The following is a 55,813-nucleotide window of genomic DNA, read 5'->3' as shown; positions in this document are numbered from 1 at the left end:
TTTCCAAGCTCCAGTCACCGGAGGAACTCGACCTGCCGGTGCGTTTCGCGCGCCCGCAGGGGCGGCTCGTCCTCGCCGTCACCGTGGCCGTCATGGCCGCCGCCTGCCTCTGGGCGGTGACCGGTTCGGTCTCCTCCACCCTCAGCGCGCCCGGCATCCTCACCCACGCCCAGGGCAGTTACGTCCTGCAGAGCCCCGTGGCCGGGCAGGTCACCGGTGTGCTCGCCAAGGAGGGCCAGACCCTCCCCGCCGGAGCCCCGCTCCTCAAGGTCCGCACCGAGCACGGCGACCGGGTCGTCCGCGCGATCGCGGCGGGCCGGCTGACCACACTCAGGGCCGCCATCGGCGCGGTCGTCGCCACCGGCGCGGACGTGGCGAGCGTCGAGCGGACCGACGGCGCCGACGACCCCCTGATGGCGATGCTGTACGTGCCCGGCGCCGGTGGCGCCTCCGTCCGGGTCGGCGCGTCCGTCGACCTCACCGTCCAGTCCGTGCCCAGCGGGCAGTACGGAGTGCTGCGCGGCAGGGTGGCGGCCGTCGGCCGGAGCCCCCAGACGAGCGAGCGGATCGCCGCCTTCCTCGGCGACGCCCAGCTCGGCGAGCAGTTCTCGCAGCACGGCAGGCCGGTCGCGGTCCTGGTGGAGCTCGACCGCTCGGCCGCCTCGAAGTCGGGCTACCGCTGGTCCACGGCCCAGGGCCCTCCGTACGCGGTCGACTCCATGACCTTGGCCACCGGCTCCGTCCACCTGGCCGACCAGCGTCCCCTCGATTGGCTCCTCCCGTGACCGCACCCCCCGCCTCCTCCGCGCCCCCGCAGCTCCCGCCCCCCGGCCGCGGCCGGCACCGCCCCGAGAGCGCCCCCGCGGGCAGGCGCCGGGCGCGGCCGACGCCGAAGGCGAAGCGGGCGAGGACCGTGCGCAGCCCCACCGTCCTCCAGATGGAGGCCCTGGAGTGCGGCGCCGCCTCGCTGGCGATGGTGCTCGCCCACTACGGCCGCCATGTGCCGCTGGAAGAGCTGCGCATCGCGTGCGGCGTCTCGCGCGACGGCTCGCGCGCCAGCAACGTGCTGAAGGCCGCCCGCAGTTACGGGCTGACGGCCAAGGGCATGCAGATGGAACCCGCCGCGCTCGGGGAGGTGCGCGCGCCCGCCATCCTGTTCTGGGAGTTCAACCACTACGTCGTCTACGACGGCACGGGGCGCCGCTTCGGACGGCGCGGCGTGTACATCAACGACCCCGACAAGGGCCGCCGGTTCGTGCCTTCCGAGGACTTCGACACCAGCTTCACCGGTGTCGTCCTGGTCCTCGAACCCGGCGACGGATTCCGGCGCGGCGGCCGCAGGCCCGGGGTGCTGGGCGCGCTGCCCGCGCGGCTGCGCGGCACCACCGGCACGATGCTGGTCGCGCTCCTCGCCAGTCTGCTGCTCGTGGCGGTCGGGGCGACACTGCCCGCGCTGAGCCGTACGTACATCGACTCGTTCCTGATCGGTGATCAGACCTCGCTGCTGGGCGTGCTGTTCGCCGCCATGGGCGTCATGGTGGCGCTCACCGCCGCGCTGACCTGGCTCCAGCAGGCCAATCTGCTGCGCGGGCGCGTCATCTCGTCGACGCTCGGCGGCGCCCGGTTCTTCCGGCACCTGCTGCGGCTGCCGGTGACCTTCTTCGCCCAGCGCAGCCCCGCCGACCTCGTCCAGCGGCTCCAGTCCAACGACGCGGTCGCCGAGACGCTGGCCCGCGACCTCACCGCGGCGGGCGTCGACGGCGTCGTGGTGCTGCTCTACGCCTTCCTGCTGTGGACCTACGACCCGCAGCTCACCGTCATCGGGGTGGGTATCGCGCTGCTCAACGTGGTCGCGATGCGCGTGGTGGTACGCCTGCGGGCGACCCGTACGCAGAAGCTGCGGGCCGACAGCGCCCGGCTGACCAACACCTCGTACACCGGGCTCCAGTTGATCGAGACGATGAAGGCGACCGGCGGCGAGGACGGGTACTTCCGCCGCTGGGCCGGGCAGCACGCCACCACGCTGGAGGAGCAGCAGCGCCTCGGGGTGCCGAGCGCGTGGCTGGGGGTCGTCGCCCCGCTGCTCGCCACGCTCAACAGCGCGCTGATCCTGTGGATCGGCGGGCTGCGGGCGGTGGAGGGGCACCTCTCGATCGGGCTGCTCGTCGCCTTCCAGGCGCTGGTGACCCGCTTCACCGCGCCGGTCACCCGGCTCAACTCGGTGGCGGGCCGGATCCAGGACTTCGCGGCCGACGTGGCCCGGCTCAAGGACGTGGAGAACTTCCCGGTGGACGCGCTGTACACACGCGACGAGCCGGAGCACAGCACCCGCAGGCTCAAGGGCCATGTGACGCTCGACGACATCACCTTCGGTTACAGCCCGCTGGACGCGCCGCTGCTCACCGGCTTCTCGCTGTCCGTCGGGCCGGGGCAGCAGGTGGCGCTCGTCGGCGGCTCCGGCAGCGGCAAGTCGACGGTCTCCCGGCTCGTCTCGGGGCTCTACGCCCCCTGGGAGGGCACGATCCGCATCGACGGGCAGCGCCTGGAGGACATCCCCCGCAGCGCGCTCGCCGCCTCGGTCTCCTTCGTCGACCAGGACGTCTTCCTCTTCGAGGGGACCGTGCGGGACAACGTGGCGCTGTGGGACCCGTCGGTGACGGACGACGCGGTCGTCGCCGCCCTCCAGGACGCGGCCCTGTACGAGGTCGTCGCCCGCCGCCCGGGCGGCATCCACGGCCGGGTCGAGCAGGACGGCCGCAACTTCTCCGGCGGCCAGCGCCAGCGCCTGGAGATCGCCCGCGCGCTGGTGCGCCGCCCCAGCATCCTGGTCCTCGACGAGGTCACCAGCGCCCTGGACGCGGAGACCGAGCAGATCATCATCGACAACCTGCGCCGGCGCGGCTGCGCCTGCGTCGTGATCGCCCACCGGCTGAGCACGGTCCGCGACAGCGACGAGATCGTGGTCCTGGACCACGGCGCCGTCGTGGAGCGCGGGCGCCACGAGGAGCTGCTCGCGGCGGGCGGGCCGTACGCCGAGCTGGTCAAGGAGCACTGAGGTGACGTCCGTACACGGTCTCGCCGACTCCGGCGCACTCGGGCACGACCCGGTCCTCGCCGCACTCGGCGGCCTCGGCCAGGAGATCGACTGCACCGGTCTGCGCGGCTTCTCCCTGGAGGGGCCGCAGGTGCTGTGGCTCGTCGTGGGCGGCGCCCTCGACCTGTTCGCGGTGGACGCGGCGGCGCAGGGCCACTGGCACTTCCTGGGCCGCCTGGAGCCCGGCACGCTGCTGCTGGGCCCGGTGGAGGGCCCGCAGCACACCCTGATCGGCAGGCCGCTGCGCGCGTGCGTGCTGCGCCGGATCCCACTGCGCGAGCTGTACCGGTCCGCGTACGCGGATTCGATGGCGTACGAGGGCGGCTACGGCAGCAGTTACGACACCGGGGACGCGGCCCTCAGCCTGCTCGAACACGCCTTCTCTCTCGGTGTCGGGCGCGGCCAGCAGGTGCTGTTCGAGGCTCCGCTGGACGGCCGGACGACGGTCGACGAGCCGGTGGCCGACGACGACGTCCTGTGGCTGCCGGTCTCCCCCGGCAGCGTCCAGTACGGCGCCGCGTTCAGCGCCGAGGCGGCCGGGAACCTGCTGGTCGACGGGGCGCTGTGGCAGGGCATGGTCAACCGGCAGCACCGGCTGCTCACCGCCCTGGACCGCTGGATCGAGCGCATGGAGCGCGCGCACGAGGACCGCACGGCGGCCGGCATCAAGGCGGGCGAGGCCGTCCGCGACGAGGCCGACCGGGCCCTGCTGACCTCCATCGGCCGCCCCGGCAGGGCGCCTTCGCGCACGGCGGGGGCGAGCGACGACGCCACCTACGCGGTGTGCTCCCTCGTCGCCCGCGCCGCCGGGATCACCCTCACCGAGCCGTCCAGGAGCGGCGCGGTGAGCGAGCGGATCGACCCCGTCGAGCAGGTGGCGGTCGCCTCCCGGATCCGGAGCCGCCCGGTGCGCCTCGACGGAAGCTGGTGGAGCGAGAACGCCGGTCCCCTGGTGGGCCGCCGGGCGGCGAGCGGAGCGCCGGTGGCGCTGCTGTGGCGGCGCGGCGGGTACGAGGCGGTGAACCCGGCGACCGGGCGGCGCACCCGGGTCGGCGCGGCCAACGCCGAGGAGTTCGAGCAGCGGGCCGTCATGTTCTACCGGCCGCTGCCCGAGACGCCGCTGAGCAAGTGGGGGCTGCTGCGGTTCGGACTGCGCGGCACCCGTGCCGACCTGCGCAACCTGGTCCTCGCCGGGCTGGTCACGGTCGGGCTCGGCGCGCTGGTGCCGCTCGCCACCGGCCAGGTGCTCGGGGAGTACGTGCCCCGGGCCGAGACCGGCCTCATCGCCCAGGTCTCGCTGGCGATCATCGTCAGCGGCATCGTCGCGGCGGCCTTCTCACTGATGCAGAACCTGACCCTGCTGCGGATGGAGGGGCGCATCGAGAGCACGCTTCAACCCGCCGTCTGGGACCGGCTGTTGAGGCTTCCGACGAAGTTCTTCACCGAGCGCTCCACCGGTGAGCTGGCGAGCGCGGCGATGGGGGTGAGCGCGATCCGCCGGGTGCTGTCCGGTCTGACCCCGGTGGTGGTCCAGGCGGGCACCGTCGGCGCGATGAACCTGGTGCTGCTGCTCTGCTTCAGCGTCCCGCTCGCCCTGACCGCGCTCGGGATGCTCGCCGTGATCGCGGCGGTCTTCCTCGCCCTCGGCATCTGGGAGCTGCGCTGGCAGCGCCGCCTGGTCGAGCTCGGCAACAAGCTCAACAACCAGGCCTTCCAGACCCTGCGCGGACTGCCCAAACTGCGGGTCGCGGCGGCGGAGAGCTTCGCGTACGGGGCGTGGGCGCGGGAGTTCGCCCGCAGCCGGGAGCTCCAGCAGCGGGCGGACCGGATCAAGAACCTGACGACGGTGCTCAACGCCGTCTATCTGCCGCTGTGTTCGCTGGTGATGTTCATGCTGCTCGCGGGCCCCGCGCGCGGCTCGCTGTCGGCCGGTGCCTTCCTGACCTTCAACACCTCGGTGACCATGCTGCTGACCTCGGTCACCCAGCTCACCGGGGCGTTCCTGTCGGCCGCCGCCGCGCTGCCGATGTTCGAACAGATCAAGCCGGTGCTCGACGAGGCGCCGGAAGTACGCGGCACCGGCACCCAGCCCGGCGCGCTGTCCGGGGAGATCGAGGCCCGCGGCCTCTCCTTCCGCTACACCGACGACGGTCCGCTCGTCCTGGACGACGTGTCCCTGAAGGTGCGGCCCGGCGAGTTCGTGGCGATCGTCGGCCCCAGCGGCTGCGGCAAGTCGACCCTGCTGAGGCTGCTCATCGGCTTCGACCGCCCGGTCGCGGGCCACGTCCTGTACGACGGGCAGGACCTGGCGGCGCTCGACCGGGCGGCCGTGCGCCGCCAGTGCGGTGTGGTCCTCCAGCACGCCCAGCCGCTCAGCGGGTCGATCCTGGAGTGCATCTGCGGCGCGGAGGCGTTCACCCAGGAAGAGGTGTGGGAGGCGGCCGCGATGGCGGGGCTCGCCGAGGACATCAAGCGCATGCCGATGGGCCTGCACACCATGATCGCCCATGGCGGCGCGGTCTCCGGCGGTCAGCGCCAGCGGCTGATGATCGCCCAGGCGCTCGTCCGGCGCCCCCGGATCCTCTTCTTCGACGAGGCGACCAGCGCGCTCGACAACGAGACCCAGCGCGTCGTCATCGAGAGCACCCGCGCCCTGGACGCCACGCGCGTCGTGATCGCCCACCGGCTCTCCACGGTCCTGGACGCCGACCGCGTGATCGTGATGTCCGAGGGCCGCGTGGTCCAGCAGGGGCCGCCCGCCGAGCTCCTGGCGGACACCGGCGGGCGCCTGCACGAGCTGGTACGACGGCAGTTGCGGTGATCCCCTACCGGCGGTGATGGCTCGTCAGAAACTGGCCTGCGCCCGGACGTCCGCGCGGCCGACGGACTCCAGCTCGTACATCGTGCAGTACAGCCGACGGATGTACTCGATGTCGTGGTCGCGGGCCCGGGCCTCCTTGACGGGATACAGCACCGTCAGCTCGTACGAGCGCTCGCGGTTGATGTCGCCGTCCTTGTCGCGCCACTGGCCGCGCCCCTCCTGGAGGGTGAGGCCGGACGGGAAGCGCGGGGTGATCACATCGGCGACGTACTTCATGAACTCGTCTTCGGTGATCGGCGGTTTGCCGCCGTGGCGGCCCGTGCCGAAGTAGAGGTGGGTGGCGATGTACGGGCTGCCGTGCCCTTCGGTGCTCTGCGCGGTCGCGGCTGCGGGAGCGGCATTCCCGTAGGCGACCTCGGACACCGGTCCCCCGGTGGCGAAGAGGAGCGCGACCGCCACGACGGCGGCGGCCACGGGCGTCGAAATCCGAATGTGCAGCATGCGGGTCCTGTCTGTCGACGGAGGTGGTGGGGGTGATTCCGAGGGGTCAGGGGATCCGGGTCGCGGGGCCGCCGGGCCGCGCGGGCAGCGACTCCAGCAGGAAGGCGCCCGCGTCCCGCAGGTTCGGCGGGGCCCCGGGGCTCGCGAGCAGCCGCACCGCCGTGGCGCCGAGCGTCTCGGTGGTGCGTACGGAGCCGATCCCGGCGGCCCGGGGTGCGACGTCCGCGATCAGCGCCTCCGCCTCACCCCAGGCCCGCGCCCGTACCAGCGCCGACAGCAGCTCCGCGGTGAACAGGTGGCGGTAGGACGGGCCGGGTGCGGTGGCCGCCTCGTGGAGCAGGGGAACGGCCCGGTCCCAGGCGCGCAGCCGGGACAGCACCCAGCCCTCGTGGCCGAGCAGTTCGTTCCGGTCGATCCACCAGGCCCACGGCGGGTCGTTCGGGGAGGCGCCGTCGAGGAAGCGGCTGCGGGCGCGGGAGATCAGGGCCACGGCTTCACGGCTTCCGCCGAGCATGGCGGTCGCGTGCGCCCGCCGGACCAGGACGAGGCTGTCCACCAGGGCGGGCAGGGGCCGGGGCCCGGCCACCCGGGCAGCGGCCTCCAGGGCTGCCTTCGGGCGGCCGGTGTGGGCCTCCAGCATGCTGTGGTTGAGCAGCGTCAGCCGGGCCGTGCCCCGGTCGCCGCAGAGCTCCGCGAGGGCGAGGGACCGCGCGTTCATGCGGCGTGCCCGGCCGTAATGGCCCGCGTCGAAGAGGATCCAGCCGATCACCTCGCTCAACTCGGCGAGGGCGGCGAGCAGATCGCGGTCGCGGTCGCTTTCGCGCAGCCGGGCGGGGTCGGCCGACAGCTGCGGGATGCGGCGCAGCGCCTCGCGCACGGCGGGCACCGCGGCCGTGGCACCGCGCGAGGCGTCGAGGGCGACGAGGCGCTCGATCGCGCGGAGGGCGGCGGGGATCAGAGTGCTGGCGTCCTCCGCGCACGCCTCCTCGGGGAACAGGCCGTTGGGGCCCTCGGGGTTCAGACTGCCGGGTTCCTCCGCGCACGCCTCCTCGGGGAACAGGGCGTTGGGGCCCTCGGGGTTCAGACTGCCGGGTTCCTCCGCGCACGGCTCCTGGGGGGTCAGAGTGCGGAGGCCCTCCGCGCACGCCTCCTCGCGGGCCGACGTGGCCCGGGTCGTTCGTGCGGTCATGAGGTGACCCGGGCCTCGACGCGCGGGGGGCGGCCCTGGGCGAGGGCGGTGAACGAGGAGGCCACCTCGGTCAGCCACTCCACCTCGTCGCAGAAGTCCTCGTACGGCGGACGTGCGGGGATGTCGGACGCGTCGGCCTGCTCGGCGCGCTCCTCGGGCGGACGGCTCAGCACGGCCCGCACCTGGAGCGCCTCGCCGAGGGGCGAGGTGGGGTCCTCGGGCAGGTCGAGGGAGCGGGCCTCGCGCGCGAAGTCCGCGAGGGAGAGCGAGGTGCGCAGGGTGAGCTGGCCGTCGCGGATCTCGATGACGCGCCGGTAGAGGCTGTAGTGCGGATCGCGGGGCGGGATGAGGTCGAGCGGCCAGCACCGCGGCGGGTCGAGCGCGATGTCCGGCGACGCCTGGTACAGCGCCCACCACAGCGGCCGCAGTCGCAGATACGAGCGGTAGCTGCGCAGCCAGCCGAGCGCGCGGGTGATGTGGATCCCCCAGGACGGGATGGTCCAGCCGGTGATCTGGAGCAGGGCCCCGATGCTGCCGCACGACCACTGCACGGGGTCGAGGGCGGATCCGTCGAAGTGCAGCCGGGTGCCGGCGATCTGGATGCCGCGCGTGACGCAGTAGACCAGGATCAGACTCGCGCCGACGGTCACCGTCCGCATACCGACCTTGAGCCATTGCCGGTTGGCCATCTTGGTGAACCGGAGGGAAAGCCGCACGGTCTCGAATTGGCCAATAGCGCAAATCACCAAATAGAACGACATGTACAAGGCGTATTCGCCGTGCTGAATACTGAGCAGGATCGTCGAGGTGGCCGTCTTGGACTTTGTGACGGGGCTGACGGCGATGGACGCGGCCACAAGTACACAGAGCGCGGCGCCGAAGAACATCACCCGGCGCCCGGCCCTGCGCCGGGCCTCTTCGGGCGGGCACGACCAGTACACGAGGACGACCTGCTGGGCCGCGGTGAGCACGACCACCGCCACCTGCACGATGAGCGAGGTGACGTTGGGACGGCCGAAGAGCGCCGAGATGTGCACCCGCAGGGCGTCCAGATCGACCAGGAAGCTGATCCCCGAGCAGAGGAAATAGGTGCACAGCGCCCACAGGGCCGTGTCGTGCTTTCTGCGCAGCAGATCCGGCAGCCGGTACGCGAACGCCGCGAGGCCGCCGATGGCGCAGGTCCACGCCAGCAATCCGTAGACAGTGTTCATCTGTTGTCAGTCATCTGTTGTCAGTCACCCGTTGTAAGCCACTGGTTGTCAGTCAGCGGTTGTCAGTCAGCGGTTGTCAGTTGCCAGTTGTCCGTCACCGGTCGCCCGTCACCCGTTGTCGTTCATCCGCTGTCCGGTTTCCCCACACCGCTCTCGATCCGGGCGACGACCTCCGCGGCCTCGTCCGGGACGCCCCAGGCGGGTTCGAGCCACCGCTTGGTGGCCCTGGCCAGAATCAAAGAGGCCATCGTCTCGGCCTCCTGCTCCTCGTCGTCGCTGTAGCGCGAGCGCATGAGCATGCTCCGGACGGCCCCGGGTTCGACGTCGGTGAACAGCTCTCCCGCGTCACCGCGGTCGAAATTCACGGAGCCGCGGTGCTGGAAGGCGATATGGGCCAGCTCATGGGCGATGATGTGTTCCTTGTGTGACTGCGATGCGGCCTTCTCGTAAGCGATGACATCGAAGTCGTCCATTTTCAGCCAAAGCCCGAAGAGATGACGCTCGGGGAACGGCATCGGAATCAGATGGATCGGCCGTCGGTTCTGGGCGCTGAGATAGCGGTGCAGTTCCTCGATGCCGCAGCCGTGCTCCATGCCCCACTCCGCCAGCAGCGCCTCACAGGTATGACGGACCTTTTTGAGGCGGCGCCTGCGCCGACGGCCCTCCGGTGACGGTAACGCTGAGTCAGGCAACACGGAATTGACCTCACTGATTCAACGAGCCCGTGATTCAGGGCCCCTGATCCCCGCGGACAATGCGGCCATGATGCCATACGCTCAACTCGCGAAAGATTGCCGCGAGTTCCCTTTGGCCGCATGGGGCAGGACCACGCCGGTGCCCCTTTCGTCCGGGTCATGGTGAATGGGTGTGTGCGCACCCGTGAGCGGAACTCCCGTCCCGCCCCGCCGCGCCGCGACGATCTCGGCGGCGATGGACAGCGCGGTCTCCTCCGGCGTACGGGCCCCGAGGTCGAGCCCGATCGGCGAGCGCAGCCGGGCCAGTTCGCGCTCGCTCAGGCCGGTCTCGCGCAGTCTGCGGTCGCGGTCCTCGTGGGTGCGCCGTGAGCCCATCGCGCCGACGTACGCGACGGGCAGCCGCAGGGCGGTCTCCAGGAGCGGGACGTCGAACTTGGCGTCGTGGGTCAGCACGCACAGCACCGTGCGCCCATCGGTCCCGGTGCTCCGCAGATAGCGGTGCGGCCAGTCGACCACCACCTCGTCGGCCTCCGGGAAGCGCTCCCGGGTGGCGAAGACGGGGCGCGCGTCGCAGACGGTCACGTGGTAGCCGAGGAACTTGCCCGTACGCACCAGGGCGGCCGCGAAGTCCACGGCGCCGAAGACGATCAGGCGGGGCGGCGGCACGCTCGACTCGACGAACACCGTGAGCCCGACCGTGAGCCCGTCCGGCGCGCCCACCCCGCAGCGCTCTCCCGTCTGCGCCACGTGGAACTCGCCGGTGCGCCCCGCCTCCAGCAGGGCGCGGGCCTCGGCCGCCGCGGCCCGGTCGAGGCCGGGGAGCCCGCCGAGCCCGCCTTCGTACGATCCGTCGGGGCGTACGAGCAGGGCTCTGCCCAGCCGTCCGACGGGACCCGCCACCACCCGGGCCAGGGCTGCGGCCCCTCCCCCGGCCGCGGCCGCGAGCGCCGCCTCGACCACCGCCCTGTCCGGCGCGTCCGCCCGCACCGGCGCGACGAGCACGTCGACGACCCCGCCACAGGTCAGCCCGACCGCGAAGGCGTCCTCGTCGCTGTAGCCGAACCGTTCGCGCACCGGCTCACCGTCCTGGAGCGCCTGCACGCACAGGTCGTAGACCGCCGCCTCCACACAGCCGCCGGAGACCGAGCCGACGGCGGTGCCGTGGCCGTCCACGGCGAGCGCGGCGCCCGGGCCACGCGGCGCGCTGCCGCCCACGGCCACCACGGTGGCCACGGCGAAGTCCCGGCCCTCCCGCGCCCACCGGTCCAGCTCCCCGGCGATGTCAAGCACCGCGGCTCCCGTCCGGCCCGGCCCCGGTCCCGGGCTCTGCCCCTGTCCCCGCCAGCAGGACGCGGTCCGGGCGGATCGGGAGGTCGCGGTGGCGTACGCCCGTCGCGTGCCAGACGGCATTGGCGACCGCCGCCGCGGCCCCCACGATCCCGATCTCCCCGATGCCCTTGATGCCGACCGGGTCGTCCACGTCCGGGTCGTCGACCCAGTCCGCCTCGATCCGCGGCACATCGGCGTGCGCGGCGAAGTGGTAGGCCGCGAGGTCCGGCCCCACATGCGCGCCCGAGGCCCGGTCGCGGACCGCCTCCTCGTGCAGCGCCATGGAGATGCCCCAGGTCATGCCGCCGATGAACTGGCCGCGTGCGGTGAGTGGGTTGACGATCCGCCCCGCCGCGAAGATGCCGAGCATGCGCCGCACCCGGATCTCGCCGGTGGCGGGGTCCACGGCGACCTCCGCGAACTGCGCCCCGTACGAGTGCCGCTCCTTCGGGGGCAGCGCGGCGATCGCGGCGGAGGTGTCCGAGCGTGCCGTGAGGCCCTCGGGCGGGATGCCGGCGCCGAGTGCCAGCTGTTCGCGCAGATCGGCCGCCGCGGCCGTGATCGCCCAGGCCCAGGAGCGGGTGCCCGTCGAGCCGCCGGCGATCATCGCGGGGCCGAAGTCGCTGTCCCCGATGCGCACATGGACGCGGCCGGGCTCGACCTCCAGCGCGTCCGCCGCGATCAGGGTCAGCGCGGTGCGCGCGCCCGTCCCGATGTCGGCCGCGGAGATCCTCACGGTGAACGTGCCGTCCGCCTGCGCCGTCACGGCCGCGGTGGAGGGGGCGGCGCCCGCCGGGAAGGTGGCCGCCGCCGTGCCGGTCCCCAGCAGCCAGCGCCCTTCGCGGCGCACTCCCGGTCGCGGGTCGCGCTCCGCCCAGCCGAACCTGCGGGCGCCCTCCTCGAAGCAGGCGAGCACCTTGCGGCCCGCGAACGGCAGCCCGGAGACGGGCCCGACGGACGGTTCGTTGCGGGCCCGCAGCGCGATGGGGTCGATGCCGCACCGCTCGGCGAGCTCGTCGAACGCGGACTCCACGGCGAACGAGCCGGGGGCCTCGCCCGGCGCGCGCATCCAGGTCGGGGTCGGCACGTCCAGCCGGACGAGCCGGTTGGCGGTGCGGTGCGCGTCGGCGTCGTACATCACCCGGCCGAACGCGGCGCTCTGCTCGACGAACTCGCGGACGGTCGAGGTGAGGTTCTGCGCCTCGTGCCCGAAGGCGCGCAGCCGTCCGTCGGCGTCGGCGCCGAGCCTGACCCGGTGGGCGGTGGGGCTGCGGTAGCCGACCAGCGAGAACATCTGACGGCGCGTCAGAACGACGCGGACCGGGCGGTGCAGCACGGTCGCCGCCATCGCGGCGGCCACCTGGTGGGGGCGGACGCCCTTGGAGCCGAAGCCGCCGCCGATGTGCTCGGAGAGCACCCGTACCGAGGCCGGGTCGAGGGAGAAGAGCCTGGCGAGCTCGTCCGCCACCCACTTGCTGCCCTGGTTGGAGTCGAAGACCTCCAGTCGGCCGCCGTCCCAGCGGACCGTCGCCGCGTGCGGCTCCATGGGGTTGTGGTGCTCCTCCGGCGTGCTGTACCGGGCGTCCACGACAACGGCGGACGCCGCGAGTTCGCCCTCCAGGTCCCCCTTGTCCGTTTCCATGGTCTCGCGCGGCTCCGGGATATAGGTGCCGGGACGGTCCGGGGCGAACTCGATGTCGTGCGGCTCCACTTCGTACCGTACGGCCAGCGCCTCCGCCGCCTCCCGGGCCTGTTCGGAGGTCTCGGCGACGACCAGCGCCACCGGCCAGCCCGCGCACGGCACCCGGTCGTCCTGGAAGAGCGCGACGATCGGGTCGGGCCGCCCGAGGAGGCCCTGGTAGTCGGCGTCGACGCGCGGGGCGTTGCCGTGGTGCAGCACGGCGAGAACGCCCGGCATGGCCAGGACCGGGCCGGTCTCCACCGAGAGGACGCGGCCGCGCGCGACGGTGGACACCACCAGCCAGCCGTGGGCGAGGTCGGCGAAGGGGATCTCCCCGGCGTAGCGGGCCGCGCCGGTGACCTTGTCGCGGCCCTCCACGCGGGTGTGGGCGGTGCCGACGGCGCCGGTGACCCGGGGGGATCCGGTGGTCGTGGTCATCGGACGGCCTCCTCGGCGAGTTCGGTGAGCACGGCCACCACGAGATTGCGCATCAGCGTCACCTTGTATCCGTTGTGGGGCAGCGGCTCGGCGGCCGCGAGCTCCGCGTCGGCCGCGGCGGCGAAGGCGTCGGCGCTCACCGGTCCCCCGGTCAGCGCCCGCTCGGCGGCGCGGGCTCGCCACGGCCGGGAGGCCACCGCCCCGAAGGCCAGGCGCACTTCGTGGACGACACCGTCACGCACCTCCAGGGCGGCGGCGATCGAGCCGATGGCGAAGGCGTACGAGGCGCGCTCGCGCACCTTGCGGTAGCTCGAGAGGGCGGCGACCGGCGCGGGCGGCAGCGTCACCGCGGTGATCAGCGCGCCCGGCGGCAGCGCGGTCTCGCGGTGCGGGGTGTCGCCGACCGGCCGGTAGAACGCGTCGAGCGGCAACTCGCCCGGCCCGTCCGCCGTTTCGTACGAGACGACCGCGTCGAAGGCCGCGAGCGCCACCCCCATGTCCGAGGGGTGAACGGCCACGCAGTGCGCGGAGGCGCCGAGGACGGCGTGGTTGTGGTGCTCGCCCTCGACGGCGGCGCAGCCGCTGCCGGGGACGCGCTTGTTGCAGGGGGCGGCGAGGTCGGTGAAGTAGCCGCAGCGGGTGCGCTGGAGGAGGTTGCCGCCGACCGTGGCCATGTTGCGCAGCTGGCCCGAGGCGCCGGCCAGCACCGCCTGCGCCAACGCCGGGTAGCGGCGGCGTACTTCGGGGTGGGCGGCGAGGTCGCTGTTGGTGACGGTCGCGCCGATGCGCAGTCCGCCGTCGCCGGTCGTCTCGATCCGGTCGAGGGGCAGTTCGGTCACGTCGACGAGGAGCGCGGGCCGTTCCACGCCGGACTTCATCAGGTCGACGAGGTTGGTGCCGCCGCCGAGGAAGCGCGCCTCGGGGTCGGAGCCGAGCAGCGCGACCGCGCCGGAGACGTCGACGGCGCGCCGGTAGCCGAACTCCCTCATGCCGCCGCCTCCGTACCGGCCGACCGGCCCTGGGTCTCCTCGGCGGCCCGGGCCACCGCTTCGACGATCGACACATAGGCGCCGCAGCGGCACAGGTTGCCGCTCATGCGCTCGCGGATCTCCTCGGCGGTCAGTCGCGGCACCCCCGCCTCCGGCCGTACGTCGGCGGTCACGGCGCTCGGCCAGCCCGCCGCGTGTTCCTCGATCACGGCGAGGGCCGAACAGATCTGCCCCGGTGTGCAGTAGCCGCACTGATAGCCGTCGAGGTCGAGGAAGGCCTGCTGTACCGGGTGGAGGCGCTCGCCGTCCGCCACGCCCTCGATGGTGGTGATCTCGCGCCCCTCGGCGGCCACCGCGAGCTGGAGGCAGGAGACGGCACGGCGCCCGTCGATCAGTACGGTGCACGCCCCGCACTGCCCCTGGTCGCACCCTTTCTTCGTACCGGTCAGATCGAGGCGCTCGCGCAGGGCGTCGAGCAGGGTGGTGCGGTGGTCGACGGGCAGCGTGTACTTCTCGCCGTTGATGTTCAGGGTGATGGCGCTGGACGTCGATGAGGTCATGAGCAGCCTTCTCTCGCGTGGTTGATGCGAAGCGCCGTCCATCGGGAACCTGCGGCGCGCGCGGCGGAGAGAGGCCGGCCAGGCATGCGCCGGCCGTCCACACCGGCCGTGGCTGCCGCTATGGTGGACCTAAACGGACAGTTGTCCGTTAGCTTCGAACTTAACGGACAGCTGTCCGCTTTCACAAGACCCGAATCCGCCGGGATCATCCACCGGCCGGTGCCCGCGCCTGCGGAAGGAGGACGAGTGCAGCAGAAGAAGGACGCGCCGTTGCGCTCGGACGCGCAGCGGAACCGCGAGCGCATCCTGGAGGTGGCGCTCGCCGAGTTCACCCGCTCCGCCGACGCCCCGCTCAGCGCGATCGCCAAGAAGGCGGGGGTCGGGCAGGGGACGTTCTACCGCCACTTCCCCAACCGCGAGGCCCTGGTCCTGGAGGTCTACCGGTACGAGGTACAGCAGGTCGCCGACACCGCGGCCCAGCTCCTCGCCACCCGCGCCCCGGACCGCGCCCTGCGCGAGTGGATGGACCGCCTCGCCCAGTACGCGATGGCCAAGGCGGGGCTGGCCGAAGCGATGCGCAAGGCCACGGCCCGGGGCACCCTCGCCGGGCTCGGCCACGGGCCGGTGACCGCGGCCGTCACGCTGCTCCTGAACGCGAACGACGAGGCCGGCACCATCCGCCCGGGCGTGACCCCCGACGACTTCGTCCTCGCCATCGCCGGTCTCTGGCAGATCGACCCGCACGGCGACTGGCAGTCCCGCGCGGGCCGCCTCCTCGACCTCGTCATGGACGGGCTGCGGGCGGGGGCACCGGGGCGCCCCCAAGCGCGCTAGGACCAGGTCCTATCCGAGGAAACTCAGCCGCACCTGCCGGTCCGGGTTGTCCTTGTTCGTGTCGACCAGGCACACCGACTGCCAGGTCCCCAGCTCCAGCCGCCCCGCGACCACCGGCAGCGTCGCGTGCGGGGGCACCAGGGCGGGCAGGACGTGGTCGCGGCCGTGGCCGGGGCTGCCGTGGCGGTGCTGCCAGCGGTCGTCGGCCGGAAGGAGCGTGTGCAGGGCGGCCAACAGGTCGTCGTCGCTACCCGCGCCGGTCTCGATGACCGCGATCCCGGCCGTCGCGTGGGGGACGAAGATGTTGAGGAGGCCGTCGCCGCCGCCGGCCGCCTCGTGGAGGAAGCGCTCGCACTCCCGGGTCAGATCGGTGACGGTCTCGGACGTTCCGGTGCTGAGACGCAGGACGCGCGTCGTGAAGACGGACATGGCCCCCATCCTCGCGCCCCTCCGCCAAGACCGCGCGCCCGTCCAGCGAGACGGCGTCGACCGGGTCCGGGAGGGGAGTCGGCAGGGCCCCTCCGGGAAGATCCACGCACCCCCCTTGGTTGGTAGAACCGTGAACGACTTCGGGGCACGGAACGTGGACGTGGTGGTCATCGGCGCCGGACAGGCGGGTCTGTCCGGCGCCTACCATCTGCGCCGGGCGGGGTTCGAGCCGGACCGCGACTTCGTGGTGCTCGACCACGCTCCCCGGCCGGGCGGCGCCTGGCAGTTCCGCTGGCCCTCGCTGACGTACGGCAAGGTGCACGGAATGCACGCACTGCCGGGTATGGAGCTGACCGGCGCGGACCCGGCCCGGCCCTCCTCGGAGGTGATCGCGGGGTACTTCGGCGACTACGAGGACGCCTTCGGGCTGCGGGTGCACCGGCCCGTCGAGGTGAGCGCCGTACGGGAGGACGAGGGCGGGCGGCTGCGCGTCGAGACGTCCGAGGGCGTGTACGCCACCCGGGCGCTGATCAACGCCACCGGCACCTGGGACCGGCCGTTCTGGCCCCGCTACCCGGGTCAGGAGACGTTCCGGGGACGCCAGCTGCACACCGCCAACTACCCCGGGCCCGAGGAGTTCGCGGGCCGGCGGGTGGTGGTGGTCGGCGGTGGTGCCTCGGGCACCCAGCATCTGATGGAGATCGCGGACTACGCGGCCGCCACGACCTGGGTGACCCGGCGCCCGCCCGTCTTCCGGGAGGGCCCGTTCACCGAGGAGTGGGGGCGGGCCGCGGTCGCCATGGTCGAGGAGCGCGTACGCCAGGGGCTGGCGCCGAGGAGCGTGGTGTCGGTGACCGGGCTGCCGGTGAACGAGGCGATCCTGGCGGCCCGCGAGAAGGGGGTCCTGGACCGGCTGCCGATGTTCGACCGGATCACGCCGACCGGCGTGACCTGGGACGACGGGCGGACCGTGGAGGCCGATGTGATCCTCTGGGCGACCGGGTTCCGGCCGGTGATCGACCATCTGTCACCGCTGAGGCTGCGCGCCCCGGGCGGCGGCATCCAGCTCGACGGCACCCGGGCGGTGCGCGACGAGCGCGTGCATCTGGTCGGCTACGGCCCGTCCGCGTCCACGATCGGCGCGAACCGGGCGGGGCGGGCGGCGGTGCGGGAGATCAGGAAGCTGCTCGACGCCTCGGTGAAAGTTCGCTGACGCCCTGCCGGGTGAGGCGGGTCCGGGTCCGGAGCTGGGCGTGGCCGCCGTCATACGGGCCTGGTATCCCGGCAGGCCCGGTCAGGAGGCGACCGGTGCCAGCCGGGCGTCGCGGCGCACCAGCGCGGCGTACTTGCCGTCCTGGTCGAGCAGTTGCTCGTGCGTTCCGCGCTCGGCTATCCGGCCGCCGTCCAGGACCACGATCTGGTCGGCGTCGCGGACGGTGGAGAGCCGGTGCGCGATGGTGATGGTGGTGCGGCCCGCCGAGAGTGCGTCGATGGCCTGCTGTACGGCGTGTTCGGTACGGGTGTCCAGCGCGCTGGTCGCCTCGTCGAGGATGAGGACGGGCGGGTCGCGCAGGATCGTGCGGGCGATGGCGAGCCGCTGCTTCTCGCCGCCGGAGAAGCGGTAGCCGCGCTCGCCGACCACCGTGTCGTAGCCGTCGGGCAGGGACGCGATGTGGTCGTGGATCTGGGCCGTGCGGGCGGCCGCCTCCAGCTCCTCCTCGGTGGCGTCGGGCTTGGCGAAGCGCAGGTTGTCGGCGACGGAGGCGTGGAAGAGGTAGGTCTCCTGGGAGACCACGCCGACCGCGCGCGCGAGGGTGTCGAAGTCCAGGTCGCGCACGTCCACGCCGTCGAGCGTGACGCGCCCGCCCGTCACGTCGTACAGCCGTGGCACCAGATAGCTGAGGGTGGACTTCCCGGAGCCGGTGGGGCCGACGACGGCGAGGCTTGCGCCGGCCGGGACGGTCACGTCGACCCCGCTGAGCGTCGGGCCGCTCTTCTCGTCGTAACTGAAGTCGACCGACTCGAAGCGGATCTCGCCGCGGGCCTTCTCCAGGCGGACCGGGTTCTCGGACTCGGTGATGTCGACCGGGAGGTCGAGGTATTCGAAGATGCGCTGGAAGAGGGCGAGCGAGGTCTGCATCTGCACTCCAGTGGAGAGCAGGCTCACCGCGGGCCGGAACAGGCCCTGCTGGAGCGAGACGAACGCGACGAGCGTGCCGATGGAGATCGTCGGGCCGCCGGCCCGCAGGGCGAGGCCCGCGGCCCAGTAGATGACGGCGGGCATGGCGGCCATGACGATGCCTATGGTCGACATCCGCCACCGCCCGGCCATGCTGGAGCGCACTTCGAGGTCGACCAGGCGCTCGGACTCGGCCGCGAAGGACTTGGTCAGCGAGTCGGCGCGGCCCATGGTGCGGCCGAGCAGGATGCCGCTGACCGACAGCGACTCGGTGACCTCGGCGGCCATCGCGGCCATCTGCTTCTGGCGCTGGGTCGTGATCTTCTTGCGCTCGCGCCCGACCTTGCGGCTGATCCAGACGAAGACCGGCAGCAGGAGCAGCGAGACGGCGGTCAGCCGCCAGTCGAGGGCCAGCATGGCGACGACGGTGGCGACGACGGCGGTGAGGTTGGAGACGAGCGAGGTGGCGGTGGAGGTGACGGTCGCCTGCATGCCGCCGATGTCGTTGGCGATGCGGGACTGGACCTCGCCGGTCCGCGTCCGGGTGAAGAAGGCGAGCGGCATCCGCTGGAGTTGGGCGTAGACACCGGTGCGCAGGTCGTGCATGACGCGCTGGCCGACGGTCGTCGAGATCAGCGTCTGCAGGACGCCGAAGACGCCGGTGACGACGGCGGTCGCGAGCATGCCGAGGGCGAGCAGGCTGAGCAGCCCGGTGCGGCCCTGCGGGATGGCGACGTCCAGGATCTCGCGCAGCAGGAACGGCGAGGCGACCGAGACGAGTGAGGACGCGGCGACCAGCAGACCGACGATCGCCAGCCGGCCGCGGTAGGGGCGGAAGAGCCGCAGGATGCGCCGCGTCTGGGCGGGCGGCTGCTCGCGGTCACGGGGCGGGGGCGTCCAGGAGGATTCCTCGGGGTGCATGGGCTCCTTCGTAGGGGTGAGACGGCAGGACGGCGCCACGGGCCCGCTCGGGCCACCGCGACGACACCACTGACAAGACTTGTGGAGCATAGCTCACTGTTACCTATACTCACAATGAACAAGGTCCTGATATTGTTCCCGTATGAGCACCACCGACGCCGACGGCGTGCTGGCCGAGCAGTTGCTCCGGCTCACCCGCAGACTGCACCGCATCCAGAAGCAGCACCTGGAGCCGGTCGGCATCACCCCCGCCCAGTCCCGGCTGCTGCGCACGGTCGCGCACTACGACAGCCCGCCCCGCATGGCCGATCTCGCCGCCCGTCTGGAGGTGGTCCCGCGCGCCGTGACCACCCTGGTCGACGGGCTGGAGGAGAGTGGCAACGTGCGCCGGGTCCCCGACCCCACCAACCGCCGTGTGGTGCGCATCGAGCTCACCGACGCCGGCCGGGCGACGCTGCGTTCGCTGCGCGGCGCGCGCCGGGGGGCGGCGGAGGAGATCCTGGCGCCCCTGACCACCGACCAGCGCGAGGTGCTCGGCGGTCTGCTGTCCGCTCTGGTCGACGGAGTGCCGGAGCGCGTCTGCTGAGGGGATCCGCCGCATGCCGCTCCTGGAGCCGAAGCCGCAAGCCCTGCGCCCCTCCGGGCGGCGCACCGCGTCCGTGGACCGCGTCCCGGGCCGGCTCGCGGGCGGCACCCCGGAGCCGCTGCGCGGCGACCTGACCGCGCTGCTCGGCGCCGCCAAAGTGCTGTGGAAGGTCTCCGACCTGGTGCGGTACGCCTCGGACGCCAGCCCGTACCGCTTCGTCCCGCAGGTCGTGGTGGTCGCCCAGGACATCGACGACATCTCGGCCGTCCTGTCGTACGCGCACGGCAAGGGCCGCGAGGTCGTCTTCCGGGCGGCCGGGACCAGTCTCAACGGCCAGGCGCAGGGCGAGGACATCCTGGTGGACGTGCGCCGCCACTGGGCCGGTGTCGAACTCCTGGACGGCGGCGCCCGCGTCCGGGTGCGGCCCGGCACCACGGTCGCGCGCGTGAACGCGGCGCTCGCCCGGCACGGCCGCGTCCTCGGCCCCGACCCGGCCAGCGCGCTCGCCTGCACGATCGGCGGGGTCGTCGCCAACAACGCCTCCGGGATGACGGCGGGCACGACCCGCAACTCGTACCGGACGGTCGCCTCGCTCACCGTCGTCCTGGCGAGCGGCACCGTGGTCGACACCGGCGACCCGCGCGCCGACCAGGACCTGGCGCACGCCGAACCCCGCCTGTGCGCGGGGCTGCTGGCGCTCAAGGCGGAGATCGAGGCGGACCCGGAGCTCGCCGCCCGGATCCGCGCCAAGTACGCGATCAAGAACACCAACGGCTACCGGCTCGACGCGTTCCTCGACGGCTCGACGCCGGTGGAGATCCTGCGCGGGCTGATGGTCGGCTCCGAGGGCACCTTCGGCTTCATCTCCGAAGTCGTCTTCGACACGCTGCCGCTGGAGCGCCACCTCAGCACGGCACTGCTCTTCTTCCCCACGCTCCCGGCCGCCGCGGCGGCGGTGCCGCCCTTCAACGAGGCCGGGGCGCGCGCCGTGGAGCTGATCGACGGCAACACCCTGCGCGCCTCGGTGAGCGTGGCGGGCGTCCCCGCGGACTGGGCCGCGCTGCCCAGGCGGACGGCCGCGCTGCTGGTGGAGTTCCGCGCGCCCGACGAGGCGGGCCGCGAGGCGTACGAGGAGGCCGCGGCCCGGGTGCTCGCCGGGCTCGACCTGGTGGCGCCGGTCGCCTCGGTGACCAACGCGTTCACCCGGGACGCGGAGGCGATCGCCGGGTACTGGAAGGCCCGCAAGGCGTTCGTGACGGCGGTCGGCGGCTCCCGCCCGGCCGGGACGACCCTGATCACCGAGGACTTCGCGGTGCCGCCGCCACGGCTCGCCGAGGCCTGCGAGGCGCTCCTCGCGCTCCAGGAGGCCCATGGCTTCGACGCGGCCGTCGCGGGCCACGCGGCCCACGGCAACCTCCACTTCCTGCTGGCGTTCGACGCGGCCGACCCGTCCGACGTCGAGCGGTACGCGGCGTTCATGGACGACTTCTGCCGCCTCACCGTGGAGCGCTTCGACGGCTCGCTGAAGGCCGAGCACGCCACCGGCCGCAACATCGCGCCCTTCCTGGAGCTGGAGTGGGGGCCAGGGGCCACCGAGCTGATGTGGCGGACCAAGCAGGTCATCGACCCGGACGGGGTGCTCGCGCCGAGGATCGTCCTCGACCGCGACCCGCGCGCCCATCTGCGCGGCCTCAAGACCATCCCGAAGGTGGAGCGGGTCGCGGACCCGTGCATCGAGTGCGGCTTCTGCGAGCCGACCTGCCCCAGCCGCGACCTGACGACCACGCCCCGCCAACGGATCGTGCTGCGGCGGGAGATGATGCGCCAGAGCAACGGCTCACCGGTCCAGGAAGCGCTGCTCGAGGCGTACGGATACGACGCCGTGGACACCTGCGCGGGCGACTCGACCTGTGCGCTCGACTGCCCGGTGGGCATCGACACCGGCGCGCTGATGAAGGGCTTCCGCCATCTGCGGCACAGCCCGCGCGAGGAGCGGGCCGTCGCCCTCACCGCCCGTAACTTCATGGCCGTCGAGGCCTCGGCCCGCCTCGCGGTGGGGGCCGCCCGCGCCATCGGGGACCGGCTCGGCGACCGTGCCCTCGCGCGCGTGACGGGCCTCGCCCGCAAGGCGGTGCGCCCCGATCTGCTGCCCGAGTGGCTGCCGGAGATCCCGGGCGCCGCCCCCGTCCTGCCCCGTACGCGACGGGTGGGCGCGAACGCGGTGTACTACCCGGCGTGCGTCAACCGGATCTTCGGGGAGCCCCAGCGCCACCGGGGCCCGTCGCTTCCGCGGGCCGTGGTGGCTCTCGCCACGCGCGCGGGGAAGCCGGTGTGGATCCCCGAGGACGTCGCCGGCACCTGCTGCGCCACCATCTGGCACTCGAAGGGGTACGAGCTGGGCAACGCCGTGATGGCCAACCGGATCGTCGAGGCCGCCTGGGGGTGGACGGCCGGCGGCACGCTTCCGCTGGTGGTCGACGCCTCCTCCTGCGCCCTGGGCATCGCGCACGAGGTGGTCCCGTATCTCAGCGCGGACAACCGGGAGTTGCACGCCGCGCTGACCGTCGTCGACTCGGTGGTGTGGGCCGCCGAGGAGCTGCTGCCGCACCTGACGGTGGTGCGCCGGGCGCGGTCGGCCGTGCTCCATCCGACCTGCTCCACGCGGCATTTGGGCGACGAGACGCAGCTGCGCGCCGTCGCCGGGGCCTGCGCGGAGGAGGTCGTGGTGCCGGACGACGCGGGGTGCTGCGCCTTCGCGGGCGACCGGGGGATGCTCCACCAGGAGCTCACCCGCGCGGCGACCGCGCGGGAGGCCGCCGAGGTGACGAGCCGTCACTTCGATACCCATCTCTCCGCGAACCGGATGTGCGAGATCGGCATGGAGCGGGCGACCGGCCACCCTTATGTCTCCGTCCTGCTGGAGCTGGAGCGGGCGACCCGGCCCGGCCCGGAGTATCTGCGGCGCACCTGACCCGTACAACTCACTGACGAACCGTCAACGACCGGTTCCGCGCCCCCGCACCGCGCCTCCCACGACCCGGGCGTATCCGGACGTACCGTGACGTGGTGCAGCGGTGTACCTCCCCGGGGCGGCCCCGAGCGTCGACAGGCCCCCTTGCGCGGCAGCAGCCCCAACAACCATGGTCCTTACCGAGGTTCGTGTAACGCCGCGCAGAAATCAGCTCCCTCTCTTTCCAGGAGACTCGATGAACGACGCAGCTCCGCAGAACCACGACATCAGCCGACGTTCCGTCCTGGGGGCCGCGGGTGCCGCGGGCGCCGGGATCGGTATCGGCGCCCTGGGCACGGGCAGCGCCTCCGCCGCCGAGCGGCCCGAGGGAGCCGGACAGGGCCCGGCCGGGGCCCAGGAGGCGCCCGCGCCGAAGCGGCAGGGCCGGACCATGATCGGGGTGCCGTTCCAGCGGCGCTCCACGGTCCGGGTGGGCCTGATCGGCCTCGGCAACCGCGGCGGGAGCATGATCGACCTCTACCTCGCCGTCCCCGGGGTGCGGGTGGTGGCCCTCTGCGACCCGGTGAAGGCCAAGGCGGAGAGCGCCGCCGCCAAGGTGACCGCGGCGGGCCAGCCCGCGCCCGCCGTCTACCTCAACGGCGACCACGACTACGAACAGCTCCTGGGGCGCGGCGACATCGACTTCGTCCACATCGCCACGCCCTGGGACACCCACTTCGACATCACCAAGGCGGCTCTGCTCCACGGCGTGCACGCGGGCGTGGAGTGCCCGGCCTCGATGCGCCTGGACCAGCTGTGGGAGCTGGTCGACCTCTCCGAGCGCACCAGACGCCACTGCATGCAGCTGGAGAACTGCTGTTACGGCAGGAACGAGATGCGGGTGCTGCGGATGGCGCACGCGGGCAAGTTCGGCGAACTGCTGCACGGCGCGGGCGCGTACATCCACGATCTGCGCGGCCTGATGTTCGACCCGAAGTACTACGAGGGGCCCTGGCGGCGCCTGTGGCACACCCGGCTGCTCGGCGACCTCTACCCCACCCACGGCTTCGGCCCGGTCGCCAACTACATGGACGTCAACCGCGGCGACCGCGTGGTGTCCATCGTCAGCGTCGGCACGCCCGCGCTCGGCCTCGCCGAGTACCGCGCGGCCCACATGCCCGAGGGCGACCCGAGCTTCAAGGAGTCGTACATCGAGAGCGACCGGGCGATCAGTCTGGTGCAGACCGCCAAGGGCCGGGTGATCCGCCTTGAGCACGACGTGTCGACGCCGCACCCCTACAGCCGGATCAACAGCCTCGGCGGCACCAAGGGTCTCTTCGAGGACTACCCGGAGCGGATCTACCTCGAGCCGGACCAGCACGACGACAACTGGGGCGACTTCTCGAAGTACGCGGAGTGGGACCACTGGCTCTGGAAGGAGCACGCCAACCCGCCCGGCGGGCACGGCGGCATGGACTACATGCTGGTGTTCCGGCTGATGCAGTGCATGCGCCTCGGGCTCGTCCCCGACTTCGACGTGTACGACGCGGCCACCTGGTCGGCGCCGGTGCCGCTGAGCCACCTCTCGCGCAAGGCGAACGGCGCGCCCCAGCACATCCCCGACTTCACCCGCGGCGAGTGGCACAAGCCCCGCCCCGGCATGGACTCCGAGAAGCCGGCGGAGGCCTGAGACCGCGGGGCCCGTGCTTGGCGGCGAGCACGGGCCCCGCACCCGCCGTCAGCAGCGCCGCAGGTCCTCGGTGAGGGTGCCCTGGGCGGTCTTGAGGCTGCGGTCGTAGCAGCCGTCGGAGCCGTACAGGCGGTAGCGCTCGGCGGAGGTGCCGGTCGCGTGGCGCTGATCGCGCGGGACGTTCAGCGTCCAGGAGGCGTCACCCCGGTAGGTGTCGTCCAGGTACGAGAACGAGGTGGCCCGGCCGCCGCGCAGGGTGGCGGTGTCCGCGAGGTCCCCGAGGGTGATCACGGTCCGCAGCCGGTTGTCCGCGCCGATGGTGGTGGTGCCGTCCATCGTGTACGTACGGTGCACGCGCGCGGTGACGGCCGGGCCGCGCCCGTCCGTGGTGACCGCGCTGTCGTCGCTCCAACTCCCCTTCAGGGCGTCGGTGTTCTCGCCCTCGGTCCAGCGGTGGACCGTGTCGGCGGTGACGCCGCGGGCGACCGTGGTGGTGACCCGGCCGTGCGAGGTGTTCAGATAGCCCGCCGTGGTCAGCCGGTGGTTCGCCTTGGCGTCGAGGCGCGGTTCGGTTCCGGGCGTATAGGTGGTGGAGTCGGCGGGCGCGCTCTCGTCGTGGCGGGTGAGCGCCCCGGTGACGACCTCGCTGCCCCGGTCCTGCCAGACCAGGACGTTGACCGGCGTCGACCAGCCGGACTGCCCCTCGGGGACCCCGGCGACGGACACCTCGACGCGGTGCGCGCGGCCGTCGTTGAGCAGCGCCGCGTACGGCGTCAGGTCGTACTCGATCGGCCGTACGTCGAAGGCGTGGGGCGCCGGGACGACGTACCAGAGGAACGGGTTGGACCAGCCGCCGGTCCACACGTTCGGGAACGGCGAGGCGATTCCGGCGAGCTGCCCGTCGACCTTGATCCGCACCTCTCGGTTGGGGCCCGCGGCCGCCTTGCAGGAGTAGGGCGCCGGGTCCGGCACCGCGAGGTACCAGAACTCCTCGCAGCCGCCGCCCGAGCCGGTCGCGTACACCTCGGCGACGATCCGCTCGGAGTTGCGCGGCGTCGTCAGCGCGGTCCCGTCCAGCGGCAGCACCTTGTCCGGTGCGGCGGCGGGCTTCACCCGGCCCTCGGCCGCGTAGAACGTCAGCGTGACCTTGACGTCGATCACGCCGGTGTACGTCTCGTCGACGACGTTGCCGATGAGCATCTCGACGGGCTGCGCGGAGCGGAAGGTGTCGCTGTAGCGGGTGACGTCCTTCTCCACGTTCCAGGCGATGCCGTCCGGCGAGGGCTCGGGGGTCGACGTCCGCAGCACCTCGACGCCACCGACGTGCAGATAGCCGAGGCGGTCGTACTGCCTGCCCTTGACGTTGCCGTCGAGCCGCAGCACCACCTTGCTCCACCGGTCGCCGCACCCCTTGGGCGGCGCGTAACTCCCCTTGTACGGCGTGAAGTCGCGGAACTGCGCCTGCGCCAGGGTCACTTGGCAGCTGCGGGCGTGCGGGACGGCGACCGGCGGCGCGGCGGTGACCGGGTCGTGCCAGTCGGTGCCGAACTCGGCGGGGGGCTCAGCCGGTTGTGCGGCCACGGCGGCCGGGCCCGTGCCGAGCAGCGCCCCGGCCGCGAGCACCACTCCGCCGATCATGGACATGATCCTCTGTGGTCTCATGGGTCAGGAGTGAAGCGTGCGCGCGCCCCGCGCGCCAGGGGCTGACCGGCGGTCTTGGCGTGTTCCGGCCGCCCGGGCGGAAAAATCAATTGCCCCGGGCCCCGCGAAAAGGCGAACCTTGCACGGTTTGAACCACTCTTCCCGAACCAGTCTCCCGAACCGCTCCTTCCGATCCTTGGGACGTCATGCAGATTCGCGATCTTCCTTATACGGATCCAGGCGAACCGGACGTCCGCTCGGGTCCCCGCTTCCTGCTGTGGCTGGGCATGGCCCAGCTCGGCGGACAGCTCAAATCGCTGGCCTGGGGCCTGCTGCACCAGTGCGGCCTCGCCGGGCTGCCGCTCGGCGTGGGCGTCGCCGTCCAGGCCGTGATCGACCGCTCCGGGACGCGGCTCGCACTCGCGGGCGGCCTCATCGCGCTGCTGGGCGCGGCCATCGCCCTCGGCGAAACCATGCTGCACCGCACCGCGGTGACCAACTGGATCACGGCCGCCGCGCGCGTGCAGCAACTGCTCGCGCGCAAGACCGCCGAGCTCGGCTCGGCGCTGACGCGCCGGGTCGCGGCGGGCGAGGTCGTCGCGGTCTCCACCGGTGACGTCGAGAAGATCGGCTGGTTCGTGGAGGCGCTGTCGCGGTTCGCGGCGGCGGCCGCCACACTGGTGATCATCTGCGTCGGTCTGGTGCTGTACCAGCCGGCGCTCGGCGTCGTGGTCGCCATCGGCGTTCCCGTACTGGCCCTGGCCGTCCTGCCGTTGCTGCCGCCCGCCACCCGGCGGGCCGACACCCAGCGCGAGAAGGCGGGCCGGGCGACCGAGCTGGCCTCGGACACGGTGGCCGGGCTGCGGGTGCTGCGCGGCATCGGCGGTGAGGAGCTCTTCCTCGGCCGCTACCGCGAGGCCTCCCAGGAGGTCCGCAGGGCCGCCGTGCGCAGCGCGCGCATGTGGTCGCTGATCTCGGCCGTCCAGGTGCTGCTGCCGGGGCTCCTGCTGATCGCGGTGGTCTGGTACGGGGCGACGCTGGCCCGCGACGGCAGGATCCAGGTCGGTGAACTGGTCACCGTCTACAGCGCGGTGACGCTGATGCTGTACCCGCTGCGCCACTTCGAGGAGATCGCCATGGCGTACTCCTTCTCCCGGCCCTCCGCCAAGCGCACCGCCCGCGTGCTGGCGCTTCAGCGGGCCACGGACCCGTCCGGGACGGACACGGGGGTGCCGTCCCGGACGCCGTCGGCACAGCCGCCGGCAGAGCCCTCCCGGCTCGCCGCCGAGGGGCTGTCCGGCGACCTGTACGACCCGGCGACCGGGCTGCTCGCGCCCGAGGGCCGGTTCACGGCCGTCGTGTGCGGCGACCCGGACGCGGCCGGACGGCTCGCCGAACGCCTGGGCGGGCACGCCGCCGAGGCCGACGACCTGCCGTCCGCCCTGCTCGGCGGGGTCGCGCTCGACGGGCTGCCGCTGCACGCGGCACGGACCGCCGTCCTGGTCCAGGACAAGGACCCGGTGCTGCTCTCCGGCACGCTCCACGAGCTCCTGGACGTGCCCTCGTCCGGGAGGGTCGCGCCCGGCGAGGCGCTGGCGGCGGCGCACTGCGACGACGTGCTCGCCGCGCTGGCCCAGGCGTCGGTGGACGCCGACGGCGACCCGATGCGCACCCGGATCACCGAGCGCGGCCGGTCGCTCTCCGGCGGCCAGCGCCAACGCCTCGCCCTGGCCCGGTCGTTGGTGACCGACCCGGAGGTGCTCGTCCTGGACGAGCCGACCTCGGCGGTCGACTCGCACACCGAGTCCCGGGTCGCGGGCGGCATCAAGCGGCTGCGCGCGGGCCGTACGACGGTCGTGTTCTCATCGTCGCCGCTGCTGCTCGACCTGGCGGACCGGGTCGTCCTCGTGCACGACGGCGAGGTCGTCTCGGTCGGGGTGCACCGCGAACTGCTGCACACCGACACCCGCTACCGGGCGGTGGTCACCCGCGAGACGGACGACGAGACGAAAGCACTGGAGAAGTGGGAGGAGACGGCATGATCGGCGTGGCACCACCCGAGTACGACCCGGCGGCCCCGCAGTCGGCCACCACCCTGCCCGTCGGCACCCCGGCGACCGTCCGGGCGTACGTGACCGAGCTGATGCGGCGTCACCGCAAGGCCTTCACGCTGCTCGTCGGCGTCAACGCCGTCGCCGTGATCGCCTCGATGGTCGGCCCGTACCTGCTCGGCGGCCTCGTCGAGGACCTGTCGAACGACGCGCGTGACCTCCATCTGGGGCGCACGGTCGCGCTGTTCGCGGTCGCGCTGATCGTGCAGGCCGTGTTCGTGCGGCTCGTACGGCTGCGCGGCGGGATGCTCGGCGAGGAGATGCTGGCCGATCTGCGCGAGGACTTCCTGGTGCGGTCGGTGGGGCTGCCGCCGGGCGTGCTGGAGCGCGCGGGCACCGGCGATCTGCTCTCCCGGATCACCACGGACATCGACCGGCTGTCCAACGCGATGCGCGAGGCCGTGCCGCAGCTGGCCATCGGCCTGGTGTGGGCGCTGCTGCTCGTCGGCGCGCTCGGCGTCACCGCGCCGGCGCTGGCGCTCGCGGTGCTGCTCGCGGTGCCGCTCCTGGTCGCCGGGTGCCGCTGGTACTTCAAGCGGGCGCCCTCGGCGTACCGCTCGGAGACGGCCGGGTACGCGGCGGTCGCGGCCGTGCTCGCCGAGACCGTGGACGCGGGCCGGACCGTCGAGGCGCACCGCCTGGGCGAGCGCCGGATCGCGCTGTCCGAGCAGCGCATCACCGAGTGGACGGCCTGGGAGCGGTACACGCTGTGGCTGCGGTCGGTGCTCTTCCCGGTCATCAGCGTCACACATATGACGATCATGCTCGCGGTGCTGATGATCGGCGGCACGTTCGTCCTCCACGACTGGCTCACGGTCGGGCAGCTGACGACGGGCGCGCTGCTGGCCCAGATGCTCGTCGAGCCGGTCGGGCTCATCCTGCGCTGGTACGACGAGCTCCAGGAGGCCCAGGTCTCGCTGGGCCGGCTCGTGGGCGTGCGGGACATCGAGCCTGACGCGGGCGACACCGAGGTGCGCCCGGAGGGCCGGGACGTCGAGGCGGACGAGGTGCGCTTCGGCTACCGCGAGGGTGTGGACGTACTGCACCAGGTGTCCCTGTCGGTGGCGCCGGGCACCCGGCTGGCGCTGGTGGGCCCGTCCGGCGCGGGCAAGTCCACGCTCGGGCGGCTGCTCGCGGGCATCTACGCCCCGCGCGAGGGCCGGGTCACGCTCGGCGCGGCCGAGCTGTCGCGGATGCCCGCCGAGCGGCTGCGCGAGCACGTGGCGCTGGTCAACCAGGAGCACCACGTGTTCGTGGGCTCTCTGCGGGACAACCTGCTGCTGGCCCGGCAGGGCGCTTCGGACGCCGAGCTGTGGGCGGCGCTGGGCGCGGTCGGCGCGGACGGCTGGGCGCGGGCGTTCGACGAGGGGCTCGACACCGAGGTCGGCTCGGGCGGGCTCTCGCTCACCCCGGCCCAGGCCCAGCAGATCGCGCTGGCCCGGCTGGTCCTCGCGGACCCGCACACGCTGGTCCTGGACGAGGCGACCTCGCTCCTCGACCCGCGCGCGGCGCGCCACCTGGAGCGCTCGCTGGCCCGGGTGCTGGACGGCCGTACGGTCGTGGCGATCGCGCACCGGCTGCACACCGCGCACGACGCGGACGTGATCGCGGTGGTCGAGGACGGCCGCATCAGCGAGCTGGGCAGCCATGACGCGCTGGTCGAGGCGGACGGGGCGTACGCGGCGCTGTGGCGGTCCTGGCACGGGTGAGGCTCTGTCGAGGGTGACGGTCAGTCCGGGGACGGGGGCGGGGCCCCCGGACCGGCCTCCCCCCGGGGCAGCCACTTCTCGATCATGATCAGCAGCGCGTCGGTGTCGACCGGCTTGGTCAGATACGCCGAGGCGCCCGCCTCGATGCTGCGCTCGCGGTCGCCCGCCATCGCCTTGGCGGTGAGGGCGATGACCGGCAACGCCTCGTAGCCCGGCATCCGCCGGATCCACGCCATCGTCTCGTTGCCGTCCATCCCGGGCATCATCACGTCCATCAGGACGAGCGCGATCCCGGCGTCGCGTTCCAGCAGTTCGATCGCCTCCTGGCCGCTCTCCGCGTACCAGACGGTCAGCCCGTTCTGTTCGAGGACCAAGGTCAGGGCGAAGACGTTGCGTACGTCGTCGTCGACGACCAGGATGCGCTCGCCCTCGAACCTGCCGGTGAACGACGGGAGCAGGGCAGGAGTCTCTTCCGGCGGCGGCTCGAAGTCGTCCAGTGGCCCGGCCACCACCGGCCCCCTGGGCAGGTCGAGGGTGAACGTCGAGCCCCGGCCGACCTCGCTCTCGCAGCGGATCTCACCACCGAGCAGCCCGGCGATCTCGCGGCTGATGGACAGACCGAGCCCCGCACCGCCGCCGCAGGTCTCGTCCTCGCCGATCTCGAACACGGCCAGCACATCACTGCCGCGCTCCAGCGGCATCGTCAGAATCTGCCCCATGCGGTCGCCCCGCCGCCCTCGCTGCCGTACGAGCGCGGCGCATCCCTCCCGGAACGCGGGAGCCGCCGCGATGACGGGTCCCATCGTCGGCCACGGCGGGCCGCGGGCGCAGGCGGTTCGGCCAAACCCACCCTCCGCGGGAGGCTCAGATGAAGTTGAGCGCCCCCGCCGCCCCGGCCCCGCCGAGCACCATGAACGCGGGCATCAGCACCTTCAGCTCGACCCAGCTCCCGGCCCGGAACCGCATCGCCTTGGGCGGGCCCACCGGGTACCAGCGCTTGCGGCCCAGCGGGATCGGCCACAGGATCGGGCAGCCGGAGACTGTCAGCGCGTCCCCGATGTCGTGGACCAGGGCGCCGAGCACGATCGGCAGGCCCAGCCACAGGTACTCCTGCCCGGAGCCGGCGAAGAGCCAGTCCGAGCCGTTGCCCGGCTTGTCCAGGACCCCGGCCATGATCCAGGCGCCGGCCGCGCCCAGCAGCCACACCAGGACGTCGCTGGACATCCGGGCGGCCCGCCACAGCAGGCCCTCCACGGCGAGCACGACATGGACGAAGAGGATGCCGAGCACCGCCCAGCGGCCGCCGAACACGGCCGCGGCCGAGGCGCCCGCCCCGATCAGGACGGCCCACAGCCAGGTGTGGGTGAGCGTGCGGTGGCCGCCGTTGCGGCGCGGGTCGCCGGGGCCCCGGGTCGCCTTGTAGACGGCGTGCGAGAGGTCGTCGACGATGCCGCACAGGATCCGGGAGACCGGTCCGAAGGCGCGCGAGATGGTCGCGGACTTGTGGTCGAGGTCGGGCGCGAGCGCCGCCCCGGCGCTGATCAGGGCGCCGACGACGAGCACCGGCCAGGGCATGGCGTGCCCCGCGGCCGCGGCCGCGGCCCCCACCCCCAGCCAGGCAGCCGCTCCTGACAGAGAGTGCGCAGGTCCCATCATGACCGTGCCCCGCCCCATTTCCTGTTGTCCTGTGGCCCAGTTGACGACGCAGCCTATCGCTCATGATCTTGTCGCCCTCCTCCGGTTCCCGGTCCGGGGGTGAAGCCAGGCAAGATGGGGGCGTGACCCTTATCGATCAGCTGCCGCCGAGTGCCGACCCCGATGCCCTTTTCGAGGCCTTCTCCACCTGGGCCGAGGAGCGGGGCATTTCCCTGTACCCGGCCCAGGAGGAGGCGCTGATCGAGGTGGTGTCGGGCGCGAACGTGATCCTCTCCACCCCGACCGGCTCCGGAAAGAGCCTGGTGGCGGCGGGTGCGCACTTCGCGGCGCTGGCCCGGGACGAGGTCACGTTCTACACCGCGCCGATCAAGGCGCTGGTCTCGGAGAAGTTCTTCGACCTCTGCAAGCTCTTCGGCACCGAGAACGTCGGCATGCTGACCGGCGACGCGTCCGTGAACGCCGACGCCCCGGTCATCTGCTGCACCGCCGAGGTCCTCGCCTCCATCGCGCTGCGCGACGGCAAGCACGCCGACATCGGCCAGGTCGTGATGGACGAGTTCCACTTCTACGCCGAGGCGGACCGCGGCTGGGCCTGGCAGATCCCGATCCTGGAACTGCCCCAGGCGCAGTTCGTCCTGATGTCGGCCACCCTCGGCGACGTCTCGATGTTCGAGAAGGACCTGACCCGGCGCACCGGCCGGGAGACCGCGGTGGTCCGCTCGGCGACCCGCCCGGTGCCGCTCTCGTACGAGTACGTCACCACGCCCATCACGGAGACGCTGACCGAGCTCCTGGAGACCAGGCAGTCGCCGGTCTACATCGTGCACTTCACCCAGGCGCAGGCGGTCGAGCGGGCGCAGTCGCTGATGAGCATCAACATGTGCTCGCGCGAGGAGAAGGACGCGATCGCGGAGCTGATCGGCAACTTCCGCTTCACCACCAAGTTCGGCCAGAACCTCTCCCGTTACGTGCGCCACGGCATCGGTGTGCACCACGCGGGCATGCTGCCCAAGTACCGCCGCCTGGTGGAGAAGCTGGCGCAGGCGGGCCTGCTGAAGGTGATCTGCGGTACGGACACACTGGGCGTCGGCGTCAACGTACCGATCCGCACCGTGCTGTTCACCGCGCTCACCAAGTACGACGGCAACCGGGTCCGCACCCTGCGCGCCCGCGAGTTCCACCAGATCGCGGGCCGGGCCGGGCGGGCCGGGTTCGACACCGCCGGGTTCGTGGTCGCCCAGGCGCCCGAGCACGTCATCGAGAACGAGAAGGCGCTCGCCAAGGCGGGCGACGACCCCAAGAAGCGCCGCAAGGTGGTCCGCAAGAAGGCCCCCGAGGGCTTCGTCGCCTGGTCGGACTCCACCTTCGAGAAGCTGATCGCCGCCGAGCCCGAGCCGCTGACCTCGCGCTTCCGCGTCACCAACATCATGCTGCTCTCGGTGATCGCCCGGCCGGGCAACGCCTTCGAGGCGATGCGCCGCCTCCTGGAGGACAACCACGAGCCGCGCAAGGCGCAGCTGCGGCACATCCGCCGCGCCATCGCCATCTACCGCTCGCTGCTCGACGGCGGTGTGGTGGAGCAGCTGGACAAGCCCGACGCCGAGGGCCGCACCATCCGGCTCACCGTCGACCTCCAGCAGGACTTCGCCCTCAACCAGCCGCTGTCCACGTTCGCGCTCGCGGCCTTCGACCTGCTGGACCCCGAGTCGCCCTCGTACGCGCTGGACATGGTCTCGGTCGTCGAGTCCACGCTGGACGACCCGCGCCAGATCCTCGCCGCCATGCAGAACAAGGCGCGCGGCGAGGCCGTCGGGCAGATGAAGGCGGACGGCGTCGAGTACGAGGAGCGCATGGAGCGGCTCCAGGACATCTCGTACCCGAAGCCGCTGGAAGAGCTGCTGTGGCACGCGTACAACGTCTACAAGAAGTCGCACCCGTGGGTCGGCGACCACCCGGTGTCGCCGAAGTCCGTCATCCGTGACATGTACGAACGGGCGCTCACCTTCACGGAGTTCACCTCCTGGTACGAGCTGGCGCGCACCGAGGGCATCGTGCTGCGCTATCTGGCCGGCGCGTACAAGGCGCTCGACCACACCATCCCGGACGATCTGAAGACCGAGGACCTGGAGGACCTGATCGCCTGGCTCGGCGAGATGGTGCGCCAGGTCGACTCCAGCCTCCTCGACGAGTGGGAGCAGCTCGCCAATCCGGAGATCGAGACGGCGGAGCAGGCGCAGGAGAAGGCCGACGAGGTCAAGCCGGTCACCGCGAACGCCCGAGCCTTCCGCGTCCTGGTGCGCAACGCGATGTTCCGCCGGGTGGAGCTGGCCGCGCTCGACAACGTGGACGAGCTGGGCACGATGGACGCCGAGTCGGGCTGGGACGCGGACGCCTGGGGCGAGGCGATGGACAAGTACTGGGACGAGTACGAGGACCTGGGCACCGGTCCGGACGCGCGCGGCCCCAAGCTGCTGTCGATCGAGGAGGACCCGGCGCACGGGCTGTGGCGCGTCCGGCAGACCTTCGCCGACCCGAACGGCGACCATGGCTGGGGCATCAGCGCGGAGGTCGATCTTGCGGCCTCCGACGAAGAGGGCCGCGCGGTGGTGCGCGTCACCGACGTCGGCGAACTCTGACTCCGAGAGGACTGCGACGACATGACCAATCCGGCGGAGAGACTCGTCGATCTGCTCGACCTGGAGCAGATCGAGGTCGACATCTTCCGCGGCCTCAGCCCGCAGGAGTCCCTGCAGCGGGTCTTCGGCGGCCAGGTGGCCGGCCAGGCGCTGGTGGCGGCCGGGCGCACCACGGACGGCGAGCGCCCGGTGCACTCGCTGCACGCCTACTTCCTGCGCCCGGGCCGCCCCGGCGTCCCGATCGTCTACCAGGTCGAGCGGGTGCGCGACGGCCGGTCGTTCACCACCCGCCGGGTCACCGCGGTCCAGCAGGGCCGCACGATCTTCAACCTGACGGCCTCCTTCCACCAGCCGGAGCCGGGCAGCATCGAGCACCAGCTGCCGCCGCGCCTGGACTTCCCGGAGCCGGAGTCGCTGCCGACGGTCACGGACGAGATCCGCGAGCACCTGGGCACGCTGCCGGAGGCCCTGGAGCGGATGGCGCGCCGCCAGCCCTTCGACATCCGGTACGTGGACCGGCTGCGCTGGACGCCGGAGGAGATCAAGGACGCGGACCCGCGCAGCGCGGTGTGGATGCGCGCGGTCGGCCCGCTGGGGGACGACCCGCTGGTGCACACCTGCGCGCTGACGTACGCGTCCGACATGACCCTGCTCGACGCGGTCCGCATCCCGGTGGAGCCGCTGTGGGGCCAGCGGGGCTTCGACATGGCCTCGCTCGACCACGCGATGTGGTTCCACCGCCCGTTCCGGGCCGACGAGTGGTTCCTGTACGACCAGGAGTCGCCCATCGCGACCGGCGGCCGGGGCCTGGCCCGCGGCCGCATCTACGACCGCGACGGCCGGCTGCTGGTGTCGGTGGTCCAGGAGGGCCTGTTCCGCCCGCTGCCGCCCCGAGACTGAGCAGTCCATCGAGCAGTCCCTTGAGCAGTCCATCCCCCTGATCCTCTGTTCCGTCCCCCTGCCCCCTGTTACGAGGAGTTTGTTGATGAGCCTGTACGACATCCCGCTGCGCACGCTGTCCGGCGAGCCCACCTCGCTGGCCGACTACAAGGGCAAGGCGGTGCTGGTCGTGAACGTGGCGTCCAAGTGCGGTCTGACCCCGCAGTACGCCGGTCTGGAGCGCCTCCAGGCGCTGTACGGCGAGCGCGGCTTCACCGTGCTCGGCGTGCCCTGCAACCAGTTCGGCGCCCAGGAGCCCGGCAGCGCGGACGAGATCCAGACGTTCTGCTCGGCGACGTACGGAGTGACGTTCCCGCTCCTGGAGAAGACCGACGTCAACGGCGACAGCCGCCACCCGCTGTACGAGCGCCTCACGGAGGTCGCGGACGCGGAGGGCGAGGCCGGCGACATCCAGTGGAACTTCGAGAAGTTCCTGATCTCCCCCGCCGGCGAGGTGGTCGCCCGGATCCGTCCGCGCACCGAGCCGGAGGCCCCGGAGGTCGTCGCGGCGATCGAGGCGCAGCTGCCGGTCTGAGCCACCGGCGAAACCGGAGAAAACAGTGCGGCTCCGTTCCCGCCACACGGGAACGGAGCCGGTTTCCTGGCCGGTGGAGGTTAGCGGATCGGCATGCCCGAGAGCGTGCGGGCGATGACGAGGCGCTGGATCTCGCTGGTCCCCTCGAAGATCGTGTAGATGGCGGCGTCCCGGTGCATGCGCTCCACCGGGTACTCACGGGTGTAGCCGTTGCCGCCGAGGATCTGGATCGCCTGTGCGGTGACCTTCTTGGCGGTCTCGCTCGCGTACAGCTTGGACATCGAGCCCTCGGCGGAGGTGAAGGGCCTGCCCGCCGTCGCCATCCAGGAGGCGCGCCACACCAGCAGCCGGGCCGCGTCGATCTGCGTCCGCATGTCGGCGAGCTGGAACGCGACGCCCTGGTTGTCGATGATCGGGCGGCCGAACTGCTCGCGGCCCTTGGCGTATTCGAGGGCGTAGTCGTACGCGGCGCGGGCGGTGCCGACCGCCATGGCGCCGACGGCCGGGCGGGAGGCCTCGAAGGTGGCCATGGCGGCGTTCTTCACGCGCTCGCCGCCGCCCGCCCTGGCCTTCTCGCGGGCCCGGGCGAGGCGCTCGTCGAGCTTCTCCTTGCCGCCGAGCAGGCAGTGGCCGGGGACGCGCACGTTCTCCAGGACGACCTCGGCGGTGTGCGAGGCGCGGATGCCGTGCTTCTTGAACTTCTGGCCCTGGGACAGGCCGGGGGTGTTCGGCGGCACGATGAACGAGGCGTGCCCCTTGGAGCCGAGGTCGGCGTCGACGACGGCGACGACCACGTGCACATTGGCGATGCCGCCGTTGGTGGCCCAGGTCTTGGTGCCGTTGAGGACCCACTCGTCCTTGGCCTCGTCGTAGACGGCCCTGGTCCGCATGGAGGCGACGTCCGAGCCCGCGTCCGGCTCGGAGGAGCAGAAGGCGGCGACCTTCACATCGTCCACGTCGCCGTACATCTGCGGTATCCAGGTGCCGATCTGCTCCTCGGTGCCGTTGGCGAGGACGCCGACGGCGGCGAGGCCGGTGCCGACGATCGACAGGGCGATGCCCGCGTCGCCCCAGAACAGCTCCTCCATGGCGACCGGGATGCCGAGACCGGTCGGGTCGAAGAACTGTTGGGCGTAGAAGTCCAGGGAGTAGATTCCGACCTTGGCGGCTTCCTGGATCACCGGCCAGGGGGTCTCCTCGCGCTCGTCCCACTCCGCGGCGGCGGGCCTGATGACGTCCTTCGCGAACCCGTGCAACCAGTCCCTGACCTGCTTCTGGTCGTCGTTGAGTTCCATCGTGAACTCGGCCATGTCCCCTCCACCACTTCCCGTGCCACAGACAAGCGTTACTTGCGGTAACGGCAGTATGTTACTGGCCGGTAGTTCCTGTCAACCGGCGAACGGCCGCTCAGCGCAAGACCTGGCCGGAGTGTTACGTTGCGCAGGCATTCCGGATGGCGGAACACGTCGGCGGAACCACGTAAGACGCAGTACGAGTACGGGCGGGGAGACGAAGCCATGGAGACCACACACCAGGCCGATCAGCAGCGGACGTCGGCCGAGAGCCGTCGGCGGGAACTGCTGGAGGCGGCGGACCGGGTGGTGCTCCGGGACGGCCCCAAGGCGTCGATGAACGCGATCGCCGCGGAGGCGGGGATCACCAAGCCGATCCTGTACCGCCACTTCGGCGACAAGGGCGGGCTGTACCGGGCGCTCGCGCAGCGCCACACGGACGCGCTGCTCGCGGCGCTGCGGGCGGCGCTGGACGCGCCGGCGGAGCGCCGCGAGCGGGTCGAGGCGACGCTTGAGACGTACCTCGTGGCGATCGAGGCGCGACCCCAGGTGTACCGCTTTCTGATGCACCCCGAGGAGACCGGCGGCGGTGAGCAGCCCGGGTTCGACGTGGGCCGCCACTCCGCGCCGCTGCTGCGGCGGATGGGCGAGGAGCTGGGCGTGGTGATCGCCGAGCGGATCGACCTGGGGCCGGGGAGCGAGGCGCTGGCGCGGGTGTGGGGGCACGGGATCGTCGGCATGATGCACGCGGCGGGCGACTGGTGGCTGGGTGAACGCCCGTGCTCCCGCTCGGAGTTGGTGCGGGGCCTGGCGGACCTCCTCTGGGGCCGGCTGGCCGCGGCGGCGGACCGCGCGGGCGGCCCGGGCTTCTAGGCCCCACCCCGCCCCTTCACCTAAACCCTCCGGGGGTGGGTGGGGTGGAGGCCGGTTTCCCGGGGGCTGCGCCCCCGGACCCCGTTGCGGGGCCTGCGGCCCCTGCACCCCGCTTCGCGTTCGGCTGCGGGTCCGTCGTGGCTGGTCGCGCAGTTCCCCGCGCCCCTAAAGGTGCGCCCCGCAGGGGCGCATCCAAGGGGCGCGGGGAACTGCGCGACCAGTTGCGGACGGCCCGCAGACAAAGCACCCGGCCGCCCGCCAGAGGGCTTTCGGGAAGGGATGGGGTGGGGGCTAATCCCCGCCCCATGGCGCCCGCCGCACCGCCCTCCCCAGCCGCGCCTTCCGCCACCCCGTCAGGCGATCCGGATACACCAACCCCTCCAGGTGGTCCATCTCGTGCTGGAGGCACCGCGCGAAGAAGCCGGTGCCGGAGATCCGCACGGGGGCACCCGAGACCGTCGAGCCCTCCACCACCGCCGAGTCGTACCGCTCCGTCCCCGCCTCTAGGCCCGGCAGGGACAGACACCCCTCCGGGCCCCGCAGGACAAGCCCGTCCGCCGACACCAGGCGCGGGTTGACGACGTGTCCGAGGTGGCGGACGTCCTCGTCGTCGGGGCAGTCGTAGACGAACACCCGCAGCCCCACGCCGATCTGATTGGCCGCGAGCCCCACCCCCCGCGCCGCGTACATCGTCGCGAACAGGTCCTCGACCAGCCGGGCCAGGGACGGACCGAAGTCGGTGACGGGCTCGCAGGGGGCGTGCAGGGCCGGGGCGCCGAGGAGAGACATCTCTCGTACGGTGCCGGAACTGCCGGGAATCGGGCGGTGACGCATGGCCGTAAGAGTACGTTCCGGGGGGCTCGCGGCCGCGCCGGTGGTGGCGCGGTTCGGGCCGCTGTCCGGATCTCGATAGGCTGAGGTCCGACCCAGGCGCAAGGAGGATCAAGGACGATGGCAGGCAACGCGGAGCCGCTGTCACCGCGGGCCAAGCTCGCCGTGACGGCGGGCAAGGCCGCTGCGGCGGTGTCGCGCGCGGCGGGGCGGGGCAGTGGATCGGTGATCGGCGGCCGGGTGGCGCTCAAACTGGACCCCGATCTGCTGGGGCGGCTGGCGACCCACCTGGACGTGGTCCTGGTCTCGGCGACGAACGGCAAGACGACGACGACCCGGCTCATCGCCGAGGCGCTGCGGGCCAGCGGCCCGGTGGTGTCCAACGCCCTGGGCGCCAACATGCCCGCGGGCATCACCTCGGCGCTGGCGGGCGGCTCGGACGCCCGCTTCGGCGTGATCGAGGTGGACGAGAAGTATCTGGCGGGGGTGGCCCGGGATGTGACGCCCAAGGCCATCGCCCTGCTCAACCTCTCCCGCGACCAGCTCGACCGGGCCGCCGAGACCCGGATGCTCGCCGAGAAGTGGCGCGAGGGGCTCCAGGGCACCAAGGCGGTGGTGATCGCCAACGCCGACGACCCGCTGGTCGTCTGGGCCGCCTCCTCCTCCCCCAACGTGGTGTGGGTGGCGGCCGGCCAGGAGTGGAAGGACGACGCCTGGTCGTGCCCCGCCTGCGGCGGTGTGATGCAGCGCCCCGGCGACGACTGGTTCTGCGGTGAGTGCGGCTTCCGCCGCCCCGCCCCGAGCTGGGTGCTCAGCGGCGACTACGTCCTGGACCCGCACGGCTCGGCCTGGCCGATCCACCTCCAGCTGCCCGGCCGCGCCAACAAGGCCAACGCCGCCACCTCCGCCGCGGTCGCCGCGGTCTTCGGGGTGCCGCCGCAGGTCGCCCTGGAGCGGATGTACCAGGTGCAGGCGGTCGCGGGCCGCTATGACGTCGTCTCGTTCCAGGGCCGTGAGCTGCGGCTGCTGCTCGCGAAGAACCCGGCGGGCTGGCTCGAAACGTTTTCCCTGATCGACCCGCCGCCCACGCCGGTGATCCTCTCCGTCAACGCCCGCGGCGCCGACGGCACGGACACCTCGTGGCTGTGGGACGTCGACTACACCCGGCTCGCCGGTCACCCGATCTTCGTGATCGGCGACCGCAAGCTCGACCTGGCGGTCCGCCTGGAGGTCGCGAACCTGGACTTCCGGGTCTGCGAGAGCCTGGCGGAGTGCGTACAGCTCGCGCCCCCCGGCCAGATCGAGCTGATCGCCAACTACACCGCCTTCCAGGACGTGCGCCGCACGGTCGGCAACTGAGACCCCCGAAGGAGAAGCGAGCAATGAGCGACAACAGCCTGCGCCTCGTGTGGGTCTACCCCGACCTGCTGAGCACCTACGGCGACCAGGGCAACGCGCTGGTCGTGGAGCGCCGGGCCCGCCAGCGCGGCCTCGACGTGGCCCGCCTCGACGTCCGCAGCGACCAGCCGGTGCCGTCGTCCGGCGACATCTACCTGATCGGCGGCGGTGAGGACCGACCGCAGCGGCTCGCGTCCGAGCGGCTGCGCCGCGACGGCGGCCTCCAGCGCGCCGCCGCCAACGGCGCGATCATCTTCTCGGTCTGCGCCGGGTACCAGATCCTGGGCCATGAGTTCATCAACGACCTCGGTGAGCGCGAGCCCGGCCTCGGCCTCCTCGACGTGGTCTCCACCCGGGGCGAGGGCGAGCGGTGCGTCGGCGACGTGCTGGGCGACATCGACGAGCGGCTCGGCCTGCCGCAGTTGACCGGTTTCGAGAACCACCAGGGCATCACGCACCTGGGCCCCACGGCCCGCCCGTTCGCCCGGGTCCGCCTGGGCAAGGGCAACGGCACCGGCGACGGCACCGAGGGCGCGTACAACGAAACGGTGTTCGGCACGTACATGCACGGTCCCGTGCTCGCGCGGAACCCGCAGATCGCGGACCTGCTCCTGAAGCTGGCCCTCGATGTGAACGCGCTGCCGCCGACCGACGACCGCTGGTACGAGGCGCTGCGCGCCGAGCGCATCGCCTCCGCGACCCAGCCCGCCTGATCCGGTCCCGGCCCCGCGGGATGGCGTTCGTACTTTCGTATGACGTCCATCAGTCGGACGTCTGATTCGGCCCCGCCACCCTGCGCCGGTAGGGTGGCGGGGATCCAACCGGACGACGTGGTCCGGTCGTCGGCCCACGTTGCAAAGGTTTTCCGGGCAATGCGAATTGGTGTACTCACCTCCGGCGGCGACTGCCCCGGCCTGAACGCCGTCATCCGTTCCGTCGTGCACCGCGCGGTGGTGGACCACGGCGACGAGGTCATCGGCTTCCACGACGGCTGGAAGGGTCTCCTGGAGGCCGACTACCGCAAGCTCGACCTGGACGCGGTCGGCGGCATCCTCGCCCTCGGCGGCACGATTCTCGGCTCCTCCCGCGTCCAGCCCGCGCATCTGCGCGACGGCGTCGAGCGCGCCAAGGGCCACGTCGCCGAGCTCGGCCTCGACGCGATCATCCCGATCGGCGGCGAGGGCACGCTCAAGGCCGCCCATCTGCTCTCCGAGGCGGGCCTGCCCATCGTCGGCGTGCCGAAGACCATCGACAACGACATCGCCTCGACCGACGTCACCTTCGGCTTCGACACGGCCGTCGGCGTGGCCACCGAGGCCCTCGACCGCCTCAAGACCACCGCCGAGTCGCACCAGCGCGTGCTGATCGTCGAGGTCATGGGCCGCCACACCGGCTGGATCGCGCTGCACTCCGGCATGGCCGCCGGCGCCCACGCGATCGTCGTGCCGGAGCGCCCCTTCGACATCGACGAGCTGACCGAACTGGTCGGCCGCCGCTTCTCGGCGGGCAAGAAGTTCGCGATCGTGGTCGTCGCCGAGGGCGCCAAGCCGCGCGAGGGCTCGATGCGCTTCGACGAGGGCGGCACCGACATCTACGGCCACGAGCGGTTCGCGGGCGTCGCCAGCCAGCTCTCCGTCGAGCTGGAGCGGCGCCTCGGCAAGGAGGCCCGCGCGGTCATCCTCGGCCACGTCCAGCGCGGCGGCACCCCGACCGCGTACGACCGCGTCCTGGCCACCCGGTTCGGCTGGCACGCGGTGGAGGCGGTGCACCGCCGCGAGTTCGGGATGCTGACCGCGCTGCGCGGCACCGACATCACCATGGTCCCGCTCGCCGAGGCGACGGCGACGCTCAAGACCGTCCCGGCCGAGCGGTACGCCGAGGCGGAGTGCGTGCTGTAGCACTCGCCTTCTTTGTCCCCAATGAGCCGCCCCCGGTCACGACGGTGACCGGGGGCGGCTCTACTCTGGGTGCGGACAACCGGTACGAAATCAGGAGTCAGCGGATGGATCACAGCGGGCACGGCATGGGCATGAACATGGATCTGCCGCCGTTCACGCTGGGGCGCGGCCTGGAGTGGTCCGCGGACCCGTTCTTCCTGATCGGCTGTGTCGCGGGGCTCGGTCTGTACGGCTGGGCGGTGCTGCGGCTGCGCAGGCGCGGCGACTCCTGGCCGGTGAGCCGGATGGTGTTCTGGACCCTCGGTGTGCTGAGTATCGCCCTGGTGATGTGCACCAGGCTCAACGACTACGGCATGGTCATGTTCAGCGTGCACATGGTCCAGCACATGGTCATCAGCATGCTCTCGCCGATCCTGCTGCTGCTTGGCGCGCCGGTGACGCTGACGCTGCGCGCGCTGCCGGTCGCCGGGCGCGGCCGCAAGGGCCCGCGCGAGCTGCTGCTCGCGCTGCTGCACAGCCGCTATCTGAAGGTGGTCACGCATCCCGCGTTCACCATCCCGATGTTCATCGCGAGCCTGTACGCGCTCTACTTCACTCCGCTCTTCGACTTCCTGATGGGCTCGAAGACCGGCCACATCGCGATGATGGTCCACTTCCTCGCGGTCGGCCTGGTCTTCTTCTGGCCGATCATGGGCGTCGACCCGGGCCCGCACCGCCCCGGCTACATCATGCGGATGCTGGAGCTCTTCGCGGGCATGCCCTTCCACGCCTTCTTCGGCATCGCCCTGATGATGGCGACCCAGCCGATGGTCGGCACGTACAAGAACCCGCCCTCCTCGCTCGGCATCGACGCGCTCGCCGACCAGGAGGCGGCCGGCGGCATCGCCTGGGCGTTCAGCGAGATCCCCTCGGTGCTGGTCCTGCTCGCGCTGGTCTTCCAGTGGTACGCGACGGAGAAGCGCGAGGCCAAGCGGCAGGACCGCGCCGCCGACCGGGACGGCGACAAGGAGCTCGCCGCGTACAACGCCTATCTGGCCTCGCTGAACGCACGCGGCCAGTAACTGCCGGTGCGCCGCTCTGGCGCGGCGGGGCCTCGCGGGGCGACCATGGACTCCACGGCAGCGGCCGGGAGGAAGGGGACCCCATGCCCGGCACGACGAAGGCGATGGTGGTGCTCACCGTCGTGGCGCTGGTGATGATCACTGCGTACACGGTGGCGCTCGGCAGCAGCGGCTGGCTCTGGTTCGGCTGGGTGGTCCTCGGCCTGGCGACGGTGGGCATGGCGGCTTCGCGCAGCGCCTGAGCGGCGGCCCGGCGGGCGGGCCGAGTGAGGAGCTGGTGCGTTGCTGTACTACGTGCTCAAGTACGCCCTTCTGGGGCCGCTGCTGAGGCTGCTGTTCCGGCCCAGGATCGAGGGCCTGGAGCACGTTCCGGACGACGGTGCGGCGATCGTCGCGGGCAACCACCTGTCGTTCTCCGACCACTTCCTGATGCCGGTGATGCTCAAGCGCCGCATCACCTTCCTCGCCAAGCAGGAGTACTTCACCGGGCCCGGCCTCAAGGGCCGGCTCACCGCCGCCTTCTTCCGCGCGGTCGGGCAGATCCCCGTGGACCGCTCCGGCAAGGAGGCCGGACAGGCGGCGATCCGCGAGGGTCTGGGGGTGCTGAGCAAGGACGAGCTCCTGGGCATCTACCCGGAGGGCACCCGCTCGCACGACGGACGGCTCTACAAGGGCAAGGTCGGCGTCGCCGTGATGGCGATCCGGGCCGGGGTGCCGGTGATCCCGTGCGCGATGGTCGGCACCTTCGAGATCCAGCCTCCCGGCCAGGTGATGCCGAAGATCCGCCGGGTCACCATCCGCTTCGGCGCACCGCTCGACTTCTCCCGCTACGCCGGCATGGAGAACGAGAAGGCGGTGCTGCGGGCCGCCACCGACGAGCTGATGTACAAGATCCTGGAGCTCTCCGGGCAGGAGTACGTGGACCGGTACGCGGCCGACGTGAAGGCCGAGGAGGCCGGAAAGTTCCCCAGGATCCTCGGCTGACAGCGGATCCGCGCAGGGCGCAACTCCCTGGTCGCGGTGATCACTTGGCCGTAGCGTCCCGTGCATGGGCAAGGGAACAGCGTTCGTCGTAGGGGCCACAGGACAGATCGGGCGGGTCGCGGTGCGCGTGCTCGCCGAGGACGGCTGGGAGGTGCGGGCCGCCTCGCGCGGCGGCGGGAGCGATCCGGGCTGGCCGCAGGGGGTGCGCCCGCTCGCGCTCGACCGGGACGCGGACGGCGAGCTGGCCGCGGCCCTCGGCGACGGCTGCGACGTCCTGGTGGACATGGTGGCGTACGGCGGCGGGCACGCGCGCCAGCTGGCCTCGCTCGCGGACCGGATCGGCTCGGCGGTGGTGATCTCCAGCGGGGCGGTGTACGAGGACGACCGCGGCCGCAGCTTCGACACCCAGGGCGAGCCGGACGGCTCTCCGCACTACCCCGTCCCGATCCCCGAGTCGCTGGCCACGGTCGCGCCGGGCGAGGAGACGTACGGGACGCGCAAGATCCGGCTGGAGCGGGAGCTGCTCACCTCGGCGCTGCCCTCGACGCTGCTGCGGGCGGGCGCGATCCACGGCCCGCACTGCCGGGGCCCGCGCGAACTGTTCTTCGTGAAGCGGGCGTTGGACCGGCGGCCGGTGCGGGTGCTCGCCCACGGCGGGGCGAGCCGGTTCCATCCCGCGCACGTCGCCAACCTCGCCGAGCTGATCAGACTGGCCGCGCTCCGGCCCGGCTCGCGGGTGCTCAACGCGGCCGATCCGCAGGCGCCGACCGTCGCCGAGATCGGCGCGGCCGTCGACGAGGTGCTCGGGGTCCGCAGCGAGACGGTGCTCTTCGAGGGAGCGCCCGAGGAGGGCTCGGTGGGCATCACCCCGTGGAGCGCGCCGCACCCCATCGTCTACGACATGTCGGCGGCCGAGCGGGAGCTGGGCTACCGGCCGGTGACGGGGTACGTGGAGTCGCTGCCCGCCACGGTCGCGTCGATCGCGGACCGGCTCGGGGACCGGGACTGGCGCGAGGCGTTCCCCGGTATGGCCCACTACCCGGACCTGTTCGACTACGCGGCCGAGGACGCCTGGCTGGCCGCGCGCGGCTGACACGCGAAGGGGGCGGCCGCACCCGCGGCCGCCCCCTCCTTCATGCGCGCTCGGCCGTTACGGCTTCGGCGTGGCGTGCGGGGTGCACGTCACATCGGCGCTGTCGACCTTGCCGGAGAGGAAGTAGGCCTCCACCCGGGTGTTGATGCACGGGTTGACCAGGCCGGTCACACCGTGCGAACCCGCGTCCTTCTCGGTGATCAGGCGCGAGCCCTTGAAGCGCTGGTGCAGTGAGACGGCGCCCTGGTACGGCGTGGCCGCGTCCCGGGTGCTCTGGACGATCAGGACCGGCGGCAGCCCCTTGCCCGTCTTGACCTCGACCGGGGTCTGCTGCTTGGTCTGCCAGGTGGCACACGGCAGGTTCATCCAGGCGTTCGCCCAGGTCATGAACGGGTTGGTCTTGTTGAGCCGGGTGTTGTCCCGGTCCCACTTCTTCCAGCTGGTGGGCCACTTGGCGTCGGCGCACTCGACAGCGGTGTACACCGCGTTGCCGTTCTCGGCGCTGATGTTGCCCTTGGTGTCCGACATGTCGGGAGCGGCCGCGTCGACCAGCGCCTTGGTGTCGCCCGCCACGTACTTGCTCAGCGTCTTGGCGACCGGCACCCAGGACGAGTCGTAGTACGGGGCGCTCTGGAAGTAGGCGATGAGCTCGGCCGGGCCGACCACTCCGCCGATGGGGCTCTTCTTGGCCGCGGCGCGCAGCTTCACCCACTGCTGCTCGACCTTGGCCGCCGTGTCGCCGAGGTGGAAGGTGGCGTCGTTCTGGGCGACCCACTTCTCCCAGTCGCTCCAGCGGCCCTGGAAGGCGATGTCCTGGTTCAGGTTGGCCTGGTACCAGATGTTGTCGCGCGCCGGGTCGACGACGCTGTCCACCAGCATGCGGCGCACGTGCGAGGGGAAGAGCGTGCCGTAGACCGCGCCCAGGTAGGTGCCGTAGGAGACGCCCAGGTAGTTGAGCTTCTTCTCACCGAGCGCGGCCCGGATGACGTCCAGGTCGCGGGCGGTGTTCGGGGTGGTCATGAACGGCAGCATCCAGCCGCTGCGCTCGGCGCACCCGTCCGCGTACTCGGCGGCGAGCTTGCGCTGGGCGCGCTTGTCGGCCTCGCTGTCCGGGACCGGGTCGGCCTTCGGCGCCTTGACGAACTCCTGCGGGTCGACACAGGAGATCGGCGTCGAGTGGCCCACGCCGCGCGGGTCGAAGCCCACGAAGTCGTACGCCTTGGCCGTGTTGACCCACAGGGGGTTCTTGCCCGTGACCCGGGTCGGGAAGCGCATGCCGGAGGCGCCGGGGCCACCCGGGTTGTAGACGAGGGCGCCCTGGCGCTCGGCCGGGGTGCCGGTCGAGGCGACGCGGTCGACGGCGAGCTTGATCTGCTGGCCGTACGGGTGGGCGTAGTCGAGCGGAACGCTGACGTAACCGCACTGGATCGGCTTGGCGAAGCCCCAGTCGGCCGGGCAGTCGGTCCAGTCGATGCCCTTCTTGGCGGCCCGCTCAGCGGCGAGCTGCACGCCGCGCGCCTCGGACGTGCCGTGATGACGGCTTTCGGCGGTGGCCGCCGGTGCCGCGATCGCGCCCGCTATGAGCGTGCCCGCGATCAGAGTGCCGGCCGAGCCGAGCACTGCGGTGCGTCTCAAGTGGTTCCTCCCCCTGCTGAAGTGCGCCGCATCGGAGCGGCGCGTTCCATGGTCTCGGGGGATCCTCGCGCCTCGGTGGCCGTCGAGAACAGGTCGTACTGGTGTTTCTTTACCGAACCGATAGGCGGGATACCAAGTCCCGCTGAGCGGTGCGGGCCTCGTCGAGTACGCGCCGCAGCAGCCGGGCGTCCGGCGCGAGGGCGGTGACCAGGAAGGCGGGCCCTGCCAGCGGTGTCAGCACCGCGCTCTCCCCGAGCATCCGCGCCGCGACGGGCTTTTCGGCCAACTCCGGGTCGACCACCAGGAGTTGGCCCACCGCCCGGTGCCCGCCCAGGACCGCCGAACCGTTCCAGCCACCGGGCGCGCCGGGACCGTACGACAGCGACTGGTCGAGGAGCGGACGGCCCGCGCGGTGCACGGTGAGCCGGGTGGCGAGCGTACCGGGCTCCTCGCCGTGGCGCCCGAGGATCTGCTCTTCCCGCAGCACGAGCCGCGCGTCCGCCGCGAGCTCGACGCGGGTCCGCATCCGCAGATCGCTGCCGCGCGCCGAGATCAACTGTTCGGGCAGCCAGTGCAGCTCGCCGCCCGGGCCGACGCTCAGGCGTACGTCGTAGTGCGCGGGCTCGCCGGTCCGGCCGGGCAGGGCGATGGTCGCGGCGGCCGAGCCCACGGTGAGCCGGGCCCCGTCCCGCACCTCGGCCTCGACGGCGATGCGGTCGCCGCCGAGCGGGGCGCTCATCGCCCCGACGACGGTGACACGGTGGTGCGCGCCAGTGGCCCGGGTGCGGCGCAGCGCCAGCGGGCCCTCGCCCGCCAGGACGGGCAAGCCTTCGGGGGTGGCGAGGATCCGGGCGGTGGCGCGCACTCCCGCGCCGAGGGTCAGCCCGTCCATGCGGCGAGCCGCTCCCGTACCCACTCGGCGACCGCGTCCACGCCGTCCTCGGAGCGCAACGACTGGAAGACGACGGGCAGTTCGGCCCGCTGCTCCTTGGCGTCGCGGGCCATCCGCGCCAGGTCCGAGCCGACGTACGGGGCGAGGTCGGTCTTGTTGACCACGAGCAGGTCGGCCGTGGTCACTCCGGGCCCGCCCTTGCGCGGGATGTCGTCGCCGCCCGCCACGTCGATGACGAAGATCTGGGCGTCGACCAGTCCCTTGGAGAAGGTGGCGGTGAGGTTGTCGCCACCGGACTCGACCAGGATCAGATCGAGCGGCCCGACCGCCTCCTCCAGGTCCTCGACCGCTTCGAGGTTGGCGGAGATGTCGTCCCTGATGGCGGTGTGCGGACAGGCACCGGTCTCCACGGCCTGGATGCGCTCGGGCGGCAGTACGGCGTTGCGCAGCAGGAACTCGGCGTCCTCGCGGGTGTAGATGTCGTTGGTGACGACGGCGAGCGAGAACCGCTCCCGCAGAGCCCGGCAGAGCGCGGCGACGGTAGCGGTCTTCCCGGACCCGACGGGCCCCCCGAGCCCGACGCGCAACGCCCGCCGCGTCCCGTCGGGCCGACGCGCGTCGGCGCTTACGGCGGCGGGGCCGCCGGGGTGGGTGTGGTCGAGGTGCATGGTGGGGCTCCTTGTCGGGTTGTCCGTTCGGGGGGCGGTTTGGGATCTGCCCGGTCGGGCGGTTCTTTCCGATCCGCAGCGGCGGCTCAGGTCCGCCCGGTTGGGCGGGGCTTTCAGCCCGTCCGGCGTTTGAGGACGAGCCCGTTCAGGGCGATCGGGGGTCCGGGGGGCGGAGCCCCCGGTTTCGGGAAGGGGCGGGGTGGGGGAGAAAATCCCCCTACGACGCGAACAGCCGCACAGACCAAGCCGCATGCGCCTCAGCCATGACGTCGAGCAGCGGCCCCGACGCGGCCGGCAGCGCGTCGAGCCCCTCGCCCGAGGCCACGACCGCGGCCCGCGCCGCCGCCGCGGCCACCCCGTCCAGCTCCGGCCCCAGCCGTGCCAGCACGCCCGTCGCATCGAACGGATCAAGGCTGAGCAGCCGCACCGCCGCCGTCGCGGGCCCGCTGACCGCCTCGTACACGACGCAGTACGCCGCGTCCTCGGCCCCGAGCCCCGCCGCCCGGGCGGCCAGCCCGAGCACGACGGGCTGGTGCGCCCCGCGCGGCCGGGCCGCGGCGAGCCGGTCCAGCTCGGGGCTGGGCCAGGCGGCCCGCGCGGCCCGCATCATCTGGCGCCCCAGCTTGCGCGCGGTGGCCCGCAGCGCCGGCGACGGCGTGCGCGCGTCGGCGGCCTCGTCCAGGGCCAGCGGGTCGAGGCCGAGCGCGGCCGCGGCGGCGAGCGCGGCCGACACCAGGCCGGCCGTGTGCAACCGTCCCCGGCAGAACTCCGCCAGGGAGGCCGCGTCATGGACCCGGCCCGCCTTGACGGCCGGTTCGACGCCGCCCGAGTGGGCGTGGCCGCCGGCCGGGAAGCGGCCGTCGGCGAGGACGAGCAGGGCGGCTCGGGTCATCAGAGTCGACTCCGCCCGCTCAGAAGAGGAAGTACCGCTGGGCCATGGGCAGTTCGGCGGCGGGCGCGGGCTCGACCGCCTCGCCGTCGATGGTCACCGTGAAGGTGTCCGGGTCGACCCTGACGTCCGGCAGGGCGTCGTTCTCGCGCATGTCCGCCTTGCCCACCCTCCGGGTGTTCCCGATGGCGACGAACTCCTTGTCCAGACCCAGCCGTTCGGGCAGCGAGTCGTCGAGCGCGGACTGCGAGACGAAGTTGACCGAGTTGGCCGCCGGGGCCTTCCCGTACGCGCCGAACATCGGCCGGGGCAGGACCGGCTGGGGCGTCGGGATGGACGCGTTGGCGTCGCCCATCTGCGCGTACGCGATCTGCCCGCCCTTGATGACCAGCTGCGGCTTGACGCCGAAGAACGCGGGCTCCCACAGCACCAGGTCCGCCAGCTTGCCCGGCTCGACCGAGCCGATCTCGCCGTCCAGGCCCTGCGCGACCGCCGGGTTGATGGTGTACTTGGCGACATAGCGGCGCGCCCGGTGGTTGTCGGCGCGCCCGTCGCCCGCGAGCGCTCCCCGGCGCGCCTTCATCACGTGCGCGGTCTGCCACGTACGCAGGATGACCTCGCCGATCCGGCCCATCGCCTGGGAGTCGGAGGAGAGGATCGAGATGGCGCCCAGGTCGTGCAGGATGTCCTCGGCCGCGATGGTCGAAGGCCGGATGCGGGACTCGGCGAACGCCAGGTCCTCCGGCACCGCCGGGTTGAGGTGGTGACAGACCATCAGCATGTCGAGGTGTTCCTCGATGGTGTTGACGGTGTGCGGCCGGGTCGGATTGGTGGAGCTGGGCAGCACGTACGGCTCGGAGACCACGGTGATGATGTCCGGGGCGTGTCCGCCGCCCGCGCCCTCGGTGTGGTACGCGTGGATGGAGCGGCCCGCGATGGCGGCGAGGGTGTCGCCGACGAAGCCGGCCTCGTTCAGCGTGTCGGTGTGGATGGCGAGCTGGGCGCCCGTCTCGTCGCAGACGCTGAGACAGGCGTCGATGACGGCGGGGGTCGCGCCCCAGTCCTCGTGGATCTTGAACCCGAGGGCGCCGCCGCGCAGTTGGGAGTGCATGGCCTCGCGCGACATGGTGTTGCCCTTGCCGAGCAGACCGATGTTGACGGGCGCGTTCTCCAGGGCCGTGAACATCCGGGCCAGATGCCAGGGGCCGGGGGTGACGGTGGTCGCCTTGGTGCCCTCGGCGGGGCCGGTGCCGCCGCCGACGAGGGTGGTGATGCCCGAGGAGAGCGCCTGGTCGATCAGGGTGGGCGAGATGAAGTGGACGTGGGTGTCCACCGCGCCGGCCGTGAGGATCTTCCCGTTGCCCGCGATGATCTCGGTCTCGGGGCCGATGACGAGGTCCGGGTGGACGCCGTCCATGGTGTCGGGGTTGCCCGCCTTGCCGAGCGCGGTGATCCGGCCGTCCCGGATGCCGATGTCGGCCTTGACGATGCCCCAGTGGTCGAGGACGACGACGCCGGTGATCACGGTGTCGGGCGCGCCCTCGGCGCGGGTGGTGCGGGCCTGGCCCATCGACTCGCGGATCACCTTGCCGCCGCCGAACACCGCCTCGTCGCCCGCGCGTCCGGGCCCGCCGCAGCGGTCCTCCTCGATCTCCACGAGCAGATCGGTGTCGGCGAGCCGGATGCGGTCGCCGGTGGTGGGGCCGAACAGGTCGGCGTAGACGGCCCGGTGGAGCTCAGTCATCGAGGGAACCTCCGATCGCGCCGCGCAGCCCGTGGACGATCCGGCGTCCGGTGAGGGGCACGAGCTCCACGTCGACGGGGATGCCCGGCTCGAAGCGCACGGCGGTGCCCGCGGCGATGTTCAGCCGCAGCCCGCGAGCGGCGGCGCGGTCGAAGTCCAGGCCGGGGTTGGCCTCGGCGAAGTGGTAGTGCGAGCCGACCTGGACGGGCCGGTCGGCGGCGTTCAGAACGGTCATCGCGGTGATCTCGCGGCCCTCGTTGAGGGCGACGGGCTCGTCCGCGAACAGGATCTCTCCCGGAATCATGGCGGCGCTCCCCCGTCAGACGATGGGCTCGTGGACGGTGACGAGCTTGGTGCCGTCCGGGAAGGTCGCCTCGACCTGCACGTCGTGGATCATCTCCGGAATGCCCGGCATGACCTCGTCGCGGGAGAGCACCTTGCGGCCGGACGCCATGAGTTCGGCGACGGTCCGGCCGTCGCGGGCGCCTTCCAGGATGTGCGAGGTGATGAGCGCGACGGCCTCGGGGTGATTGAGCTTCACCCCTCGGGCGCGGCGCTTGTCCGCGACGTCCGCGGCCACATGGATGAGCAGTCTCTCCTGCTCGTGCGGCGTCAGTTGCACGCTTCCCACCTCACAGTCGTGCCCGGAACGGGGGAATCCCGCCTCGACGCTGCGGGACCCTAGCCGAGTTCAACACTCTGTTGACCTGGGGTTCCCTGCTCCGCAGCCAGGCATTGCACGTTACGGCGGAAGTTTTTCCGGCTCGTTAACTGACGCTTTGCATATTCATGGCCAATGCATCCATCACGGGTTCCGGCGAACCGGAACCCGTCACTCACCTGCCAGTCGCCCGTCTGTCAGTCGCCCGTCGGCGGCTGCCGGTGCTCGGCGGCGATGCCGAACCGGCGCCGTTCGCCGGGAGCGGACGCGACCTGGCGCACCGACGACACCGAACTGATCACCTGCTCCTCGGCCGGCTCCGCCGCGCCTTCGAGTCGTTCCAGGTCAGCGGCGGAGACCAGGGCCACGAGGGGCTTGCCGTGCCGGGTCACGACGACGCGCTCCCCGCCGTACACCACACGGTTGATCAGCTCGGCGAGCTCAGCTCGGGCTTGCGTCACCGGAATCTCATAGGCCATGCTCCCCATCATAGCCGCCTGTACGTCCTGTACATTTTTTACAGAGGCATCGGCCCGAGACAGACAGAGACCGACGAGACAGACAGAGACATCGGTACGAGAGAAGAGGTTCGTCATGCACGGCATGTCCGCCCGCTACGTCCTGCCCGAGTTCTCCGAGCGCACCGCCACCGGGGTCCGCAGCCTCGATCCGTACTCCAAGCTCCTGGAGGAGCGGATCGTCTTCCTCGGCACGCCGGTCGACGACACCGCGGCCAATGATGTGATGGCCCAGTTCATGCACCTGGAGCACGCCGCCCCCGACCGCGACATCTCGCTGTACATCAACTCCCCCGGCGGCTCGCTCACCGCGATGACGGCGATCTACGACACCATGCGGTACATCACCTGCGACGTGGAGACGGTGTGCATGGGCCAGGCCGCCTCGGCCGCGGCCGTGCTGCTCGCCGCGGGCGCCCCGGGCAAGCGGCTCGCGCTGCCCGGCGCGCGGATCCTGATCCATCAGCCCGCGATCGCCGAACCGATCCAGGGCCAGCCGTCCGACCTGGAGATCTACGCCGATGAACTCCAGCGCGAGCGCGCGCTGTTGACCGATCTGCTGGCCCGGCACACCGGGCAGTCCACCGAGCGGATCAGCGCCGACATCGAGCGGGACACCATCCTCGACGCCGCCGCCGCGGCCCAGTACGGCCTCGTCGACCACGTCATCACCAGCCGCAAGAACTCGGCCGCCGCGCAAGGGAGGTAGAGCCGTGCTGCCCGAACTGCCGCCGCTGCCCGCGCTGACGCGCGCCGAGGGCGAGTTCGTCGACGCGTATCTGGACGCGCTCGACAAGCTGGGCCGGATCAACCCCGCCCGGCACAACGACACCTACGGCGCGCTGCGGGCCGCGCAGGCGCTCGTCGGACGGGCCGTGGCCCTGCGGGACGCGCTGACGACGATGCATCTGCGCGGCGAGACGGAGCTGCACTCCGAGACGCTGGCGCGGGTGCTGCGGATCCTCGACGGGGAACGCCGGGCGGGCCGCCTCACGATGCCGCCGCCGTCAGCCGCGAGTTGACGCCGCGGCGTCCGCGCACCCGCGCGCTGGTACGAGTGGGCGTCCCACGTTCGGACCATCCGATGGTCCGAACGACGGACCGCAAATGTTGCTCCGAATGCGCAGACACCGACCGGAATGAATCGTTCCGTCGCCGGTACGACGCAGGTCGGACACCCTGTCAGAAGTGTTGAAACATCGATGTCCACCCGAACGGGTCAGTCGTGAGGAGCCTCACAAAACGCCGTTTCGGCTCGGAAATCCGACACTTCGTGAGCCAAGATCCCTTCCGACGACAAGCCCCCGCCACCGCGGCGGGGCGGTCCGGGCGGACGCCGAGTCCTGCCGCCGTACCCGGACGACTGGTCGAACGAGTGGATCGGCAGGAGTGGAGGACCCGATTACGGCGGGCCCACCGGGAGACCGGGAGGCCCTTGGGGTGAAGCCGCGACAGCGGCCGGGCGTCTTCGCCAGTCCGAACCCGACAGGTCATCCTTCGCAGGCGGTTTGACGAAGGGTCGCGCATGTCTGCGCAGAAGAACTACGTTCCGTCCCTGCTGACCCGAGTCGGCGCGGTCTCCGCCCTCACCCTCGCCGCAGTCGGCGGCACGATGCTGGCGCCGGGCGCCAGTGGTGAGGCGAGCGCCGCGACACTCGCGACGAAGGCGCTCAACGTCGCCGCGTCGAAGAAGGGCGCGCCTTACCAGTACGGTGCCAGCGGCCCGTACCGCTTCGACTGCTCGGGGCTCACCCTCTACTCGTTCAAGCAGGCGGGCAAGAAGCTGCCGCGCACCAGCCAGCAGCAGTACAACAGCACCCGCCACATCACGTCGTCCGCGCGCGAGCGCGGGGACCTGGTGTTCTTCCACTCCGGCTCGAACGTCTACCACGTGGGGATCTACGCCGGGGACGGCAAGATATGGCATTCCCCCAAGAGCGGGTCCGTGGTCCGGCTGGAGAAGATCTGGTCGAAGAGCGTCTGGTACGGGCGCGTGCGCTGACGCAGCCGACACGGGCCGGTGAGCGTGGCGGGCCGGGCAACCCGCCCGCCCGCGCTCACCGCGCCCCGTGCTCGCTCACAGGCAAACCACCCGCCAGCCGCGTCCCCAACCTCACTGGGCAATACACCTAGGTCTGCACCGGCGCCGTCCACGGCAGCGCGATCCAGACGGTCTTGCCGCCCTCCGGCGTCGGCGTGACGGAAAGCCGCCCCCCGTACTCGGCGGCGAGCCAGCGGATGATCACCATGCCGCGTCCGTTGTCCTGCTGGACGGCGGCGGGAAGACGTTTCGGCCAGCGGGGGTGGCTGTCCGTGACGCCGATGTGGAGCTGCTCGTCGCGTTCGAGGCGCAGGTCCACGGTGAAGGTGGGCGACTGGCCGAGGGTGTGCTGCACGGCGTTGGTCGCGAGCTCGGAGACGATCAGGCGGATCGTGTCGGCGGTATCGTCGTCCGACGGAAGACCCCACTCGGTGAGTACGCCGGCGACATGCCTGCGGGCGGCGGAGACCGAGGCGGGATCGCTCGGCAGAGTGACGGTTGATTCTTGGTGGTCTGCCATGGCGACGCTGTCCCTTTCCCACCCGGGCCGGCCTGCTGGACGCGCAGCGAGCGGACAAACGCGAGGACGGCCCGGACTTGTGCTTCGCGCCAGAGTGCCACTCATCGTGCCGCCGGATGCGCCGATCCACCAAGATGTGCATATATCTGTCGCTCAAAGCGGTGAACTCTGCGACGAAGGACCGTATTTGGGCGCCACACTTGCCCATCGCCCGCATCCCGGCCGGGTGGAAGGAGACCGACATGTGGCACGGCCCCGCGGTACGCCGCCGCAAACTCGGCGAGGAACTGCGCCGGCTGCGCTGCGCGGCCGCCCTCACGAGCGGCGAAGTCGCCGGGCACCTGGGCTGGCACCAGTCCAAGGTGAGCCGGATCGAGACCGGCCGCAGCGGAGTGAAGCCCGTCGACGTGGCCCTTCTCCTTGAGGTGTACGGGGTTGAGGACCCCGAACTGCGGGCGCTGCTCGAAGCGCTGGCGGGAGCGGCGGACGGGCGCGGCAGCCAGTGGTGGCAGGCCTACCGGGGACTGCTGCCGCCGCAGTACCGGGACTTCATCAGCCTGGAGTCACAGGCGTCGGCGGCGCGCACCCTGGAGACGTCCGTGGTGCCGGGGCTGCTCCAGACTCCCGAGTACGCCCGCGCGGTGACCCGGGCGGCCCTCGGCGGGCTCGACCCGGCGCGGGTGGACTCCCTGGTGGAGGTGCGGCTGGCACGCCAGGAGGTGCTGCGGGCCGATCCGCCGCTGGAGCTGAGCGCGGTGGTCGACGAGGCGGCGCTGCACCGCGAGGTGGGCGGGGCGGCCGCGATGCGGCGGCAGTTGCGCCACCTCCTGGAGGCGGCTCAGCTGCCGCAGGTCCGGTTGCGGGTGCTGCCTTTCAGCAGCGGTGGCCATATCGGCCTCACCGGACCTTTCATTATCTTCTCCTTTCCGCACATTTCCGATCTGGACGTGGTTGTTATCGACCACTTGACGAGTAGCCTCTATCTCGAACGGAGAGAAGACCTTGAGGCGTACAGCGCCGCGTTCCACACGGTCGAGGCGCAGGCCCTCTCGTTCAAGGAATCATTGAATCTCATCGCCGTGATGGCTGACGGCGCGTAAGGGAGGCATGATGCCCGCACCCCCCGTGCATGTACCTTCCAGCACTTCTCTGCACGGTGCGCAATGGCGGCGAAGCAGCCGTAGTACAGGAATGAACAATTGCGTCGAGACCGCATTCCTCGACGCCGGACTGCTCGCCGTCCGCGATTCCAAGCGGACCGACGGACCCGCACTGCTCTTTGGAGCACGGGCCTGGCGCAGCTTCCTTTCCGGCCTGCCGGTCGAGCTCGACGAGGCGCTCGACAGCAGGAGTTGACCATGCGAACAGGGGACTAGGCAGGACCGTGCGAACGGGGGACTAGTGACCTGGTTTGGAGATCCTGTCGCAGTAGCGGCAGATGCGGTCGAGGATCTGGTCGGCGGTCTTGGTCCATTTGAAGGGCCGGGCTTG

Annotated in this window: 50 protein-coding genes and 1 riboswitch (1 of these 51 cut by a window edge); of the genes, 26 read left to right on the top strand and 24 right to left on the bottom strand. The window is 72.1% G+C overall.

Annotated features, from left to right (window positions below; all coding sequences use genetic code 11):
* The 3 genes in view from AB0G17_RS16120 to AB0G17_RS16110 are tightly spaced (at most 1 nt apart) and all read left to right on the top strand, a layout consistent with a single transcriptional unit that may run on beyond the window.
* A protein-coding gene (locus AB0G17_RS16120; RefSeq protein ID WP_361381903.1) for an HlyD family efflux transporter periplasmic adaptor subunit crosses the window boundary here: on the top strand, positions 1–785 show its 3' portion. Its footprint begins 22 nt before the window's first position; only the last 785 of its 807 coding nucleotides appear in the window; its start codon lies off the left edge, out of view; its stop codon occupies positions 783–785.
* Complete coding sequence (locus AB0G17_RS16115; RefSeq protein ID WP_361381900.1) at positions 782–3,055, top strand: NHLP family bacteriocin export ABC transporter peptidase/permease/ATPase subunit; 2,274 nt, start codon at positions 782–784, stop codon at positions 3,053–3,055. The genes AB0G17_RS16120 and AB0G17_RS16115 overlap by 4 nt, the downstream gene beginning before the upstream one ends.
* Before the next feature lies 1 nt (position 3,056).
* Positions 3,057–5,915, top strand: a complete 2,859-nt coding sequence (locus tag AB0G17_RS16110; protein WP_361381897.1) for an NHLP bacteriocin export ABC transporter permease/ATPase subunit — start codon at positions 3,057–3,059, stop codon at positions 5,913–5,915.
* A 24-nt stretch (positions 5,916–5,939) separates the two neighbouring features.
* Here the strand turns inward: AB0G17_RS16110 and AB0G17_RS16105 are convergent, their stop codons facing one another.
* The 8 genes from AB0G17_RS16105 to AB0G17_RS16070 form a co-directional block, all read right to left on the bottom strand.
* Positions 5,940–6,416, bottom strand: a complete 477-nt coding sequence (locus tag AB0G17_RS16105; protein ID WP_361381894.1) for a DUF3574 domain-containing protein — start codon at positions 6,414–6,416, stop codon at positions 5,940–5,942.
* 46 nt (positions 6,417–6,462) lie between these two features.
* Complete coding sequence (locus AB0G17_RS16100; RefSeq protein WP_361381891.1) at positions 6,463–7,605, bottom strand: DNA-binding protein; 1,143 nt, start codon at positions 7,603–7,605, stop codon at positions 6,463–6,465.
* Positions 7,602–8,816, bottom strand: a complete 1,215-nt coding sequence (locus tag AB0G17_RS16095; RefSeq protein WP_361381888.1) for an MAB_1171c family putative transporter — start codon at positions 8,814–8,816, stop codon at positions 7,602–7,604. The genes AB0G17_RS16100 and AB0G17_RS16095 overlap by 4 nt, the downstream gene beginning before the upstream one ends.
* 122 nt (positions 8,817–8,938) lie before the next feature.
* Complete coding sequence (locus AB0G17_RS16090) at positions 8,939–9,409, bottom strand: toxin (RefSeq protein WP_361381885.1); 471 nt, start codon at positions 9,407–9,409, stop codon at positions 8,939–8,941.
* A gap of 183 nt (positions 9,410–9,592) precedes the next feature.
* Positions 9,593–10,801: an XdhC/CoxI family protein gene (locus tag AB0G17_RS16085; RefSeq protein ID WP_361381882.1), complete on the bottom strand. Its 1,209-nt coding sequence runs from the start codon at positions 10,799–10,801 to the stop codon at positions 9,593–9,595.
* On the bottom strand, positions 10,794–12,959 hold the full coding sequence (locus AB0G17_RS16080) for a xanthine dehydrogenase family protein molybdopterin-binding subunit (protein ID WP_361381879.1): 2,166 nt from the start codon (positions 12,957–12,959) through the stop codon (positions 10,794–10,796). Before AB0G17_RS16080 ends, AB0G17_RS16085 begins: the two co-directional genes overlap by 8 nt.
* Complete coding sequence (locus AB0G17_RS16075) at positions 12,956–13,948, bottom strand: xanthine dehydrogenase family protein subunit M (RefSeq protein WP_361381876.1); 993 nt, start codon at positions 13,946–13,948, stop codon at positions 12,956–12,958. The genes AB0G17_RS16080 and AB0G17_RS16075 overlap by 4 nt, the downstream gene beginning before the upstream one ends.
* Positions 13,945–14,508, bottom strand: a complete 564-nt coding sequence (locus AB0G17_RS16070) for a 2Fe-2S iron-sulfur cluster-binding protein (protein WP_361381873.1) — start codon at positions 14,506–14,508, stop codon at positions 13,945–13,947. The genes AB0G17_RS16075 and AB0G17_RS16070 overlap by 4 nt, the downstream gene beginning before the upstream one ends.
* A 246-nt stretch (positions 14,509–14,754) precedes the next feature.
* On the opposite strand from AB0G17_RS16070, the gene AB0G17_RS16065 reads away from it, so the two are divergent.
* A complete protein-coding gene (locus AB0G17_RS16065) occupies positions 14,755–15,342 on the top strand; it encodes a TetR/AcrR family transcriptional regulator (protein ID WP_361381870.1) in 588 nt (195 codons plus the stop codon).
* 9 nt (positions 15,343–15,351) lie between these two features.
* Here the strand turns inward: AB0G17_RS16065 and AB0G17_RS16060 are convergent, their stop codons facing one another.
* Positions 15,352–15,771: a secondary thiamine-phosphate synthase enzyme YjbQ gene (locus tag AB0G17_RS16060; protein WP_361381867.1), complete on the bottom strand. Its 420-nt coding sequence runs from the start codon at positions 15,769–15,771 to the stop codon at positions 15,352–15,354.
* Positions 15,772–15,901: 130 nt separating this feature from the next.
* On the opposite strand from AB0G17_RS16060, the gene AB0G17_RS16055 reads away from it, so the two are divergent.
* Positions 15,902–16,984 carry an NAD(P)-binding domain-containing protein gene (locus tag AB0G17_RS16055; RefSeq protein WP_361381864.1) on the top strand — a complete coding sequence of 361 codons (1,083 nt, stop codon included), beginning with the start codon at positions 15,902–15,904 and terminating at the stop codon, positions 16,982–16,984.
* An 81-nt stretch (positions 16,985–17,065) separates the two neighbouring features.
* On the opposite strand, the gene AB0G17_RS16050 is transcribed toward AB0G17_RS16055, so the two are convergent.
* Entirely contained in the window at positions 17,066–18,871 is a 1,806-nt protein-coding gene (locus AB0G17_RS16050) for an ABC transporter ATP-binding protein (protein ID WP_361381861.1), read from the bottom strand.
* Between the two features lie 142 nt (positions 18,872–19,013).
* Here AB0G17_RS16050 and AB0G17_RS16045 point away from each other — a divergent pair, with 142 nt between their 5' ends.
* From AB0G17_RS16045 to AB0G17_RS16035, 3 genes are all read left to right on the top strand, one after another.
* Positions 19,014–19,457: a MarR family transcriptional regulator gene (locus AB0G17_RS16045; RefSeq protein ID WP_361381858.1), complete on the top strand. Its 444-nt coding sequence runs from the start codon at positions 19,014–19,016 to the stop codon at positions 19,455–19,457.
* A gap of 13 nt (positions 19,458–19,470) precedes the next feature.
* A complete protein-coding gene (locus AB0G17_RS16040) occupies positions 19,471–22,428 on the top strand; it encodes an FAD-binding and (Fe-S)-binding domain-containing protein (RefSeq protein WP_361381855.1) in 2,958 nt (985 codons plus the stop codon).
* Between the two features lie 235 nt (positions 22,429–22,663).
* On the top strand, positions 22,664–24,097 hold the full coding sequence (locus tag AB0G17_RS16035; protein WP_361381852.1) for a Gfo/Idh/MocA family oxidoreductase: 1,434 nt from the start codon (positions 22,664–22,666) through the stop codon (positions 24,095–24,097).
* A 48-nt stretch (positions 24,098–24,145) separates the two neighbouring features.
* Here the strand turns inward: AB0G17_RS16035 and AB0G17_RS16030 are convergent, their stop codons facing one another.
* Positions 24,146–25,759: a peptide-N4-asparagine amidase gene (locus AB0G17_RS16030; RefSeq protein ID WP_361381849.1), complete on the bottom strand. Its 1,614-nt coding sequence runs from the start codon at positions 25,757–25,759 to the stop codon at positions 24,146–24,148.
* A gap of 185 nt (positions 25,760–25,944) precedes the next feature.
* Between AB0G17_RS16030 and AB0G17_RS16025 the strand changes: the two genes are divergently transcribed.
* Together AB0G17_RS16025 and AB0G17_RS16020 are read left to right on the top strand one after the other, a co-directional pair.
* Positions 25,945–27,780 carry an ABC transporter ATP-binding protein gene (locus AB0G17_RS16025; RefSeq protein WP_361381846.1) on the top strand — a complete coding sequence of 612 codons (1,836 nt, stop codon included), beginning with the start codon at positions 25,945–25,947 and terminating at the stop codon, positions 27,778–27,780.
* Positions 27,777–29,558, top strand: coding sequence for an ABC transporter ATP-binding protein (locus AB0G17_RS16020; protein WP_361381843.1), 1,782 nt, complete (start codon positions 27,777–27,779; stop codon positions 29,556–29,558). Before AB0G17_RS16025 ends, AB0G17_RS16020 begins: the two co-directional genes overlap by 4 nt.
* 20 nt (positions 29,559–29,578) lie before the next feature.
* Here the strand turns inward: AB0G17_RS16020 and AB0G17_RS16015 are convergent, their stop codons facing one another.
* A complete protein-coding gene (locus tag AB0G17_RS16015) occupies positions 29,579–30,259 on the bottom strand; it encodes a response regulator (protein ID WP_361382366.1) in 681 nt (226 codons plus the stop codon).
* A 163-nt stretch (positions 30,260–30,422) separates the two neighbouring features.
* Positions 30,423–31,214: a metal-dependent hydrolase gene (locus AB0G17_RS16010; RefSeq protein ID WP_361381840.1), complete on the bottom strand. Its 792-nt coding sequence runs from the start codon at positions 31,212–31,214 to the stop codon at positions 30,423–30,425.
* A gap of 62 nt (positions 31,215–31,276) precedes the next feature.
* Here AB0G17_RS16010 and AB0G17_RS16005 point away from each other — a divergent pair, with 62 nt between their 5' ends.
* From AB0G17_RS16005 to AB0G17_RS15995, 3 genes are all read left to right on the top strand, one after another.
* On the top strand, positions 31,277–33,850 hold the full coding sequence (locus AB0G17_RS16005; RefSeq protein WP_361381837.1) for a DUF3516 domain-containing protein: 2,574 nt from the start codon (positions 31,277–31,279) through the stop codon (positions 33,848–33,850).
* Between the two features lie 21 nt (positions 33,851–33,871).
* Entirely contained in the window at positions 33,872–34,750 is an 879-nt protein-coding gene (locus tag AB0G17_RS16000) for an acyl-CoA thioesterase II (protein ID WP_361381834.1), read from the top strand.
* 85 nt (positions 34,751–34,835) lie between these two features.
* Complete coding sequence (locus tag AB0G17_RS15995) at positions 34,836–35,324, top strand: glutathione peroxidase (protein ID WP_361381830.1); 489 nt, start codon at positions 34,836–34,838, stop codon at positions 35,322–35,324.
* Between the two features lie 80 nt (positions 35,325–35,404).
* Here the strand turns inward: AB0G17_RS15995 and AB0G17_RS15990 are convergent, their stop codons facing one another.
* Positions 35,405–36,634 carry an acyl-CoA dehydrogenase family protein gene (locus tag AB0G17_RS15990; RefSeq protein ID WP_361381827.1) on the bottom strand — a complete coding sequence of 410 codons (1,230 nt, stop codon included), beginning with the start codon at positions 36,632–36,634 and terminating at the stop codon, positions 35,405–35,407.
* Positions 36,635–36,841: 207 nt separating this feature from the next.
* On the opposite strand from AB0G17_RS15990, the gene AB0G17_RS15985 reads away from it, so the two are divergent.
* Positions 36,842–37,489, top strand: coding sequence for a TetR family transcriptional regulator (locus AB0G17_RS15985; protein ID WP_361381824.1), 648 nt, complete (start codon positions 36,842–36,844; stop codon positions 37,487–37,489).
* A gap of 291 nt (positions 37,490–37,780) precedes the next feature.
* Here AB0G17_RS15985 and def read toward each other — a convergent pair whose 3' ends face one another.
* Positions 37,781–38,323, bottom strand: a complete 543-nt coding sequence (def, locus tag AB0G17_RS15980) for a peptide deformylase (protein WP_361381821.1) — start codon at positions 38,321–38,323, stop codon at positions 37,781–37,783.
* Positions 38,324–38,440: 117 nt separating this feature from the next.
* On the opposite strand from def, the gene AB0G17_RS15975 reads away from it, so the two are divergent.
* The 7 genes from AB0G17_RS15975 (at position 38,441) to AB0G17_RS15945 (ending at position 44,754) form a co-directional block, all read left to right on the top strand.
* A complete protein-coding gene (locus AB0G17_RS15975; RefSeq protein WP_344070375.1) occupies positions 38,441–39,679 on the top strand; it encodes a MurT ligase domain-containing protein in 1,239 nt (412 codons plus the stop codon).
* Positions 39,680–39,702: 23 nt separating this feature from the next.
* Positions 39,703–40,431, top strand: coding sequence for a glutamine amidotransferase (locus AB0G17_RS15970; protein WP_361381817.1), 729 nt, complete (start codon positions 39,703–39,705; stop codon positions 40,429–40,431).
* 159 nt (positions 40,432–40,590) lie between these two features.
* Entirely contained in the window at positions 40,591–41,616 is a 1,026-nt protein-coding gene (locus AB0G17_RS15965; RefSeq protein ID WP_266990819.1) for a 6-phosphofructokinase, read from the top strand.
* 104 nt (positions 41,617–41,720) lie between these two features.
* On the top strand, positions 41,721–42,677 hold the full coding sequence (locus AB0G17_RS15960) for a cytochrome c oxidase assembly protein (protein WP_361381813.1): 957 nt from the start codon (positions 41,721–41,723) through the stop codon (positions 42,675–42,677).
* 83 nt (positions 42,678–42,760) lie between these two features.
* Positions 42,761–42,919 (top strand): hypothetical protein, encoded by a 159-nt coding sequence (locus AB0G17_RS15955; protein ID WP_180357116.1) that lies wholly within the window; start codon positions 42,761–42,763, stop codon positions 42,917–42,919.
* A 40-nt stretch (positions 42,920–42,959) separates the two neighbouring features.
* Positions 42,960–43,661 (top strand): lysophospholipid acyltransferase family protein, encoded by a 702-nt coding sequence (locus AB0G17_RS15950; RefSeq protein ID WP_361381810.1) that lies wholly within the window; start codon positions 42,960–42,962, stop codon positions 43,659–43,661.
* A gap of 64 nt (positions 43,662–43,725) precedes the next feature.
* Positions 43,726–44,754, top strand: coding sequence for an NAD-dependent epimerase/dehydratase family protein (locus AB0G17_RS15945; RefSeq protein ID WP_361381807.1), 1,029 nt, complete (start codon positions 43,726–43,728; stop codon positions 44,752–44,754).
* 57 nt (positions 44,755–44,811) lie between these two features.
* Here AB0G17_RS15945 and AB0G17_RS15940 read toward each other — a convergent pair whose 3' ends face one another.
* The 8 genes from AB0G17_RS15940 to AB0G17_RS15905 all read right to left on the bottom strand — a co-directional run bounded on the left by AB0G17_RS15940 (position 44,812) and on the right by AB0G17_RS15905 (position 51,722).
* A complete protein-coding gene (locus AB0G17_RS15940) occupies positions 44,812–46,389 on the bottom strand; it encodes an alpha/beta hydrolase (RefSeq protein WP_361381804.1) in 1,578 nt (525 codons plus the stop codon).
* Positions 46,390–46,498: 109 nt separating this feature from the next.
* Complete coding sequence (locus tag AB0G17_RS15935) at positions 46,499–47,281, bottom strand: urease accessory protein UreD (protein WP_361381801.1); 783 nt, start codon at positions 47,279–47,281, stop codon at positions 46,499–46,501.
* Positions 47,269–47,949: an urease accessory protein UreG gene (ureG, locus tag AB0G17_RS15930; RefSeq protein WP_361381798.1), complete on the bottom strand. Its 681-nt coding sequence runs from the start codon at positions 47,947–47,949 to the stop codon at positions 47,269–47,271. The genes AB0G17_RS15935 and ureG overlap by 13 nt, the downstream gene beginning before the upstream one ends.
* Before the next feature lie 217 nt (positions 47,950–48,166).
* Complete coding sequence (locus AB0G17_RS15925; protein WP_361381795.1) at positions 48,167–48,841, bottom strand: urease accessory UreF family protein; 675 nt, start codon at positions 48,839–48,841, stop codon at positions 48,167–48,169.
* A 19-nt stretch (positions 48,842–48,860) separates the two neighbouring features.
* Entirely contained in the window at positions 48,861–50,582 is a 1,722-nt protein-coding gene (locus tag AB0G17_RS15920) for an urease subunit alpha (RefSeq protein ID WP_361381792.1), read from the bottom strand.
* Positions 50,575–50,886 (bottom strand): urease subunit beta, encoded by a 312-nt coding sequence (locus AB0G17_RS15915; RefSeq protein WP_361381789.1) that lies wholly within the window; start codon positions 50,884–50,886, stop codon positions 50,575–50,577. The genes AB0G17_RS15920 and AB0G17_RS15915 overlap by 8 nt, the downstream gene beginning before the upstream one ends.
* Before the next feature lie 15 nt (positions 50,887–50,901).
* Entirely contained in the window at positions 50,902–51,204 is a 303-nt protein-coding gene (locus tag AB0G17_RS15910; protein ID WP_361381786.1) for an urease subunit gamma, read from the bottom strand.
* Between the two features lie 236 nt (positions 51,205–51,440).
* A complete protein-coding gene (locus AB0G17_RS15905; protein WP_361381783.1) occupies positions 51,441–51,722 on the bottom strand; it encodes a type II toxin-antitoxin system Phd/YefM family antitoxin in 282 nt (93 codons plus the stop codon).
* A gap of 115 nt (positions 51,723–51,837) precedes the next feature.
* On the opposite strand from AB0G17_RS15905, the gene AB0G17_RS15900 reads away from it, so the two are divergent.
* The 3 genes from AB0G17_RS15900 (at position 51,838) to AB0G17_RS15890 (ending at position 53,763) form a co-directional block, all read left to right on the top strand.
* Positions 51,838–52,470, top strand: a complete 633-nt coding sequence (locus tag AB0G17_RS15900) for an ATP-dependent Clp protease proteolytic subunit (RefSeq protein WP_361381780.1) — start codon at positions 51,838–51,840, stop codon at positions 52,468–52,470.
* A 4-nt stretch (positions 52,471–52,474) separates the two neighbouring features.
* Entirely contained in the window at positions 52,475–52,783 is a 309-nt protein-coding gene (locus AB0G17_RS15895) for a hypothetical protein (RefSeq protein WP_361381777.1), read from the top strand.
* Between the two features lie 315 nt (positions 52,784–53,098).
* Positions 53,099–53,283: riboswitch (cyclic di-AMP (ydaO/yuaA leader) on the top strand.
* Positions 53,284–53,286: 3 nt separating this feature from the next.
* Positions 53,287–53,763: a C40 family peptidase gene (locus AB0G17_RS15890; protein ID WP_361381774.1), complete on the top strand. Its 477-nt coding sequence runs from the start codon at positions 53,287–53,289 to the stop codon at positions 53,761–53,763.
* A 127-nt stretch (positions 53,764–53,890) separates the two neighbouring features.
* Here the strand turns inward: AB0G17_RS15890 and AB0G17_RS15885 are convergent, their stop codons facing one another.
* Entirely contained in the window at positions 53,891–54,322 is a 432-nt protein-coding gene (locus AB0G17_RS15885) for an ATP-binding protein (protein ID WP_361381771.1), read from the bottom strand.
* A 242-nt stretch (positions 54,323–54,564) separates the two neighbouring features.
* On the opposite strand from AB0G17_RS15885, the gene AB0G17_RS15880 reads away from it, so the two are divergent.
* Positions 54,565–55,422: a helix-turn-helix transcriptional regulator gene (locus tag AB0G17_RS15880; RefSeq protein ID WP_361381768.1), complete on the top strand. Its 858-nt coding sequence runs from the start codon at positions 54,565–54,567 to the stop codon at positions 55,420–55,422.
* Between the two features lie 10 nt (positions 55,423–55,432).
* A complete protein-coding gene (locus tag AB0G17_RS15875; protein WP_361382363.1) occupies positions 55,433–55,678 on the top strand; it encodes a DUF397 domain-containing protein in 246 nt (81 codons plus the stop codon).
* Positions 55,679–55,813 lie beyond the last annotated feature (135 nt).

Origin of the sequence: Streptomyces sp. NPDC023838 (assembly GCF_040639555.1) — a bacterium.
Classification (GTDB): domain Bacteria; phylum Actinomycetota; class Actinomycetes; order Streptomycetales; family Streptomycetaceae; genus Streptomyces.
Note: the sequence above shows the minus strand (reverse complement) of the source record. Positions and strands in the feature narration are given on the sequence as shown.

What these genes read in the sequence shown, in the direction of transcription:
- AB0G17_RS16105 (WP_361381894.1), bottom strand. Translation starts at nt 6,416, where the DNA reads ATGCTGCACATTCGGATTTCGACGCCCGTGGCCGCCGCCGTCGTGGCG.
- AB0G17_RS16100 (WP_361381891.1), bottom strand. Translation starts at nt 7,605, where the DNA reads ATGACCGCACGAACGACCCGGGCCACGTCGGCCCGCGAGGAGGCGTGC.
- AB0G17_RS16095 (WP_361381888.1), bottom strand. Translation starts at nt 8,816, where the DNA reads ATGAACACTGTCTACGGATTGCTGGCGTGGACCTGCGCCATCGGCGGC.
- AB0G17_RS16090 (WP_361381885.1), bottom strand. Translation starts at nt 9,409, where the DNA reads ATGGAGCACGGCTGCGGCATCGAGGAACTGCACCGCTATCTCAGCGCC.
- AB0G17_RS16080 (WP_361381879.1), bottom strand. Translation starts at nt 12,959, where the DNA reads ATGACCACGACCACCGGATCCCCCCGGGTCACCGGCGCCGTCGGCACC.
- AB0G17_RS16075 (WP_361381876.1), bottom strand. Translation starts at nt 13,948, where the DNA reads ATGAGGGAGTTCGGCTACCGGCGCGCCGTCGACGTCTCCGGCGCGGTC.
- AB0G17_RS16070 (WP_361381873.1), bottom strand. Translation starts at nt 14,508, where the DNA reads ATGACCTCATCGACGTCCAGCGCCATCACCCTGAACATCAACGGCGAG.
- AB0G17_RS16060 (WP_361381867.1), bottom strand. Translation starts at nt 15,771, where the DNA reads ATGTCCGTCTTCACGACGCGCGTCCTGCGTCTCAGCACCGGAACGTCC.
- AB0G17_RS16050 (WP_361381861.1), bottom strand. Translation starts at nt 18,871, where the DNA reads ATGCACCCCGAGGAATCCTCCTGGACGCCCCCGCCCCGTGACCGCGAG.
- AB0G17_RS16045 (WP_361381858.1), top strand. Translation starts at nt 19,014, where the DNA reads ATGAGCACCACCGACGCCGACGGCGTGCTGGCCGAGCAGTTGCTCCGG.
- AB0G17_RS16040 (WP_361381855.1), top strand. Translation starts at nt 19,471, where the DNA reads ATGCCGCTCCTGGAGCCGAAGCCGCAAGCCCTGCGCCCCTCCGGGCGG.
- AB0G17_RS16035 (WP_361381852.1), top strand. Translation starts at nt 22,664, where the DNA reads ATGAACGACGCAGCTCCGCAGAACCACGACATCAGCCGACGTTCCGTC.
- AB0G17_RS16030 (WP_361381849.1), bottom strand. Translation starts at nt 25,759, where the DNA reads ATGAGACCACAGAGGATCATGTCCATGATCGGCGGAGTGGTGCTCGCG.
- AB0G17_RS16025 (WP_361381846.1), top strand. Translation starts at nt 25,945, where the DNA reads ATGCAGATTCGCGATCTTCCTTATACGGATCCAGGCGAACCGGACGTC.
- AB0G17_RS16020 (WP_361381843.1), top strand. Translation starts at nt 27,777, where the DNA reads ATGATCGGCGTGGCACCACCCGAGTACGACCCGGCGGCCCCGCAGTCG.
- AB0G17_RS16015 (WP_361382366.1), bottom strand. Translation starts at nt 30,259, where the DNA reads ATGCCGCTGGAGCGCGGCAGTGATGTGCTGGCCGTGTTCGAGATCGGC.
- AB0G17_RS16010 (WP_361381840.1), bottom strand. Translation starts at nt 31,214, where the DNA reads ATGATGGGACCTGCGCACTCTCTGTCAGGAGCGGCTGCCTGGCTGGGG.
- AB0G17_RS16005 (WP_361381837.1), top strand. Translation starts at nt 31,277, where the DNA reads ATGATCTTGTCGCCCTCCTCCGGTTCCCGGTCCGGGGGTGAAGCCAGG.
- AB0G17_RS16000 (WP_361381834.1), top strand. Translation starts at nt 33,872, where the DNA reads ATGACCAATCCGGCGGAGAGACTCGTCGATCTGCTCGACCTGGAGCAG.
- AB0G17_RS15995 (WP_361381830.1), top strand. Translation starts at nt 34,836, where the DNA reads ATGAGCCTGTACGACATCCCGCTGCGCACGCTGTCCGGCGAGCCCACC.
- AB0G17_RS15990 (WP_361381827.1), bottom strand. Translation starts at nt 36,634, where the DNA reads ATGGCCGAGTTCACGATGGAACTCAACGACGACCAGAAGCAGGTCAGG.
- AB0G17_RS15985 (WP_361381824.1), top strand. Translation starts at nt 36,842, where the DNA reads ATGGAGACCACACACCAGGCCGATCAGCAGCGGACGTCGGCCGAGAGC.
- def (WP_361381821.1), bottom strand. Translation starts at nt 38,323, where the DNA reads ATGCGTCACCGCCCGATTCCCGGCAGTTCCGGCACCGTACGAGAGATG.
- AB0G17_RS15975 (WP_344070375.1), top strand. Translation starts at nt 38,441, where the DNA reads ATGGCAGGCAACGCGGAGCCGCTGTCACCGCGGGCCAAGCTCGCCGTG.
- AB0G17_RS15970 (WP_361381817.1), top strand. Translation starts at nt 39,703, where the DNA reads ATGAGCGACAACAGCCTGCGCCTCGTGTGGGTCTACCCCGACCTGCTG.
- AB0G17_RS15965 (WP_266990819.1), top strand. Translation starts at nt 40,591, where the DNA reads ATGCGAATTGGTGTACTCACCTCCGGCGGCGACTGCCCCGGCCTGAAC.
- AB0G17_RS15960 (WP_361381813.1), top strand. Translation starts at nt 41,721, where the DNA reads ATGGATCACAGCGGGCACGGCATGGGCATGAACATGGATCTGCCGCCG.
- AB0G17_RS15955 (WP_180357116.1), top strand. Translation starts at nt 42,761, where the DNA reads ATGCCCGGCACGACGAAGGCGATGGTGGTGCTCACCGTCGTGGCGCTG.
- AB0G17_RS15945 (WP_361381807.1), top strand. Translation starts at nt 43,726, where the DNA reads ATGGGCAAGGGAACAGCGTTCGTCGTAGGGGCCACAGGACAGATCGGG.
- AB0G17_RS15935 (WP_361381801.1), bottom strand. Translation starts at nt 47,281, where the DNA reads ATGGACGGGCTGACCCTCGGCGCGGGAGTGCGCGCCACCGCCCGGATC.
- ureG (WP_361381798.1), bottom strand. Translation starts at nt 47,949, where the DNA reads ATGCACCTCGACCACACCCACCCCGGCGGCCCCGCCGCCGTAAGCGCC.
- AB0G17_RS15925 (WP_361381795.1), bottom strand. Translation starts at nt 48,841, where the DNA reads ATGACCCGAGCCGCCCTGCTCGTCCTCGCCGACGGCCGCTTCCCGGCC.
- AB0G17_RS15920 (WP_361381792.1), bottom strand. Translation starts at nt 50,582, where the DNA reads ATGACTGAGCTCCACCGGGCCGTCTACGCCGACCTGTTCGGCCCCACC.
- AB0G17_RS15915 (WP_361381789.1), bottom strand. Translation starts at nt 50,886, where the DNA reads ATGATTCCGGGAGAGATCCTGTTCGCGGACGAGCCCGTCGCCCTCAAC.
- AB0G17_RS15905 (WP_361381783.1), bottom strand. Translation starts at nt 51,722, where the DNA reads ATGGCCTATGAGATTCCGGTGACGCAAGCCCGAGCTGAGCTCGCCGAG.
- AB0G17_RS15900 (WP_361381780.1), top strand. Translation starts at nt 51,838, where the DNA reads ATGCACGGCATGTCCGCCCGCTACGTCCTGCCCGAGTTCTCCGAGCGC.
- AB0G17_RS15890 (WP_361381774.1), top strand. Translation starts at nt 53,287, where the DNA reads ATGTCTGCGCAGAAGAACTACGTTCCGTCCCTGCTGACCCGAGTCGGC.
- AB0G17_RS15885 (WP_361381771.1), bottom strand. Translation starts at nt 54,322, where the DNA reads ATGGCAGACCACCAAGAATCAACCGTCACTCTGCCGAGCGATCCCGCC.
- AB0G17_RS15880 (WP_361381768.1), top strand. Translation starts at nt 54,565, where the DNA reads ATGTGGCACGGCCCCGCGGTACGCCGCCGCAAACTCGGCGAGGAACTG.
- AB0G17_RS15875 (WP_361382363.1), top strand. Translation starts at nt 55,433, where the DNA reads ATGCCCGCACCCCCCGTGCATGTACCTTCCAGCACTTCTCTGCACGGT.